Annotated in this window: 61 protein-coding genes, 1 tRNA gene and 1 rRNA gene (1 of these 63 running past the window's edge); 15 read left to right on the top strand and 48 right to left on the bottom strand. The window is 40.7% G+C overall.

Going from position 1 to position 57671, the window contains the following annotated elements; all coding sequences use genetic code 11:
• The 6 genes in view from CIB36_RS02260 to CIB36_RS02235 are tightly spaced (at most 37 nt apart) and all read left to right on the top strand, a layout consistent with a single transcriptional unit that may run on beyond the window.
• On the top strand, positions 1-62 hold the 3' portion of the coding sequence (locus CIB36_RS02260) for a glutamate synthase-related protein (protein WP_093988003.1). The gene continues 1444 nt to the left of window position 1, outside the view; only the last 62 of its 1506 coding nucleotides appear in the window; its start codon lies beyond the left edge, outside the window; the stop codon is at positions 60-62.
• A gap of 11 nt (positions 63-73) precedes the next feature.
• A complete protein-coding gene (locus tag CIB36_RS02255; protein WP_093988002.1) occupies positions 74-502 on the top strand; it encodes a 4Fe-4S dicluster domain-containing protein in 429 nt (142 codons plus the stop codon).
• A 4-nt stretch (positions 503-506) separates the two neighbouring features.
• Positions 507-1754 carry an NAD(P)/FAD-dependent oxidoreductase gene (locus tag CIB36_RS02250; protein WP_093988001.1) on the top strand — a complete coding sequence of 416 codons (1248 nt, stop codon included), beginning with the start codon at positions 507-509 and terminating at the stop codon, positions 1752-1754.
• 4 nt (positions 1755-1758) lie between these two features.
• Complete coding sequence (locus tag CIB36_RS02245) at positions 1759-2478, top strand: GltB/FmdC/FwdC-like GXGXG domain-containing protein (protein ID WP_093988943.1); 720 nt, start codon at positions 1759-1761, stop codon at positions 2476-2478.
• Between the two features lie 17 nt (positions 2479-2495).
• Positions 2496-3707, top strand: coding sequence for a glutamine synthetase family protein (locus CIB36_RS02240; RefSeq protein ID WP_093988000.1), 1212 nt, complete (start codon positions 2496-2498; stop codon positions 3705-3707).
• Between the two features lie 37 nt (positions 3708-3744).
• Positions 3745-4329: an ANTAR domain-containing response regulator gene (locus CIB36_RS02235; RefSeq protein WP_093987999.1), complete on the top strand. Its 585-nt coding sequence runs from the start codon at positions 3745-3747 to the stop codon at positions 4327-4329.
• A gap of 492 nt (positions 4330-4821) precedes the next feature.
• Here CIB36_RS02235 and CIB36_RS02225 read toward each other — a convergent pair whose 3' ends face one another.
• The 5 genes from CIB36_RS02225 to CIB36_RS02200 all read right to left on the bottom strand — a co-directional run bounded on the left by CIB36_RS02225 (position 4822) and on the right by CIB36_RS02200 (position 9160).
• Positions 4822-6423, bottom strand: coding sequence for a recombinase family protein (locus CIB36_RS02225; RefSeq protein WP_093987998.1), 1602 nt, complete (start codon positions 6421-6423; stop codon positions 4822-4824).
• A gap of 143 nt (positions 6424-6566) precedes the next feature.
• Positions 6567-6767, bottom strand: coding sequence for a hypothetical protein (locus tag CIB36_RS02220; RefSeq protein ID WP_093987997.1), 201 nt, complete (start codon positions 6765-6767; stop codon positions 6567-6569).
• On the bottom strand, positions 6761-7300 hold the full coding sequence (locus CIB36_RS02215) for a type II toxin-antitoxin system PemK/MazF family toxin (RefSeq protein ID WP_093987996.1): 540 nt from the start codon (positions 7298-7300) through the stop codon (positions 6761-6763). Before CIB36_RS02215 ends, CIB36_RS02220 begins: the two co-directional genes overlap by 7 nt.
• Positions 7301-7863: 563 nt before the next feature.
• Complete coding sequence (locus CIB36_RS02210) at positions 7864-8277, bottom strand: RNA polymerase sigma factor (protein ID WP_093987995.1); 414 nt, start codon at positions 8275-8277, stop codon at positions 7864-7866.
• Positions 8278-8917: 640 nt separating this feature from the next.
• On the bottom strand, positions 8918-9160 hold the full coding sequence (locus tag CIB36_RS02200) for an AbrB/MazE/SpoVT family DNA-binding domain-containing protein (RefSeq protein WP_093987993.1): 243 nt from the start codon (positions 9158-9160) through the stop codon (positions 8918-8920).
• 202 nt (positions 9161-9362) lie between these two features.
• Here CIB36_RS02200 and CIB36_RS02195 point away from each other — a divergent pair, with 202 nt between their 5' ends.
• The gene (locus tag CIB36_RS02195; RefSeq protein ID WP_093987992.1) at positions 9363-9704 is read left to right on the top strand and encodes a helix-turn-helix domain-containing protein; all 342 of its coding nucleotides are present in this window, start codon (positions 9363-9365) and stop codon (positions 9702-9704) included.
• Positions 9705-9726: 22 nt separating this feature from the next.
• Here the strand turns inward: CIB36_RS02195 and CIB36_RS02190 are convergent, their stop codons facing one another.
• Positions 9727-10014: a helix-turn-helix domain-containing protein gene (locus CIB36_RS02190; protein WP_093987991.1), complete on the bottom strand. Its 288-nt coding sequence runs from the start codon at positions 10012-10014 to the stop codon at positions 9727-9729.
• A 190-nt stretch (positions 10015-10204) separates the two neighbouring features.
• On the opposite strand from CIB36_RS02190, the gene CIB36_RS02185 reads away from it, so the two are divergent.
• The 6 genes from CIB36_RS02185 to CIB36_RS02165 all read left to right on the top strand — a co-directional run bounded on the left by CIB36_RS02185 (position 10205) and on the right by CIB36_RS02165 (position 16541).
• Positions 10205-10546 (top strand): helix-turn-helix domain-containing protein, encoded by a 342-nt coding sequence (locus tag CIB36_RS02185; protein ID WP_093987990.1) that lies wholly within the window; start codon positions 10205-10207, stop codon positions 10544-10546.
• A 98-nt stretch (positions 10547-10644) separates the two neighbouring features.
• On the top strand, positions 10645-10794 hold the full coding sequence (locus tag CIB36_RS13395) for a hypothetical protein (protein WP_203226421.1): 150 nt from the start codon (positions 10645-10647) through the stop codon (positions 10792-10794).
• Positions 10795-10982: 188 nt separating this feature from the next.
• A complete protein-coding gene (locus CIB36_RS02180) occupies positions 10983-12620 on the top strand; it encodes a site-specific DNA-methyltransferase (RefSeq protein WP_158662550.1) in 1638 nt (545 codons plus the stop codon).
• A gap of 13 nt (positions 12621-12633) precedes the next feature.
• Positions 12634-13044: an HIRAN domain-containing protein gene (locus CIB36_RS02175; RefSeq protein ID WP_093987988.1), complete on the top strand. Its 411-nt coding sequence runs from the start codon at positions 12634-12636 to the stop codon at positions 13042-13044.
• 28 nt (positions 13045-13072) lie between these two features.
• Complete coding sequence (locus CIB36_RS02170) at positions 13073-13390, top strand: hypothetical protein (protein WP_093987987.1); 318 nt, start codon at positions 13073-13075, stop codon at positions 13388-13390.
• Between the two features lie 31 nt (positions 13391-13421).
• Positions 13422-16541, top strand: coding sequence for a type III restriction-modification system endonuclease (locus CIB36_RS02165; RefSeq protein WP_093987986.1), 3120 nt, complete (start codon positions 13422-13424; stop codon positions 16539-16541).
• A gap of 41 nt (positions 16542-16582) precedes the next feature.
• On the opposite strand, the gene CIB36_RS02160 is transcribed toward CIB36_RS02165, so the two are convergent.
• A complete protein-coding gene (locus CIB36_RS02160; protein ID WP_093987985.1) occupies positions 16583-17167 on the bottom strand; it encodes a hypothetical protein in 585 nt (194 codons plus the stop codon).
• A gap of 126 nt (positions 17168-17293) precedes the next feature.
• Between CIB36_RS02160 and CIB36_RS02155 the strand changes: the two genes are divergently transcribed.
• Together CIB36_RS02155 and CIB36_RS02150 are read left to right on the top strand one after the other, a co-directional pair.
• Entirely contained in the window at positions 17294-17632 is a 339-nt protein-coding gene (locus tag CIB36_RS02155; protein ID WP_093987984.1) for a helix-turn-helix domain-containing protein, read from the top strand.
• Between the two features lie 148 nt (positions 17633-17780).
• Positions 17781-18113, top strand: a complete 333-nt coding sequence (locus CIB36_RS02150) for a helix-turn-helix domain-containing protein (protein WP_093987983.1) — start codon at positions 17781-17783, stop codon at positions 18111-18113.
• A 42-nt stretch (positions 18114-18155) separates the two neighbouring features.
• On the opposite strand, the gene CIB36_RS02145 is transcribed toward CIB36_RS02150, so the two are convergent.
• The 41 genes from CIB36_RS02145 to rrf all read right to left on the bottom strand — a co-directional run bounded on the left by CIB36_RS02145 (position 18156) and on the right by rrf (position 57537).
• Entirely contained in the window at positions 18156-19823 is a 1668-nt protein-coding gene (locus CIB36_RS02145) for a CHAP domain-containing protein (RefSeq protein ID WP_093987982.1), read from the bottom strand.
• On the bottom strand, positions 19824-20603 hold the full coding sequence (locus tag CIB36_RS02140; RefSeq protein ID WP_093987981.1) for a phosphoadenosine phosphosulfate reductase domain-containing protein: 780 nt from the start codon (positions 20601-20603) through the stop codon (positions 19824-19826).
• Complete coding sequence (gene srtB / locus CIB36_RS02135; protein WP_093987980.1) at positions 20593-21366, bottom strand: class B sortase; 774 nt, start codon at positions 21364-21366, stop codon at positions 20593-20595. Before srtB ends, CIB36_RS02140 begins: the two co-directional genes overlap by 11 nt.
• A gap of 15 nt (positions 21367-21381) precedes the next feature.
• Positions 21382-22146 carry a DUF6674 family protein gene (locus tag CIB36_RS02130; RefSeq protein WP_093987979.1) on the bottom strand — a complete coding sequence of 255 codons (765 nt, stop codon included), beginning with the start codon at positions 22144-22146 and terminating at the stop codon, positions 21382-21384.
• Between the two features lie 2 nt (positions 22147-22148).
• A complete protein-coding gene (locus tag CIB36_RS02125; protein ID WP_093987978.1) occupies positions 22149-22571 on the bottom strand; it encodes a hypothetical protein in 423 nt (140 codons plus the stop codon).
• Entirely contained in the window at positions 22568-24937 is a 2370-nt protein-coding gene (locus CIB36_RS02120) for a VirB4-like conjugal transfer ATPase, CD1110 family (protein ID WP_093987977.1), read from the bottom strand. The genes CIB36_RS02125 and CIB36_RS02120 overlap by 4 nt, the downstream gene beginning before the upstream one ends.
• 14 nt (positions 24938-24951) lie before the next feature.
• Entirely contained in the window at positions 24952-25290 is a 339-nt protein-coding gene (locus CIB36_RS02115; RefSeq protein WP_106408081.1) for a PrgI family protein, read from the bottom strand.
• Positions 25291-25310: 20 nt separating this feature from the next.
• Positions 25311-25847, bottom strand: coding sequence for a hypothetical protein (locus CIB36_RS02110; RefSeq protein WP_093987976.1), 537 nt, complete (start codon positions 25845-25847; stop codon positions 25311-25313).
• Between the two features lie 24 nt (positions 25848-25871).
• Positions 25872-26714: a DUF3560 domain-containing protein gene (locus CIB36_RS02105; RefSeq protein WP_093987975.1), complete on the bottom strand. Its 843-nt coding sequence runs from the start codon at positions 26712-26714 to the stop codon at positions 25872-25874.
• Positions 26715-26765: 51 nt separating this feature from the next.
• Positions 26766-26975: a hypothetical protein gene (locus CIB36_RS02100; RefSeq protein WP_093987974.1), complete on the bottom strand. Its 210-nt coding sequence runs from the start codon at positions 26973-26975 to the stop codon at positions 26766-26768.
• A gap of 12 nt (positions 26976-26987) precedes the next feature.
• Entirely contained in the window at positions 26988-27824 is an 837-nt protein-coding gene (locus CIB36_RS02095) for a hypothetical protein (RefSeq protein ID WP_093987973.1), read from the bottom strand.
• Positions 27825-27900: 76 nt separating this feature from the next.
• Entirely contained in the window at positions 27901-28251 is a 351-nt protein-coding gene (locus tag CIB36_RS02090) for a glutamyl-tRNA amidotransferase (protein WP_093987972.1), read from the bottom strand.
• Positions 28235-30058: a VirD4-like conjugal transfer protein, CD1115 family gene (locus CIB36_RS02085; protein ID WP_093987971.1), complete on the bottom strand. Its 1824-nt coding sequence runs from the start codon at positions 30056-30058 to the stop codon at positions 28235-28237. The genes CIB36_RS02090 and CIB36_RS02085 overlap by 17 nt, the downstream gene beginning before the upstream one ends.
• Positions 30045-30236: a hypothetical protein gene (locus tag CIB36_RS02080; RefSeq protein ID WP_093987970.1), complete on the bottom strand. Its 192-nt coding sequence runs from the start codon at positions 30234-30236 to the stop codon at positions 30045-30047. Before CIB36_RS02080 ends, CIB36_RS02085 begins: the two co-directional genes overlap by 14 nt.
• A gap of 12 nt (positions 30237-30248) precedes the next feature.
• The gene (locus CIB36_RS02075) at positions 30249-31166 is read right to left on the bottom strand and encodes a hypothetical protein (protein WP_158662549.1); all 918 of its coding nucleotides are present in this window, start codon (positions 31164-31166) and stop codon (positions 30249-30251) included.
• A gap of 6 nt (positions 31167-31172) precedes the next feature.
• Entirely contained in the window at positions 31173-31976 is an 804-nt protein-coding gene (locus tag CIB36_RS02070) for a DUF3801 domain-containing protein (RefSeq protein WP_093987968.1), read from the bottom strand.
• Entirely contained in the window at positions 31951-33228 is a 1278-nt protein-coding gene (locus tag CIB36_RS02065) for a relaxase/mobilization nuclease domain-containing protein (protein WP_229408166.1), read from the bottom strand. Before CIB36_RS02065 ends, CIB36_RS02070 begins: the two co-directional genes overlap by 26 nt.
• A gap of 162 nt (positions 33229-33390) precedes the next feature.
• Positions 33391-33720, bottom strand: coding sequence for a plasmid mobilization protein (locus CIB36_RS02060; protein ID WP_093987966.1), 330 nt, complete (start codon positions 33718-33720; stop codon positions 33391-33393).
• Between the two features lie 155 nt (positions 33721-33875).
• Entirely contained in the window at positions 33876-34289 is a 414-nt protein-coding gene (locus CIB36_RS02055; protein WP_093987965.1) for a helix-turn-helix domain-containing protein, read from the bottom strand.
• An 82-nt stretch (positions 34290-34371) separates the two neighbouring features.
• Positions 34372-35097, bottom strand: coding sequence for a DUF6036 family nucleotidyltransferase (locus CIB36_RS02050; protein ID WP_093987964.1), 726 nt, complete (start codon positions 35095-35097; stop codon positions 34372-34374).
• Positions 35087-35674, bottom strand: a complete 588-nt coding sequence (locus CIB36_RS02045; RefSeq protein WP_093987963.1) for a helix-turn-helix domain-containing protein — start codon at positions 35672-35674, stop codon at positions 35087-35089. Before CIB36_RS02045 ends, CIB36_RS02050 begins: the two co-directional genes overlap by 11 nt.
• 89 nt (positions 35675-35763) lie before the next feature.
• Positions 35764-36720, bottom strand: coding sequence for a DUF3991 and TOPRIM domain-containing protein (locus CIB36_RS02040; RefSeq protein WP_093987962.1), 957 nt, complete (start codon positions 36718-36720; stop codon positions 35764-35766).
• A 131-nt stretch (positions 36721-36851) separates the two neighbouring features.
• A complete protein-coding gene (locus CIB36_RS02035) occupies positions 36852-37181 on the bottom strand; it encodes a hypothetical protein (protein WP_093987961.1) in 330 nt (109 codons plus the stop codon).
• A gap of 72 nt (positions 37182-37253) precedes the next feature.
• A complete protein-coding gene (locus CIB36_RS02030) occupies positions 37254-37589 on the bottom strand; it encodes a DUF3848 domain-containing protein (protein ID WP_093987960.1) in 336 nt (111 codons plus the stop codon).
• An 18-nt stretch (positions 37590-37607) separates the two neighbouring features.
• Positions 37608-45719, bottom strand: a complete 8112-nt coding sequence (locus CIB36_RS02025) for an SNF2-related protein (RefSeq protein WP_456085488.1) — start codon at positions 45717-45719, stop codon at positions 37608-37610.
• Positions 45720-45730: 11 nt separating this feature from the next.
• Positions 45731-46273: a hypothetical protein gene (locus CIB36_RS02015; protein WP_093987958.1), complete on the bottom strand. Its 543-nt coding sequence runs from the start codon at positions 46271-46273 to the stop codon at positions 45731-45733.
• On the bottom strand, positions 46270-46464 hold the full coding sequence (locus tag CIB36_RS02010) for a DpnD/PcfM family protein (RefSeq protein WP_093987957.1): 195 nt from the start codon (positions 46462-46464) through the stop codon (positions 46270-46272). Before CIB36_RS02010 ends, CIB36_RS02015 begins: the two co-directional genes overlap by 4 nt.
• A gap of 6 nt (positions 46465-46470) precedes the next feature.
• The gene (locus CIB36_RS02005; RefSeq protein WP_093987956.1) at positions 46471-47433 is read right to left on the bottom strand and encodes a hypothetical protein; all 963 of its coding nucleotides are present in this window, start codon (positions 47431-47433) and stop codon (positions 46471-46473) included.
• Positions 47434-48078 carry a DUF7007 domain-containing protein gene (locus CIB36_RS02000; RefSeq protein ID WP_093987955.1) on the bottom strand — a complete coding sequence of 215 codons (645 nt, stop codon included), beginning with the start codon at positions 48076-48078 and terminating at the stop codon, positions 47434-47436.
• Between the two features lie 41 nt (positions 48079-48119).
• On the bottom strand, positions 48120-48722 hold the full coding sequence (locus CIB36_RS01995) for a hypothetical protein (RefSeq protein WP_093987954.1): 603 nt from the start codon (positions 48720-48722) through the stop codon (positions 48120-48122).
• Positions 48712-49029, bottom strand: a complete 318-nt coding sequence (locus tag CIB36_RS01990) for a hypothetical protein (protein WP_093987953.1) — start codon at positions 49027-49029, stop codon at positions 48712-48714. Before CIB36_RS01990 ends, CIB36_RS01995 begins: the two co-directional genes overlap by 11 nt.
• The gene (locus tag CIB36_RS01985) at positions 49010-49270 is read right to left on the bottom strand and encodes a hypothetical protein (protein ID WP_093987952.1); all 261 of its coding nucleotides are present in this window, start codon (positions 49268-49270) and stop codon (positions 49010-49012) included. The genes CIB36_RS01990 and CIB36_RS01985 overlap by 20 nt, the downstream gene beginning before the upstream one ends.
• On the bottom strand, positions 49263-49511 hold the full coding sequence (locus tag CIB36_RS01980; RefSeq protein WP_093988941.1) for a hypothetical protein: 249 nt from the start codon (positions 49509-49511) through the stop codon (positions 49263-49265). The genes CIB36_RS01985 and CIB36_RS01980 overlap by 8 nt, the downstream gene beginning before the upstream one ends.
• A 78-nt stretch (positions 49512-49589) precedes the next feature.
• Positions 49590-49682 (bottom strand): LPXTG cell wall anchor domain-containing protein, encoded by a 93-nt coding sequence (locus tag CIB36_RS13210; RefSeq protein WP_158662548.1) that lies wholly within the window; start codon positions 49680-49682, stop codon positions 49590-49592.
• Complete coding sequence (locus tag CIB36_RS01975) at positions 49673-53902, bottom strand: SpaA isopeptide-forming pilin-related protein (protein ID WP_093987951.1); 4230 nt, start codon at positions 53900-53902, stop codon at positions 49673-49675. Before CIB36_RS01975 ends, CIB36_RS13210 begins: the two co-directional genes overlap by 10 nt.
• 78 nt (positions 53903-53980) lie before the next feature.
• On the bottom strand, positions 53981-54709 hold the full coding sequence (locus CIB36_RS01970; protein WP_093987950.1) for a hypothetical protein: 729 nt from the start codon (positions 54707-54709) through the stop codon (positions 53981-53983).
• A 185-nt stretch (positions 54710-54894) separates the two neighbouring features.
• Positions 54895-55848, bottom strand: coding sequence for a ParB/RepB/Spo0J family partition protein (locus CIB36_RS01965; protein WP_093987949.1), 954 nt, complete (start codon positions 55846-55848; stop codon positions 54895-54897).
• On the bottom strand, positions 55805-56623 hold the full coding sequence (locus CIB36_RS01960; RefSeq protein ID WP_093987948.1) for a ParA family protein: 819 nt from the start codon (positions 56621-56623) through the stop codon (positions 55805-55807). The genes CIB36_RS01965 and CIB36_RS01960 overlap by 44 nt, the downstream gene beginning before the upstream one ends.
• Before the next feature lie 125 nt (positions 56624-56748).
• A complete protein-coding gene (locus CIB36_RS13390; protein ID WP_203226420.1) occupies positions 56749-56925 on the bottom strand; it encodes a hypothetical protein in 177 nt (58 codons plus the stop codon).
• 277 nt (positions 56926-57202) lie between these two features.
• A tRNA-Asn gene (locus CIB36_RS01955) sits at positions 57203-57278 on the bottom strand.
• A gap of 142 nt (positions 57279-57420) precedes the next feature.
• Positions 57421-57537: ribosomal RNA gene (gene rrf / locus CIB36_RS01950) — 5S ribosomal RNA — on the bottom strand.
• Positions 57538-57671 lie beyond the last annotated feature (134 nt).

Raw genomic sequence — 57671 nt, 5'->3', positions numbered from 1 at the left:
GTGGTATCGGGCTAACAGACAAAGAACTTGAGATCCTTGGCATATCTCACGCCGGAGAATAAGGGGTGATTGTATGAAACGAGTATATGTGAATGAAGCGTGGTGCCTTGGATGCCACCTGTGTGAATATAACTGTGCCTTTGCCAACTCCGGGTTGTCTGATATGGTGAAAGCGCTAAAGGGCAAAAAACTTTTCCCGAGGATCTCGGTAGACGGCAAGGACAAAATCAGTTTTGCTGTTTCCTGCCGTCATTGCAATGATCCTTTGTGTGTAAAATGCTGTATTTCGGGCGCTTTACACACAGACAATGGGCGTGTCTGCATCGACAAAACAAAGTGTGTGGGATGTCTTTCCTGCATTATGGCTTGCCCTTATGGGGCGCTTTCGGTTTCTGAAAATGGGACAGCGCAAAAATGTGAACTGTGTTTGGAAAACACCTGTGGAGAGCCTGCCTGTGTCAAGGGCTGTCCAAACAGGGCAATTGTATATGAAGAGAGGTGAGCCCATGAAACAGTATGTAATTATCGGCAATGGTATAGCCGCCGCTGGATGTATTGAGGGTATTCGCAGCATAGATACAGAAAGCCATATTGTTGTCGTTTCTAAAGAAAGTCAGCCTGTGTACTGCCGTCCTCTTATCTCCTATTATCTTGAAGGAAAAACGACGCTTGATAAAATTGGATATCGTCCTGATGACTTCTACCAAAAAAATGGATGTGAGGTTCTCTACCATGAAACCGCCATCCAAATTGATCATGAAAACAAAGCAGTTGTGTTGTCAAAAGGCAGCACGGTTCCGTTTTCTGAATTATGCATTGCTACTGGTTCATCACCTTTTGTTCCACCCTTTGATGGATTGGATTCTGTGAAGAATCACTTTTCCTTTATAACATTGGAGGACGCCTTCGCGCTTGAAAAAGCGATTTCACCGGATTCCAGGGTTCTCATTATCGGTGCGGGACTGATTGGATTAAAATGTGCGGAAGGCTTGCACGACCGAGTAAAAAGTATTATGGTGTGTGACCTTGCAGATAAGATCCTGTCCAGTATTCTTGACCAAGACACCGCCCCGATGGTACAGAAGTTTCTCGAAATGCATGGCATTGATTTTTGCCTGTCGGATAGCGTGGTTCGATTTGATGGAAACAAGGCTATTATGAAAAGCGGAAAGGTTATTGATTTTGATATCCTTGTTACAGCAGTCGGCGTTAGGGCAAACACAGCTTTGATCGCAGAAATCGGCGGAACAGTAAATCGTGGTATTGTTGTAAACAGTGAAATGCGAACAAGCCTTGATAATGTATATGCAGCAGGAGATTGTACAGAAGGATTCGATCTTTCTTTTGGGGACAATCGTGTACTTGCACTGCTCCCCAACGCATATATACAGGGCTTTACCGCGGGTATTAATATGGCAGGCGGAACGAAGTCGTTTGACAATGCGATCCCTATGAATTCTATTGGCATTTTGGGCTTGCACGTTATGACGGCCGGCAGTTACACCAGTGAAAAAGACGGCGGAACAGTCTACATGCAAAAGGACGATACATCCTGTAAAAAATTCTTTGTGCGTGATGGCTTATTGAAAGGATATATCTTGGTGGATAAGGTAGAGAGAGGCGGTATTTATACCTCTTTGATCCGGGAGCAAACTCCCCTTGAAACCGTTGACTTTGATTTATTAAAAGAAAATGCGAGTTTTATGGCATTTTCTTCTGAAAGCCGTAGAAAAAAGTTTGGAGATGTGGTATAATATTATGTTATTTGATGTTAAAGGTCTTGATCACAAAACGCTGAACCAAAAGGTTCGTTCATTTGATACGAATATAACAATCTCCGGATGCTGTGGGCAGCGCTTCATCGCCGCGGGGATGAAGGACAAGCATATTACAATCAACGGAATTCCCGGCAATGCACTAGGCGCCTATCTTGACGGCGCTACCATTGAGGTGAATGGCAATGCCCAGGATGCCGTAGGAGATACGATGAATGATGGAAAAATCATTATTCACGGCAGTATTGGAGATGCCGCAGGCTACGCCATGCGCGGTGGAAAAATTTATATTCAGGGAGATGCTGGTTATCGGGCAGGTATCCACATGAAAGCATACAAGGACAAGATCCCTGTCATGATTATCGGTGGAAAAGCAGGTAGCTTTCTTGGGGAATATCAAGCCGGAGGTATCATTATGGTTCTTGGAATGAGTCATACTGAACGTAGAATCGTCGGTAATTTTCCCTGTACCGGAATGCATGGTGGAAAAATCATTCTCAGAGGTAATATAGATCATATTACTTTTCCAAAAAATGTCTGTGCGAAATCTGCAACCGAGGAGGATATAGAAAGTCTCCGTCCCGAACTCACCGAATTCTGCGAAGTGTTCGGCTGTGATATAAAAAAGATAATAAATTCAGAGTTTACTGTCGTCACACCCGACAGTAAAAACCCATACGAGCAAATGTATGTGGCAAATTGAAGAAAAGAGGTAATCTTATGAAGTATTCAAAGGACGAGGTAAAGCAGTATATCAAGGAGGATGATGTAAAATTCATTAGACTTGCTTTCTGCGATGTGTTCGGAAAACAGAAAAATATATCTATTATGCCGGAGGAACTGGACCGAGCCTTTGAATACGGCATCGCTTTCGATGCATCTTCTATCGAAGGATATGGAGATGAAACACATTCGGATTTGTTCCTCAAGCCGGATAGCCAAACTCTAATGGTACTTCCCTGGCGTCCGGAGCATGGTAAGGTCGTCAGGATGTTCAGTGATGTCACATATCCCTTCGGCAAACCTTATGAATGCGATACTCGTTATTTACTGAAGAAAGCAATGCAGGCCGCTGATGATGCAGGGGTGTCTTTCTACTTCGGTGCAGAGCAGGAATTCTATCTTTTTGAGCTTGACCAAAACGGCAAGCCTACAAAAATCCCTTATGATGATGCGGGATATATGGATGTCGCTCCTGAAGACAGGGGAGAAAACATCCGTAGGGAAATCTGTTTAACTTTAGAGCAAATGGGTATTCGCCCGGAAAGCTCTCATCACGAAGGCGGACCGGGACAAAACGAAATAGATTTCCGGTATTCTGACCCGCTTACCGCCGCGGACAATGTTCTGACCTTTCAAACTATCGTCAAAACAGTCGCTCGCCGCAACGGGCTTTGTGCTGACTTTTCGCCTAAGCCGCTTAAAAATCATCCCGGCAACGGTTTTCATATCAATATGTCAATTAAGTCTAAAGATGGAACCGATGAGCTGCCTCACATGATCGCAGGGGTTCTTGAAAAAGCATCGGAAATGACAGCATTTCTAAACCCGACAGAGGAATCCTACCTGCGTTTCGGACACAACAGAGCTCCTCGTTACATTTCCTGGTCCAGCGAAAACAGAAGCCAGCTTGTCCGTATACCTGCAGCTCACGGTGAATATCGTCGGGCAGAACTGCGTTCTCCCGACCCGACATCCAATCCCTATCTTGCCTTTGCTTTAATTATTTATGCCGGACTATATGGAATTAAGAACAAACTTGATATGCCGAGGGTAGTGGATCAAAACCTGTTCAAAGCCAATGCGGATTTGATTTCTACATTACAGAAGCTTCCTGATTCTTTGGCTGAAGCTTGTTTGCTTGCGAAACAAAGTAAGTTTATTGCAGAATATGTTCCCGCTGCTGTTTTGGACATTTATTGCAGCAAATAAATTATGATCAAATAAATTTGAAGGGAGAGACTATTATATGAGCTTGAAAGAGTGCGTTTACAGCGTTCTTGTCGTCTCCGCATCAGAAAGGTTCAATGTGGCAGTCAAAGAGCTGCTCCCTTCTTCCGGATATCAGCCAGTACATATAGCGACCAATGTCAGCGAAGCAAAGCGATATATTGCAGCACGGGAAGTTGATTTTGTAATTATTAACTCCCCTTTACCGGATGAATCGGGCACTCGTTTCGCGATTGATTGTTGTCGATCACAAACAACTGTCGTACTTATCCTCTCTCGCTCTGACGTTCACGCAGAGGTGCATGATAAAGTCGCAGAACATGGGGTATTTACACTTTCCAAGCCAACAAGCAAAAATCTACTACTGCAGGCGCTCAGTTGGATGTCTAGCACAAGAGAACGCCTGAGAAAAATGGAACAGAAAACGTCTTCTATTGAAGAACGAATGGAAGAAATCCGTATCGTAAACCGTGCAAAATGCTTACTTATCAGCAAACTGAAGATGACGGAACCGGAAGCACATCATTACATAGAAAAAAATGCTATGGATAACTGCATACGAAAAAAGGAAGCCGCCGAAAATATTATTCATCTTTATTCCTGAACAAACAAAGTGGGCAAAATGTTTGGCTTTACCATAATTTCTCGTTCCTGTATCTCCGCTTCACAGACTCGAGAATTTCCTTTTGGAAACTCTCAGAATATCCATTCATTCCAAGAATCAAAAGAAAAGGACAGCACAAATGTGCTGTCCTTTTCTTTTAGCTCACTCTGTTCGGATAGCTCCAAGCCGAACAGACGACTACTGCAAAAGAACAAATACTCGTTACACTCGCATTGTTCCGACAGCCGCTGCCGTTCGGACAACTGTTGAAACACAGGGCAGGCTTTCCGTACCAGGCAAAAGAAAGTAAAAAAAGAAGCAGAGATTTTTCTCTGCTTCTTTTTTTGGCTCCCCCTGTCTGGCTCGAACAGACGACCCTGCGGTTAACAGCCGCATGCTCTACCATTGTTGCGTTTACAACCGAAAAACTGTCGGAAGATTTTTAATTTCATTATGTGGATATTCTTAGCCAAGAGTTCTCAATAGGTTAAGTTAAACTGCCATATAAATGCTTGCTTCATTTCCCCATTCATTACAAAACTGTTTGTAAGTCATGTTCAACTCAACTGAAACTTTATAATCTCGACCCACTTCTACACGTTTAAATAATTGACAAGCAATCATTTTTTTCTGTTCCAGAGTTGCAGTATCAAATTCATCTGCCCAGCTTTTGAATTGATTATAAGCTGACGTAATTAAATCAACGCTGGATTTCTTGTTTTCTTCTTCATCTTGAAGTTTAACCAATTTATTTTCTACTGCTGAAATTTTTTCCTTTAACACTGTAATTGCTTGTGATAAATCCTCTGGTGAATAAACGCTATCTCCTGTTAGCGATTTCCCAATTTCCATTTGTAGTTTAGCAAGTTGGTCTTTGCTCTTTGATATTTCAAGAGTTGCTTTTTTCTGTTCAGCACGATTTCTGGCTATTTGCTGTTTAAATAATAGTTGCAGCTTTTCTTCTTCCGGTGCTCCGGTCATACAACTAAACAATTTACGGATAATCTGAGTTATGATCTTATCAATCTGATCTGCTTGATAGGTTGTCTGTCCATCGCACTCACATAACTTTCGACTTTTATGATAGCAGGCATATTTGGCTTGTTCCACGGAATATTCCGACCCATCTGCACGAATATATCTGTCTGTATAACGAATTGTTACAAGCCGACTGCCACAATGAGCACAAAAGACATTTCCAGAAAGTAAGGCTTTTCCTTTAGTGTTTCGTGCAACATGTCTTTTCTCTTCATTCTTCATATTACGTTGATCCAAAATAAACCCGATCTGTTTAGCCATATCATCACTACGGATTCTGAGTTTCTGCAATGCCTCAGAAGTTCTCCCATCAGGAAGTATCCCACAGTAATAAGAATCTCTTAAAATACGAATAATTTTCATACTTGTAAATCCTTTCCCTGTATGTGTTTTATATCCGTGTTCATTCAGATATTGCGCCATTCTCCACGAACCATATCCATTATGTACTGTCATATCATCAATCAGATGTATTACCGCTTCTTCGGCTGGGTCAATTTCCAATTTTTTAATAGGCTGCCCTTTTTTATTAACTAACCCGCTGTCTACTAAACGATAGCCGAATTTGACTGGTCCGCCAGTATAAAGACCTGCTATCTCCATCTGTTCCATGCTGTTTTTAATACGCATAGAAGTTTTCTGACTTTCACCAGAAGCCTGCCAATAACGCAGATAATTCATTAGTTTGTCAACATGATTATCAAATCGCTGTTGTCCCTCCTGAACACTCCAGACTTCTATTCCATGTTTTACAAACCACTCAACTACAAAGGGTGTTTCATCATCAATACGACCAATACGATCAAACATAAACACAAGCAAAACATCAAATTCATTTTTTACTGCCGCGTCTTTAAGCTCTTGTATGGCATCTCGATTCTGTGCCGATACCTTATAGCCAGAAACACCTTTTTCAGAAAATTCCTTTAAAATACTCCAATCATTCTGTCTAATAACAAAATCATGGCAAGCATTTTTTTGCATTGGAATATCATTTTCATTTTTATCAACCTGTTTCTTTGTAGATACTCTATAAAGACAATAAACCCGTTTCAATTTACTTCCTCCCGTATATTACAATATACGGAATCGTGTTCTTTACTATTCAATTATCAAAAGTCCAATCAAGGTGTTTTATCCTTGTGCTTACATTATATATTATAATGTAAGCACAAGGCAAATGTGCGATAAAGACACGTTCAATTCGTATATTCTAATTTATCTGTTAATTCTGTAGGAGAAAAAACATTTTGTAATCGTTGCTCATAAGCAGATGTCAAAATATCTCTTATCTTACGCTTTATATCTTCTGATTCTTCCTGACTGAAATAGACTGTCACTAAGGATTCTCCAACACATATTTTAAACTGTCTCCCTATTTCATTTTTTTCATTTAACATTTATAACTGTTCTCCCTTCCCCTTTTAGAAATAATTTCATAATCTATCCCTCGACGGTATCCGCAATAAGTACATATGTCTTTTTCCTTTTGTTTCGGATTTACTTTTTTCAAAACATATGACAAATAGAAATTGTCTGCACAATTCGGGCAAAGGCACATTACCAAATTCTTTTTAGGCGGTTCAAGCAGCCCCAAGCTAATGGAAGTTAAATAATCCAGTCTTTCAATCTGCTGATTATTTAAACGTCCAATATAAAAAGCCAATCTCTGTTTGTCTATCGTGCGTATTTGCTCTAAGAGTATAATAGAAGGCAATTCCAATCCACATTCTGTTCCGATAGAATAATGAACGGGAAGTTTTGCCTTTGCGTCGATTTTACTGGAAATAGATGCAATAATAACAGTGGGACTATACTGATTTCCTATATTATTTTGGATAATAACTACTGGTCGGCTACCTACTTGTTCAGACCCTATGCCTGATCCGAGATTGGCATAATATATATCCCCTCGCTGACATACTGGATTCATGACTTTTCCTCCTATTCTAATGTCAAAACAATTATTTTCGCTATGTAAAAAATCAGACAGCAAAACATTTTCTAGGTCGAAAAGATATAAAACAAAATCCTTATTTTCTTTGACCCGTTCTGCTGTCTGATTCTGTATATAAAAGCAATCCTATTTGTCCTCGACACCCCGAACTGCTATGGGAAGTCATCAAGCGGCTGGTAGTTTCCCAGCTCCACGGGAATTTCACCCCCAGCAGGTTCTCTGCTGGCTGCCCTCACTTGTTACGACGGTCTTATCACGCTCGACTTTATGACCGGACAGGAGTATCATTATCCCCATTGTCGGTTATCGCCATGAAAGTAACTACCTCTCATTTATAGCTAACTGTTTCTCGCTCCATAACGAAATTTTCTATTATATCTTGGCGCAATAGCTATACGGCTCATGCTCATCACAATGGCAATGGGAATGTACTTGATGAATGGGTATTCTCTTTTCAAGCTGCAAATCGAACAGGATTTTAGCCCGTTCACTATATAGCCCATGAAAAGAGGTAAAAAGTGACACCCAAATCAAAAAATTTATAATTTCTTTTTTAGCCGAGCAATACGTTGATTAACAGTATTTTCTTTCATACCCATTTTGCGAGCGATCTCCGCACTTGTAAACCCTTGCAATTTATACAAGACAATTTGTAGGGTAAGGCTGTCCGCTTTAATTAGAACACTTAACAGCTTGCTATTCTCAATACTGTTTAAGAGGGATTCTATATCGTTTACAGGTATTTCTAGTTCTTGAGCCGACATCTGATCTATATAGGGAGTCCACTCTACTTGCCTTTGAAAATACCGCCGTTCCCGATTAAACTGTGTCCAATCATAGATATGTAGACGCTGAATCGTGTCCTCGTCAACACCAAGTTCTCTTAGCTTTTTTTCTTCTGCCGTTTTCCATTTGAGCCATTCCTTTTCGGCTCTGGCTTTATTATATGCCATTTTTATTTTCCTCCAATCAATCTGAGATTTTTTGATTCAGATTGATTGAAGGCGGGCCACGGCACTGAGGTTTTCTACAGAAAGATTGAGTTATCTCCTTACGGCCTGTCCGAATTTTAATAATTCGGACAGTGATAGGCCACGGTGAAATCGCACCATGTAAAAGCCCCCTTGATGACATATGCCACCCCATTTATAGGGGTGGCATATGTCATCGCCTATAGGAGCGCAATAACTGTCATTTTATTTTGTAGTTCATAACTTTCACCATTCTTTCTATATTTCTTTTAATATTTGACATTATGTGATACCAAACATCAGGATATTGTAAAATCGCCCTATTCTCTGCAAATTTCGCCTCTAATAACAACATGACCCGGATTGAGTTTAACGACTCAATCCGGGTCATAACACTAGGCGGCATATATATTTTTCTTAAAAGTCCAACATATAGTTTCATATTTTTATTCCTTTTGCAATATAAAATACTTCTTTTTGTTTCTTCTTATCACAAAAGGATATTCTTTGCAAGCGAAAAAAATCGAATTTCCCTATTTTTGTAAAAACATCAATAATTACATAAAACTTTTTAGAATTTCTACAAAATTTCAAAAAATTTGTATATTCTCACTGTGTTACATTATAAATTTTTCAATTCATCTCTACATTCTATGCAGATATATTTTTCTCCTAACCTAAGTAAACGATCAGATGGATTCTTTTTTCCGCAAATGCAACAATGAGGTTTTACAGGGGAAATCAAAAAGCTATTATCATATACTTCTATCGTTACTTCATCACCCTTTTCTAACCCTACCTTTGGCATTAGTTCATTTGGTAATACAACTCTTCCTAAATTGTCAACTAGACGTATAATTGCCATTTTTAAAACTCCTCTCTATAATTATTCTAATCTTTTAAGTGGTTCCCAAGTAATCGGATCACACCCCTTTATCACTATATTACTATTACTAATTATAACTGTATTAAAGGGTTTATGTCAACAATACTATTACTTACAATAATAGTAATAACCGGTATAAAATCATAAACTCATTGTATATAGTATTTAAAGTGGTGGAATAATGAAAAATAAAAAAGAAATCAATATCCTAATCGGAAATAAAATACGAATAGCCAGAGAGCGTGCCGGACTTACTCAACAACAATTTGGCGATCTCGTTTCTCTTGGTGTAAAAAATGTATCTGATATAGAACGTGGTGTTTCCGGTATTACTGTAGCTACTCTAAAACGTATTTGTGAAAAACTGTCTATATCCAGTGATGAAATTCTTTTTCATGATCGAGAATTAAATAATGTCGAATACATTTCTGAAAAACTAGAACGTCTATCACCAGAACAGTTTACTGTCGTTTCAAATTGTCTAAATCATATTTTTGAGTTAATCGCTAATCTTGATAAATAAAAAGTGCACTTGGTTAGTACAATCAAGTGCGCTTTTTTACTGTATTTTCAATTTCATAAATTTTTAAAACTCTGCGTTCTAAAGGCTTGTTAATTACTTTTTGTTTTCTTCCTAATATCATGTCCGTGGAAACCTTATATAATTCAGCCAATTTAACTATTGTTTTTAATGAAGGCTCTGTTTTTCCTGTTTCATAATAGGCATATGTTGACCTATCCATTCCCAGCATTGCAGCAATATCCGCTTGACTAAAATTACTATTCTCTCTCAATATCCTTAATTTTTTTGCAACGGCAGTTCTTCTATCCAAAAGGCTCCCCCTCTTTTCTGATTTTCTATCTTTCTTGCACTATATTTTTCTTATCATATTTTTAGTATTACAAATTATAGTAGTGTCATAGGGTTTATGTCAATTTTACTATTACTTAAAATAATAGTAAGGTTAGGAATCTCCAACATACTTTGGAAAACAAACTAGGAAAGTCAATAACGGTGAAAAGATGAATAACAAAAAAGAAATCAATCTCCAGATCGGCAATGAAATACGAATAGCCAGAGAACGTGCCGGACTCACTCAGCAACAATTTGGTGAACTCGTTTCTTTAGGTACAAAAAATGTATCAGCAATAGAACGGGGTATTTCCGGTATTACTGTGTCTACTCTAAAAAGAATCTGTGAGAAGTTATCCATATCTAGTGACACCATTCTATTTGGTGACAAGGAACTGAACGATGTTGCATATATCGCTGAAAAACTAGAACGTTTACCGCCTGAACAGTTCCAGGCTGTATCAGACTTTCTAAATCATATATTTAAAATGGTTGCCCATATGGAAAAATAACTTCCAATCCTATAGCCGTAAGGCTATAGGATTTTTTATTTAAGTGGCAGAATTTCGCCATTTATGGTAAAATAAAGTCAATGAATGGGGGTACAGATATGACAGATAAATTAGACGGTCTTTCTTTGGACTTGGAAAAAATGAATAAAGAAAAATTGCAGTCGGTGTTCCCGGAATGCTTTATAGAGGGCAAGCTGGATATTGACAAGCTGCTTTCCCTGTGCGGGGAATATATCAACGATGATTAGAAAAATATGAGTTTAAATGGAAAGGAAAAAGCGATTGTCTGCGCCTAGCCCAAAAACGGAGCACGTCCACATTGCGCCCTTGTCCTGCTGAAAGCGTTGACTTTGACACAACACAGAATCTCTATATAGAGGGTGATAATTTAGAGGTTTTAAAGCTTCTGCAAAAATCCTACTTCCGAAAAGTCAAAATGATTTACATAGACCCTCCCTACAATACCGGGAATGATTTTGTTTATGCAGACAATTTCGCTGATCCTCTGGCACGGTACAAGGAAGTAACCGAGCAGACGACCAAAAGCAACCCTGAAACCATGGGGCGGTATCACACCAACTGGTTGAATATGATGTACCCTCGCCTGCGGCTTGCCGCGAATCTTTTACGGGACGATGGGGTTATCTTCGTCTCCATTGACGATGTAGAATTGGATAATCTCAAAAAGCTATGTAATGAAGTATTCGGGGAAGAAAACTTCATAGCTTGCCTTGTATACGACAAGAATAGAAAAAATGACGCAAAATATTTTTCTATTGGACATGAATATATGCTTGTCTATTTCAAAAGTACAGCGACAATGAATGAACGCGGCACTGTTTTGAGAATGACAAAAGAGGGCATAGAAGAAGTTAAGGCCGAGTTTGAACGATTGAGAAAACTATATGATGACGACTGGGGAAAAGTAAACGAGGGCTTGAAATTGTTATATAGTTCATGGGATAAGGACGACCCGCGTAAATCATTGGCGCGTTTTACAAGGGTTGACGAAAAAGGCCCATATCGTGATGATGGAAATATTAGTTGGCCCGGTGGTGGTGGGCCGCGATATGACGTTATGCACCCTGTTACTCATAAACCTTGTAAAGTACCGTCGAGAGGTTGGATTTACCCAAATCCGCAGAGAATGAAAGAAGAAATTGATCGCGGGCGAGTTGTATTTGGACAAGACGAAACGACTACACCACGCATAAGGACTAATCTTTTTGAAGCAGATAAAGAGGTTATGCGTAGTGTGCATTTTAGTTATGCACAAACAGCGTCCCAAACGTTTAATGCCATATTCGATAATAGGCGGGTTTTTGAAAATCCCAAAAGCATTGATGATATTAAAAAACTTGTAGAATATGTTACTGTAAAAGATGATTGCGACATAATCCTTGACTTTTTCAGCGGCAGCGCGACAACCGCCCATGCCGTCATGCAGCTAAACGCCGAGGACGGCGGAAACCGCCGGTATATTATGGTACAGCTTCCCGAAGTGTGCGATGAAAAGAGCGAAGCGTTTAAGGCTGGATATAAAAATATCTGTGAGATCGGCAAGGAACGAATCCGGCGTGCTGGTGCAAAGATTCTGGAAGAAGCAAAGCAGGCAAATAGCCAATTAAAATTAGGCGAGGAGCCAAAGCCATTGCCAGACGTAGGATTTAAGGTGTTCAAGCTGGATAGCTCCAATCTGAAAATATGGGACGATTCCCTCATTGATAATGAGGATATAGCAACATTATTCGACCGGATCGACGGACATCTTGACGGGCTGAAGCCAGACCGGAGCAATGATGAGCTTGTCTTTGAAATCCTGCTAAAGATGGGGTATCCCCTCACCTCCGATCTTTCCGCCTTTGATCTGAACGGGTTGACCGTTTACACCGTTGAAAATAACGAAATGCTGATCTGCTTGCAGCCGGGTGTAACAGCCGAACATGTGGAGCAAATGGCGGCATATCAGCCGAAAAAAATTGTGTTGGCAAGCCACAGCCTAGCCGATAGCAGCGCAAAAGCAAACGCATATTATCTGTTGGAAAACCAAAACATTGAGCTAAAAACGATATAAAAGAGGCTATTTTATGTTAAAAGGAACATTTGTAACGATAACCGGATTCAATCATTATAAAGACCGGGACCCTTTCTCGATTGGCGCTACCTTTTTATGTTGTAAGGAACCGGATAATGCTTATGACAGCGAAGCAATCAAAGTGTTGATACAAGGTGGTTATACGATTGGATATATTGCCAACAGTGCAAGCACCAAAGCGAACGGTACAATGTCGGCGGCGCGGATCTATGATCGGGTAGGAGAATATTTTTTAATCGAAGTGTGTTTTTCGACACAATCTAAAATTATTTGTGAAGTCACTTGCTTTGACGTGCAGGACAAGGAACTCATAGACCGTTTTTCCTATGATGAATGTGAATATGATTATGATGATGAGCAAGATAATCACTATGAGTTTCAATATAAGGGAAATGCTTTTTAATCTTTCGGAATAAGCAAGGAATAGATTTATGAAAGTAGAAACCGATATGCCAACCTTTCAACGGCTAACAAAGTGTCTGGCTGAAATTTATCCGCAGGCAACAGTTGAGCTTCTAGCTTCCGATCCTGCATTGCGTGATTTGGGATTTGTACATGAAATCCCCTGTACGATCGAGATTCATGCTACACAAGAACAAATCAACGAAATAAAAGAAATGGCAATCCAATTTGAAATAGATGCCATCAATTCGGCTGATGGGACATACTGCCCGGACAACAGCGAAGCCTATTTAAACTATGAAAAATATGGCTGGCTATTCGATTTCTTCTATGGGAATCAGGAATAAAAAAATCGACTTCTTTTAGGGGGTCTATCTATTGAAGTTAAAATTTAAACAACAGGAATTTCAGACTGAAGCGGTAAACGCTGTATGCGCTCTTTTTGACGGACAGCAACGGCAAACTTCCACTTTTAGCATGGAGCAAAGCGGCGGACAAACATTCTTTTTTAATGAAACAGGCATTGCAAATGCCCTCCATATAACTGATAAAAATATGCTTACAAATATGCGGGCCGTTCAAAAGAATAATCTTTTGCCGCAAACTGAGGATTTGCAAGGACGGCAGTTTTCCCTTGAAATGGAAACTGGAACCGGCAAAACTTACGTTTATACCAAAACGGTTTATGAACTAAACCGCCAATATGGATTCACAAAATTTATTATTGTTGTTCCAAGCATTGCGATTCGGGAAGGGGTTTACAAATCTCTGCAAACAACACAGGAACATTTTTCCGCACTCTATGACAACACCCCTTGCCGCTATTTTATTTATAACAGTTCCAAACTGTCCGATGTGCGGCAGTTTGCTACCAGCACTAATATTGAAATCATGATTATCAATATTGATGCTTTCAGAAAAGCGGAAAACGTGATTAACCAACAGCAAGACAGATTAAACGGAGAAGCTGCGATCCGTTTTATCCAAGACACCAATCCTATTGTTATCATTGATGAACCACAAAGCGTAGACAACACTCAAAAGGCTAAAGAGGCGATTGCTTCTCTCAATCCCCTCTGCATATTCCGCTATTCGGCAACCCACCGTGAAAAAGTAAATCTTCTTTATCGCCTTACTCCTGTAGACGCTTATCAAATGGGGCTAGTAAAACAAATATGTGTTTCCAGCAATCAAGCTACGAGTGGTTTTAATAAACCATACATTAAATTGCTATCAGTTTCTAATGCTAATGGTTTTCGCGCCCGTATAGAAATAGACGTTGAGGACAAAGACGGAAAAGTAGCTCGTAAAGCAATCACGGTCAAGCCGGGTGCCGATCTGTTTGCCCTATCTGGCAACCGGGAAATTTATGAAGATTACGCAATTTCCGGCATTGACTGTACTCCCGGTATGGAACAAATCGAACTGTCTAATACCGAGGTTATTCCGCTTCACCGTGCAATAGGCGATATTGACGAAAATCTTGTAAAGCGTATGCAGATACGCCGAACTATCGAAACCCATCTTGACAAAGAACTGCGTTACACTAAAAAAGGAATCAAAGTTTTGTCCCTGTTTTTCATCGACGAAGTTAAAAAATATCGTAATGCAGAGGGCGGCAAAGGGATTTATGCCCAAATGTTTGAGGAGCTTTACGCTGAATTGATTGCCCTACCCAAATATAAAGTTTTACAAAATTATTTTCCTGCTGGTGCCGATCACGTCCACGATGGATATTTCTCACAAGATAAAAAGGGGAATTATAAAAATACCAAAGGTGACACGCTGGACGATTACAACACCTATAACACCATAATGAAAGATAAGGAATGGCTATTATCCTTTGATTGTCCTTTACGTTTTGTCTTTTCTCACTCCGCATTAAAAGAGGGCTGGGACAATCCTAATGTCTTTCAGATTTGTACGCTTATCGAACAGAAAAGCACATTAACTGCCCGTCAAAAAATCGGTCGCGGCTTGCGTCTTTGTGTGGATCAGAACGGAGAACGAATCGAAGATCGAAATATCAATATTCTTCATGTTATGGCAAATGAAAGCTTTGCAGAATTTGCCGATACTTTACAAAAAGAAATCGAAAATGAAACCGGCATAAAGTTTGGTATTTTGGGACTTGAATTGTTCAACGGAATGATTTTTGAGGAAACAACAACCGAGGAAAAATCTTTAACGGAAAATCAAACGGCTATTCTTCTTTCCCATCTTGCGGACAAAGGCTTTATAAAAGCTGAATCATCTATGTCTAAAGACGTACCTGAATTGCCAAAAGAATTAGAAGCCGTAAAAGAAAAAGCTGTTGAAATCATTACCCGCAATGGTGAAATCACTCCAGAAGCTGTTTCTAAATTAACTGTTCAAAAAACAGTAACTGTTGAAAAAGAGATTTCTTATGAGGATGCACAACAGCTAATGAACCATTTTGAAGAAAAAGGATACATCACAAAATCAGGAAAAATTAAAGACAATATGAAATCAGCTATACAATCCGGTACGCTGGAACTTCCATCTCGTTTTGAAAGCGCAAGAAATCAACTTGTTTCTATCATTCGACGTGCTGATACCCGGCCTCCGATCCGCGACGCTTCCCGTGATGTAACAGTACGATTGAAAAAAGAAATTACTCTTTCCCCGGAGTTTTTGGAACTTTGGGATAAAATTAAGCAAAAAACAACTTATCGAGTAAAGATTGATGAAAAAGAATTGATACGCCGGAGTGTTGCCGCCCTGCAAAACATGGAGTCAATACACAAAGCACATATTGTTACACAGACTGCTGATATTCAAATCGACCAACCGGGTGTTACTTATACAGAACGCGGCATTAAAACTGCTGATCTTTCAGACAGCTATTCATCATTACCAAATATCCTTGCTATTCTTGACAGCCAAACATTAGCGAGCCGCAGCGTGATTGCGAAAATACTGAAGCAAAGCGGTCGATTAAAAGACTTTTTAAACGACCCTCAACTCTTTATTGAACGAGCTACTGAAATAATCCGTAATGCCTGTTATTCATTGGCGATAGATGGTATCAGTTATAAGAAGCTGTACGGCGCAGAGTATTATGTACAGGAGATTTTCGACAGTGCGGAATTGATTGCAAATCTTGATCGGAACGCTGTAGCTGTTGAGCATAGCGTGTACGACTATGTTATGTATGACAGCACAGTAGAAAATAGGTTTGCTCTCGATCTTGATGATGATCCAGACGTTAAGATGTTCTTCAAACTTCCCTCCCGCTTTAAAGTCGATACCCCTATCGGCAGCTATAACCCGGATTGGGCCGTCTACGTTGATATTGACGGGATTAAAAAATTATATTTTATTCTTGAAACTAAGGGAAATACTAATGAACTGGATTTAAGGGGGCGCGAAAATCTCAAAATCTATTGTGGCAAACAACATTTTAAAGCAATCGGTAATAACGTAGAACTTCATGTAACAACACAGTGGAAAGATTTTAAATCCAAAAATGTCTAAAGTGAAAGGCGATTACGCCTTTCACTTTTTTCTTTTAGTACCTACAATAAATTGAAAGATTGATAGTATATCTGTATTTGTTTTTCAATTCTCTGAGTTAAGACCTCTTTTTTAAAAAAATCATCTGATTTACAAAATCTTTGATCTGCATATTCATAATAACCTAGTAAAAAATATATCGGCCATCGTAATATTGCTGCCCATAGAGAATATTCATACCACTTGCAAAAACTATGCCATTCTAATTTTGACATCATCTTTTTCAAATTAGCAAGCATAGGAATATCACCTATTTTACTTTGTATTATTATAGTATTATTAAAAATTTTTCTTTGGGCTTGTAAAATATCCAGATTGAGTTCATCTGCAACACAAAAAACAGACCCTATTTTATATGACAGATATTCTATGAAATCTTCATATAGAATAGTAAATAGCGTTAAATCATATTTATCATGCTTTTCTACACATGATTCAACTACTTCATCAGTAAATGGCGAAAAAACCTTTATAAGATTCATTTTACCTGCAAGATATTCTGCTGCACCTAAGTATTCTTCATAATGTACATACCAAGGGTACAGCAAACCCTCTATACAATCTTTAGCTAAATTTTTTGGTTCCATAGCTATTCCTTCACAGTTTACAAAACAAAAAAGATTTTTTCTTTTCTTTTTAAAATATCAAAAGATTTGATATTTCGTATTATGTACAGTAATTCCATATAATAACAAGTATGGGAGTGTTATTATATGTTTAATATAGATTTTGACTACGAAGATTTTTTTGTAAAGAGACTTCAACAACTTCGCGATCAAAAAAATATCTCCGCAAGAGAAATGAGCGTATCATTAGGACAAAATATAAACTATATAAATCAAATCGAAAATAAAAAGAACTTTCCTACCATGCAAAGTTTCTTTTATATTTGCCAATATCTAAATATTACTCCAGAAGAATTTTTCTGTATTGATAAAGTAAATCCTGAAAAATCAGATGAATTAAGTAAAATGATTGGAAAACTCAATAATGAGCAACTTGACATCTTAGAAAAAATCATATATCAATTTTTTCAAGCGAATAAAAAATAACTTAAAATGTCGTATGCTAAAAATACGACATTTTTTAATATTATTATATTGGGTTATTAGCTATAAGTCAATAAATATATAGCGATAACAGCCACATTTTACATATACTCATGGCCTATAATAAAAGGTAGTATGAGGTGTATGTTCTATGATTGATTATGAAAATTTTTTTGGAGATAGGTTGCAGCAACTCCGCGATTTGAAAAAAATATCTGCAAGAAAAATGAGTTTAGATATTGGACAAAATGCAAGTTATATAAACCACATCGAAAACAATAAAAATTTTCCTACTATGGAAAACTTCTTTTATATCTGTGATTACCTTAAAATTACACCAGAAGAATTTTTCGCTATGGATAATCCAGCCCCACATCAAATTCAGGAAATAACAAAAGCCTTAAAAACTTTAAAGCCTAATCAGCTTGAAACAATTATAAAAGTAATTACTACTTTTCAAGAAAATAATCAAGGTAATAAATAAAGGTCGGAAAGCCAAAGTTTTCCGACCTTTATTTATATCTACTTAATATAGAGGTATTCCAAATCCATAAATCTTAGAATATCCTAACGGATAACTGTTTTGCACACAACTATCATTAGAATTTCCTTCAATCGTGTAAATTTTTCCGTTCTCTACTTTCTCTACGATTCCTACATGGTCGATCAAGCTATCTCCGTCCCAATTAAAGAAAATTATATCACCGGGGTTTGGTATATAAGTGTTGTCCTGCCATTGTCCCCGCTCTTTAAACCAAGGCACTCCCTGAGAAGTACACCCAGAAAATTTAGGAAGTACACCGCTTTCAATATATCCACACTGATCAGCGCACCAAGATACAAAACAGGCACACCATTCTACTCTGTTACTAAAACCATACCACGACCAATAAGGCTCTCCCCCTATATTTCCTACCTGCGATAAAGCAACTGCTACAATATCATTATTTCCTATTCCATAAAGCACCTGCGACCATAAGGGATCGTTTTCTTCCATAAGCAGTTGACGAAGCTGCCCCCTTTGTGTACTGTTAAAGTTATATTTTTCTGCCATTTCGTCAACTGTCTTATGGCTAACTGATATATACAAATATACCCTTGTTACTATTATTTCTTCCTCAAGAATATTTCCATGACCATCATCATTTTCTATAATAACTGTTTCCGTTTTACTCTCAGTATCATAAGAAATCTGATTCATCTCCCAAAAGATATTTTTTAAAAGATTTTTCTTTTCTTCGTCCATAGTTGCAACTTCTTGTGCTCCCATAGGATCACCAGTAGTTTTAACAGCATATACCGACAGCACTTCTTTCCAAACCGCTCGCGAACCTGACATTTCCAGTATGTCATAACTGTTTGCACTCTTTATTTCTTCTAGTCTTTCCTGATAATCACTATTGATTTCCTGTACTGCTGTCTGCACGGTCATTCCATTTCCTGTATCTTCGCCAGAAAAGAATATGCCATAGCAGGAACCAATAATTAAGGCAATCAAACAGATAACTAAGATGATGATTACAGCAACCCAGCCTCCCGCAGCAATAGCGGCAATCAATGCTTTTGTTGCGGCTATAATTGCCTTTGCTGCCAACATAATCGCTTTGATTGCCGCTTTCAGTGCTGTAATAGTTGCTTTTGCCGTAGCCCGTGCTGCTTGTGCCGCCATTTTCGCCGCTCGTGCTGTGGCCTGTGCTGTTTTTTGTGCGACCTTTGCTGCCTGTTTTGCCGTTTTAACACTTGCTTTCGCAGTATGTTCTGCTGTTTTTATTGTTTTCTGTGCAGTCTTTACCGTGCCTTTGACGGTACTTTTAACTGTTTTATTTCCACGATCTATCGTTTTAATGCTAGTTCTTGATTTATCAATTAACTGTCGCACCTGTTTCTTGACTTGCCGAGTCGATTGATCTTGTAAATTCCTTTTTAATTTAGAAAATCCAGCTTTTGTGCCTTTGACCCCATATTTTCCTAACCCGGCAGCAACATGTGCCGATTTGTGCGCTCCTTTATCTGCTGCATTAGACACACGATTAACAGCGTATTCCACTGGAGAGTTATCATCGGGAAGCAATTCCTCCTCGGCTTTATCTTTAGTACGGACAAAAGAATTTTTCATACGACCAGAAATAATGGCTGTTTTATCAATCGTTTTTATTGTACCCTTCGCAACATTTTTAATTTTTATATTTGGCATTTATATCATCGCCTTCCGCCTTTCCAGTTCTTGTTTCAATGTTGTGAAAAAAAGTTTACCGCAAAGTGTTCCACCCTGTTCCTGCCATTCTTTTTCAAATTCAAACCTCCAGGCTAACTCCTTAACGGAATAATCCTTTCGGAATTGCCGCCATGTGGTATTATCCCATTTTTGAAGTTGATTCCACAAAGGGGGAAAATTAAAATAAAGCTGTCTAAGTTCGTCTAATCCTTGAAGCGGACAGCACCAACAAGAAACACGATGAAACAGCTTGTACAAGCCGCCCCAATCAAACCCTTTTTCGTAACAGTAGTCAAGGCAGTCTTTCTCCGTCATGTTCCATTCCACAAGCGGGTAGCATTTATTTCTAATTCGTTTTCTCTCATCGGCGGCAATACCGATATATTCAACCAGTTCATACTGTTTTCGTAAATCCCGCAGATAAGCAGATGTTATACGAATTTTTAACATACCAGTACACCAGCGATTGCGCGGGCTGGGCCAGCTCATGCCAGCATATTGTTCTAATACCGGATTTTTACGTTGCGGGTGATATTCAAAAAAATAGTATTCAAAATTACGGGGTGCTTTCAGCCATGTAATTTTCTGATTGATATACTTCTCTAGTTTCCTCAAATGCTCATACATCTGTGGAAACTCCAAGCCAGTGTCACAAAACAAAATTAAGTCTACAGGACAACTTTCCTCTAACATACGTAATAACATTGCTGTTGAATCTTTTCCTCCAGATAGCATAGCTACATGCTTTTTAGGTTTCATTCTGTTTCCTCCCTTTTGAATCAGAACATATCTTTTTTGCGACAACGACCATTCTCCCGTTTGTTCGGCTATATTCACAGGTAGACAAAGTAATCAATTTATCTCCATATTTAGCAGTCGCGCCGGTATTGTACAAAGAAAGTTCTGTGCATTTTGAAACATATTCATTAAAAGTAGATTCACTGCCTGCATTAACAAAATGATAATAAGAAAATCCCTGTTCTGAGTAAACCGTAGTTTTAAAAACAGAGATGATCTCATATTCTCCAAAACTGCCGAGCGTATCAAAGCGAATTGTTCTATGCGCCTTATAAAAATCTTCATCTGCGTATCTGCATAAATCAGAAAACATAGAGCCGTTATTCATATGGTGTCCGTAAATCACAATATTGTCGGAAACGTCTATATCACAGTTCTCCGCTATGTAGGGCACCCCATATCTGCTATAGGATTTATCAAAGGCGTGCTTTAAGTAAAAATTAGGTTTTTCCTTTGTCTGCATAACAGGATAATCAATCCGTGTTCCTTCAATGGTGATCCAACCAATCAAGTCGTGATTTTTTTCATAAACTGCGGCATATTTCTCAAATGGTGATTTTTTTTGCTCTGATTCTGTAAAATCTTTTTCTACAAGCTCTGTAACCTGTTTGAATACTCTGGCACTTTGTTTCTGATCCTGATATTCACTAAACAACATAATACTGGAAAACAGAAAAAGGGCGGCAAAAATTGCCGCCCCTATTATTATAAGCCTTTTTCCCATTTGTTTTTCTCCTTTCTACCGCACCTGTTCTTTCTGGATAGGTGAGCGCACTTTTTCTGAAAATGTCTTTTTAATATTGTTTAATTCTCCTTTTACTGATACTTTTTCTTCTGTTTTTGTATCCTTACAAATCTTATTTATGAAGTCATCAGTTTTGCATTTCATATTAAAAAATATATGTCCACACGACTCAGTGGCATAAATTAAATCTGCTCCGGCACCTGCGTCATTTCTCAATTTCTCACTTGCCGCCGGTTTTCCTACTAAATACCGCATGAAATTTTTAAAATGTGCACCAATCTCATGCAGTTCCTGTTGTGCTGACTTTAAATGTTCGGCATGTTGAAACATTGAATCAGAGGCATGGGCAAAGCCATCTCGCATATGAGAAAGCAATTCAGGAACTTTTAGGGCATTCATCATCTGTAACAGTGTTGAATGTCCTTTTTCTCGAAATGTTTTTACAGCATTATCCGCAAAATTAACCAGCTTGACTTTGGTAACAGAGATCATTGTCCTAGCCTGTTGAATTTTTTCCTCAATGCTTGAAATAATGTTCTGACATTTATTGCGGAATTTTCGATCATTCATTCGTTCTAGTGCCTTGTGCATATTTTCGATTTCCTCTGACATCTCGGACAATTTGTTTTCCATATTTTCAATATAGCTTACTAGGGACTGTATTTCCTCTTTCTGTTTGCTTAAACCATTTTGCTCTAATACTGTATATAAGTCTAGGATTTGAGGGTGAACACTCAAATTCATGACTTGTTCTTCCATAACTATCTCTCCTTTTCCTTGCGATTCCGAACACTTTTCCTGACATCTTCCAGCGTGGGGAGTTTTTTGTAATCCTCTAATGTTCCTTCCACAATCATCTTCTCAATTTGCTCCAAGCTTCCTCCAGCTTTCAGTACCTTTGCCGCCTCTCGCATTTCATAAGGATATAAGCACAAGGCCGAATTAGAAAGACTGACGAGTTTTTCGGCAGTTGATTTCCCAAAATCCTGCTTGATAAAATAGAATGACGCATAGTAGGAATCCAGCCATACGGATACCGCCTGTTCTGTTGGAAGGGGCTTAAAATCCAGATATTGTTCCGATTCAACACATTCTTTCGCCCACTGAATCCATGTTTCAATACTCTCTGTGGAACAGCCGTCCAATAGCCGCCCTACATCTCGTATAAATTTTTCTGGTTTCATACGCTATCCACCGTCCTCTTTATTGGCACTGCCTGACCCCCAAATACGCCCTCGCCGGGCTTAGTTGTCATAAGCTGATATAATTTTGTGTTTTTCGGAAAATGGTTAATAAACGGGACAAGAACACTTCCATACTTGATTAACCCACACCCCGCGTCGGCATTGGTCACATAGCTCATCTGTTCATCGGATATATTGAGCAGCTTTGCCAGCTTAGTCCGGTCTGACGCGGCCTGATTTAGCATGATAACAAATTCAGAGTTAGACAGCATGGTACTCGCCTGTACGGAATCCAACAAATACTCTACATTCTGCGTAATGGCTGTGGGATAAGCGCCCCGTTTTCTGAACTGCCTCCATGCGGAATTAAAGAAAATTCCGCTTTGCTCATTTTCAAACACTACATGAAATTCGTCGATAAAAACGTGAGTACGTTTGCCGCATTTCCAGTTCAATGTTACCCTATTTAAAATGGTATCCGTAATTACTAAAAGTCCTGTAGGCTTTAATTGTGCCCCTAAACTATGAATATCAAATACCACAATACGGTTATCAAGATCAACCGTGCTTTCTTTTCCAAAAATATCAAGGGAACCGGTTGTGAATAGCTCTAAAGACAATGCGATCTCTTTCGCTTTCCTTTCTGGCTGCTCCAACAACTTATTACGCAGATCACAAAGGGTAGCTGCCCTTCCTGTTTGCTCCGCTTCTTGATAAACTAAAGCTGTACAACGGTCTATAATTGATTTATGCTGCGGGCCAACTCCCCGTTTATCTATCTGTTCAATCAACGACATGACAAATTGAGATTTCTCCACAATCGGATTGTTTTCACCATATCCATCAACCATGTACATCGCATTAAGCCGATCCTTCCCGCCTGCTGTCATACGAATGACTGTAGAAATATCCCAGCTCAAAGCCTGAATCAACGGCACAAATTCACCCTCTGGATCACAGATTAAAATATCATCATTCGTATTTAAAATCAGAAATGTAATCAATTCTTTTACACTAAATGATTTCCCCGATCCGGGAACACCGAGCAGAAAAGCCGATTGATTCAAAAGATTTTCTTTGCTGCACAAAATCAAGTTATGGGAAATCGCGTTTTCACCATAATAAATTCCCCCATCATCTTGAATCTCTTGTACTTTGAAAGGCATAAAAACCGCAAGTGATTCCGTGGTTAAGGTGCGAAACGCATTGATTTTTCGTGTTCCAATCGGAAGTACCGTATTTAAACCGTCAAGCTGCTGAAATTTGAGGGTTGCAAGCTGGCACATATGCTTTCTCGCTACAGACAAAATGGCCTCGGTATCACTGTCAAGCTGTTCCTTACTATCGGCAGAAATCACCATAGTAATCACGGCAAACATCATGCGCTGATCTCTGGTAGTTAAATCGTCCAGAAATTCTTTCGCCTCTTTCCTTTGCAGTTCCATATCATAAGGGACAACCGCAGAAAAGTTATTATTGGCATTTTGCCGCCTTTGCCAGTTCGTAATGTTGGTTTCTATGCCTAAAAGACGGTTTTCCACTTCTCGTACTGCTTCATCGGTAGGGATAGGGACCACATCAATCGACAACATCATATTGCGGTTAAAATCCGTCAATTCCGTTACCATACTGTCCTTGATATAGGAAGCATAATCTTTCAAAAATAAAACCCGGCAATACTTTTCACCGAGTTTTATATAATCACTATTTTTTTCTATCGAATCCGGGCAAATATAGTCTTTAAAATCATGACCTTTTTTCATCATATCCTGTGGGTCAAAATAAAAATCGGCTTCTTCTCCTTGACGGTAAAAATCATGAAGTACCCGCAGTTTTTCCTCTGCGTCCAATTCCTTACATTTTGAACCTAGCACAGCAAAATGGGAAATTAAATCAGCACCTACACGGGCAAAATATGTCCGCGCTTCTTCAACATTCTTTTTATTGACTGAAATGGTAATGTATTTTTCCTGAATGATTCTATTGCCTCCCATAGCTTTATCCAAAAGCATTTGGTTATACTCTTTCCGGTATTCGTCCCGAAAATCGTCACGCATAGGCATAAGGATTGATTGTTCAAAGTTTGCCTGATTCAAACGGCGGTTATTGATCGTAATTTTAGTAGATGCACCTGAATCCAGACTATTGAGTAACTCTGAATAACTTAAAAACATTGCTTCTTTATCTTCCCGGCTCGCTACAAAATAATTGATGTCTGTAAATTGGTAGGTTTTAGAGAACTTATTCCCGGTCATAAAAATACCATCTTTCCAGATACGCCGAACCGGGATTGTATCCTGCACCCTTCGGGGAACAGTATAGCGTTCCCGATCCTGCTTAAACAGATTTTTTAATGTCCTAATCATGTCTTTCCTCCCTATTATATTTTTTTAATCGTATCTTTAAGAGCTTCATAATAAAGGGTAGAAGATTCAAAACGGATTTCTTTCGGTTCGATAATTTCCGAGCGCAGCCAAACCCATATAAACTGTTCCGCTTTCATGCCATGATAAGTAATAAAGCCCAACATGGCAAAAGGTGCAGCGCCCAGAATACAAATCCACGAAAGAGTTTCTAAACCCAAATAGGGACGCAGGATAAAATAAAGGCCCACGGCTACGCCGCAGGCCAGAATGGAAAAGACAAATTGCCGCATACTCAATCCGAAAAACATAGATTCAGTATAGTTGCGAATTTCCCGATTGATTTTTACTTCCATATATATTCCCCCTGTTATTGTTATCGTTCTTGCCCTTTTTGCCATTTGATTTTCGCTTTTTCTTTATCATACAAGGCCATAATGTCCTTGCCATTATAACCGGTTTCTTCTTTCAAAGATTCTTTTGTGATATAATTTCGCACACAGTATTCTAAATACTTTTGCATACCAGCTTTATGTTCTATTTCTTCATGATAGCTTTCCTCTATCTCGCACCATATTCCATTATGGCATACAGATGTAGCCCAAAGTAAATCATAGCCACACTCCAAATGGTCAAACAGTTGTGAATCATAACTGGTATCTTCAAAGTCCCAAGTAGAAACAAATCTGGCATTACTCATTTGCTGTAAGGGATAAAAATATATAATCCCATCGTAATTAGAAGCATACGCAATCACATCTTTCGATTTAGAACAGTTCCCTTTTCCTAAAAGATATTCCATTTGAAAATTATCTTCCTCAGACATATCACTTTTTCGATTTTCCTGATATTCTTCTGTACGCTTCAACATTCGTTTTGAAAGCCTCAACAATTTTTCAGTATTGATATTCATAATATGTTCCTCCTTATTTCCCGATCAACGATCTGGTGCATCTTTCTTTACAGGTTTTGGCTGTAGCTCTCTTGGACTTTTTCCATTCTCAGGACAAATAAAATCAATCCGGCCTGCCGCATAAATCGCATTGTCATTAAGTTGCCTCTGCCATGCCTGCTCTCTAGGGGACCAATGAAAACCATACGATTTTAAAATCCGCCGTTGCTCATCATTCGGTTTTTCATCAAACAAAAGTTGCAAGCGGTTTTCCTCCCTGTTGGCAACAGCCTCGCCGCCCTCAAACTTCCAGCCCACGAAGCCCGTTTCCTCCCGGCGTTCCAATATGGCAATTCGTTTTTTCAGACGGTTGATCTCCGCATTATTCTGTGAAAGTTCATAAGGGGCATAGGGAACAGTTATCCATGAATAACTGTTTTTTACTGTCTCGTCGATATTCGCCGCCTTTTCATCAGAAATACCTTCAAATCCTTTCATCGTACCGTTTTTGCGGTAATAGGAATTTACCGTTTTCATATAGCTTTGGAAATTTTGCAGTTTTTCTAACTTGCTTTTCAACTTCGTGACCGCTTCGGGGTCATCGCTGGAAATGGCGGTATTTTTCTCGGCAGCCTCTGCCTTGCTGCGGTAATAATCTGCTTTCTGACCTATCTCAACAGATTTTCCCATTTTTCCCCATGCACGGTCACGATAATTTTTGTCGGATCTATAAGAATGGTGATCCGGCATAAGAGGCTGTCCAATAGGAATAGCGCCAATCATCTTGCTGGATTCCTGTGAAAGACGGGTACTTTCCTGTTCAAACCTTTCCGCTTTTTCGTTGTAGTAGTCAATTCTTCTTTGCTTCTTTTCTTCGTATGAGTTCATAATAGTTTACTCCTTATCAACAAATAATTTTGAATTTCAAATATTTTTTGCCTAACGCTCCATTTCCCGCTTTTTCTTGGGTTGTTCAAGCTGAGTGAGATAGGGGATAAATTCTTCCTCACCCTCAATAATGCTGTATTCCGAACGCAGAATAGGGTGTGTTTCACGTTTTTGGCGCCGCCTAATCAATTCGATGGCTTCTTCTTTCGATGACATACTTCCTTGTTGCATTCCGTCTTTGAAAACATAAAATCGCTTCATTGATATTCTCCTTTACAGTCCCATCATTTCCCGTACAATGCGGTCGGCCATTTTCACAGCCCCGACTAGAACAAGCATATTAAAAATCAACTCCCCGACGTAGCTCCATACCTGTGTTACAGCCGCCGCATTTGGACTTATCGCAGGCGGTGAAGCAGCAAACAAGGAAAAGATAATACAGCCGAGGACAATAATTGCTCCCTCCAGACACACCGCAGCATAACTCTTTATAAAACTCTTTCCAACATGCTGCGTAGGTTCTCCGGCAAATGTTGAAAGAGGAACTGGGGCAATCGCTGTATAAAGGTACAATTTGAAAAAACGCCCGTACACTGTCATTATCATAATAAAGGACAGGATAACAATAAACAGGCTTCCGATCAGCGTCACAGCCCATAATGGTATTTGATCCCAAAAGTCACTATTTTCAACAGCATTAACAATTTCCTGTGGTAAAATAGTTTGCTGTGCCGCACCCAAACCACCAGATGTCATGATTGTTGAAACCAACCCCTGAACAATATTAAATAACGCCAACATCAATTCCAGCCCATAGGTCACAACTCCTTTTGCAATGGCGAAGCGTATAAATAATTTTAAGGCGTGCTCTGGTTTACGAACCTCCGCAAACGATCCACACGTCTTAACGATCCCCACAACAAAAAACAGCACTAATAAAGCCAAGCCTATAGCCTGTACTGCACCATGTATATTTACGATAACATTCCAAATCGTCCCACCCTTAAACTGCTGCGGTGATTGTGTAATAAGCTGCCAAATCTCAGTTAATTTTTGATTCCAAGTATTTAAAGCATTTTCTAGGTTTTGCACCACCCAATTATCTGACATTTACAAACCTCCTTTCCTCGCAAATTTAACTATTTTAAAGGACAAGCATATAAAAATGGCCTACCGCTCTTGCTATTTATCCTCCTGTAATTAAGCTTAAAATTTCTTTTGCAAAAGTAATAACAACTCCGCCAGCAAGGGTTAGAAAGCCGTTAGCACGCTGGGACGGATCATGGGATTTCAAACTCAACCCGATCTGAACTACACCGAAGCCTAACAGGATCATACCAATCGCGCGAATCAAACCAAAAATAAAATCTGAAAGGTTATTGATAACGGCTAACGGGTCGCTTGCCGCAAACACAGTAGTACCAAAACTGCAAACCGACAGTGCTATTGCTGCATATACCGCAAATGCCTTTTTGCCTTTCTGCCCCAATTTTAGAGAATGCGTTTCCTTGTTTGGTTTCTTACGAAATATATTCATGATATAATTCCTCCTTTGTGATTTGGAAAATGGTTTGTATCTCCTCATCAGATAAAATTTCAAATGCCATTTCAAAATTGGATTGCTCAAATTCAAACGGATTTTCTACAAATGACATACTAGCTACCACATACTGTTTTCCTCCGTGTTCATAAGGACGGGCATTTCCATCAGTTGTGTACCGTATATTCGGGTGCTTCAACAAGTCGTATTTCTCGTCCACTAATGGACGTTCGCCACGGATAAACAACAAAGCTAAATTGTTATCGAGCATACGCACTTCATCAGGGGTCATCAATTCCCTGCCTGTGATCTGGTTATTTGTCGAATAGTTTCCGGAATGCCCGGTACTTTTCCCATAGGTATCTAACCAAACAGTCGATTTTCCCAGATAGCTTTCAGAAATCAGCTTATGGGTGCTGGTTTCATTTCCTCCAAGATAAAGAAATTCATCACAGTTTCCGGCGATAGATTCCCATTCTTTTTCAAATAAAGCTTTTAGCTGCGCAATATTCTGAAGAATAATCGAAACTGAAATATTCCGTGATCGCATAGTAGCGAGCAGTTTGTCAAAGTCTGAGGGCAATGAAACGTTCGCAAATTCGTCCATCACAAAATGCACTGGCACTGGTAAACTGCCGTTATGTTTATGATCGGCTAAATAAAACAACTGCTGAAAGGTACTTGCATACAGTAAACTGACTAAGAAATTAAAACTTGCGTCGTTATCTGGAATCAGTGCAAAAAGGGCCATCTTTTTTTCACCCAGCGATTGTAAATCCAGTTCGTCCGTTGCCGTCAATGCTGCAACAGATGAAAGATTAAACTTTTCCAGCCGAGCCGCTAAAGTAATTTGAATAGATTTCAAGGTCTTTGCACTTCCCGAACGGTAATCTTTGTAATACTTTACGGCAATATGCTCCGGCGATCTCATTTCCAAACGCTCAAATAATTCATCTAAAGGCGACTGGTAAGAATCATCGTCCTCCCGAACCTCCCCCGCTCGGAGCATTTGCATAACGGTTTCAAAATTTTTTTCATCATCAGGAGCTTCATAATGGAGATAAAACACCAAAGCCATGAGCAGCATAGAGGCGGCTGTATCCCAAAAGGGGTCATTTGATTTGCTTCCTTTCGGTGTAGTAGCCTTAAACAGATTTGTTACCATTTTTTGTACGTCGTTATCGTCTTGAAGATACACAAATGGGTTATAGCAATGGCTTTTGCTCATATTCAAAAGGTCTACTACACGAATTTCATAGCCTTTCTTTTTCAGTAAAGCACCGCAGTCCCTTAATAATTCCCCTTTACAATCCAGCACGAAATATGAAGTGTTCGCCTGCAAAAGATTTACTTTTGCATAAAACCGGCTTTTGCCTGCGCCGCTTCCGCCGACAACAAGAGTATTGAGATTACGCCGGTGCTTTCTTCCGTCTAATCCCATTCGTACATGCTGTGTAAAAATCCGGTTGCTTGCTAAATTTTTGTCCGCATACTTCTTATTCACTTCTTTCGGATTTCCCCATTTTGCAGATCCGTGTTCTTCGCCTCTGCGGTAGTTCCGCCGGGTAGACAGATAAATCCCCACACCAAAGCCATAAATGGCAATAAAAATGAGGACAGTTTTCATACTGTCCTCACACCATATAATTTGAAAAGGGTTGCTGATTGCAGCCGGAAAATATTCAATAATAGAAGCTATTCCCCCGGATATTGAGGGCGCAATTAGTAATGAAAGCCATACAACCAATATTGTCCCGATGGCGTATGACCATATACCGGCTTTCGCATTATTATCGGGCCTCATCACGCCACTTCACTTTCTTTGTCACTGGTGCGTCAAATGTTTTTAATAAAACATCATCTACATCATCTGTGATTTGATGATTCGCAAGCATATCATTTCTCAATTCATGCAATGCCTGAATCATAATGCTATGCTCATACCTATCAAGTGTAAGAGTAACCTTTTCTTCTCTTTTCACAGCTTTCTCCTCCTAACGCTCATAATCTTTTGATACAGCTCCTTTAAAGCTTTCTCTTAATGTCCTTGACATTCGATGATTGATTGCCCCTATAGCATTTTCCAAGCTATTTAGCTCCATACCAATTTCTTTTGAATTTTTTCCTACAAAAGTTTGATTTAGACTGTCCTTATCATAACCTTGAGTATCAATCCCGTATTTTCTGCACAGCAAATATGAGATACAATAAGCCTTGTGTACATCTTCCGGGGTATATTCTCCGTCTAGTCGTTCCAATTCAGCTTTTGCCAGTTCAAAAGACACACATCGAAAAATGTCCTGTGCCTCCATGCCCTGTCTTACAAAAATTTTCTTTTGCTCTTGGTCATATATTGCGCCTTTCCCTTCTTTTTGGAAATTTTCAGCTACCTCTATGGGAACCGGTGATTTACTGATAAGGGCTTTTAACAGCGAACGATCATCAAAATTTGGCCTGTTTCTTGTTTCCCCGCGGGCTGTGGTCTGTGAAACATCAAAAATTTCCTTTGCATAATAATTTTGTCCAATCGACCCGTCTTGACGTTGATATGTGCCGCCCGGTTCTAAAATAATAATAGGGTTTCTTCTTTCAGTTCTTAATATGTCAACACCCTTTGATTTCCAATAACCATAATTTCCGGGCCATGTCGCATGGGGACACTTTTTATGAATTAACAGAACATTTCTGAATGAATAACGGTCAATCCGTCCATAGGTATCTAGGTATTCGCATAGATTTCCTTTTCCCTCTGAAAAATCAGCGAAAATCCGATCCAACGACGAATACGCCTGTTCCCGTTCTTTTTGTTCCCGTATCTGCCACCATTCTTTCGGTGTTGTCCTCCGTTCCTCTTTAGACTGTGCAGGCTCCTTCGTTTCAACTGATACAAAAACATCGTCAAAGTCACTCATGATCATTTACCTCCCTCTTGTCTTTGGTTTCTTCTTAGGTTTTGGCTGCTTGTGTGTAATAGTTTGTTGGTACGATTTGTTCTGTGAAACGGACTTTTCTTCCGCTTTCAATGTTCCTTCTTTCTGCTTCTGAGCCACTGTAATTTCCCTCAATTCCTCACGGACAGACGGTTTTACCGGCTCAAAAGAACCCGTCTTGTTTGTAGGCTCGGAGATATTCGCGGACGGATGGGCTTTTCCCGCCGCTTCTCCAAAAAGATTCTCTTTTTCTGCCTGCCCTTTTTCCTTTTGTATCGGGCTTCCCAGCATTTCGTCTAATAGTTGATCCTCTGCACTCTTTTCTGTAGCAGACTGCTCCTTTCCCGTTTGTTCATTCGGTGCTTTTCCTGCCTGCTGTTTTTTCTTGATTTCTTCTACCTCATTTGTGATAGAAGCACTCTTTACCGCCGATATATTGAATTTTTCTACAATACGGTTGGCACGCACCGCGTCATCTTCAAACACCATAATATCTACTGATTTATCTTCTTTTTTTACGGGAATCGGGGAATATTTGATTCCATACTTTTTAGCTTGCTTGGCAAAATTCGGACAATCATCTTTTTTTACTGTATAGATAGCGGTCTGTTTCCCTTCTCTAATCATACTGTCCAGCCGCGCTTTTCCTCGTGTCCGTTTCTGATCCTTTAATACTGCATAAAGCATAGCCGCAATATTTTTAGCTGCCGCACCAGTAATTTTCAATGCAACTTCTGCCCCTTCAAATCCAAACCGCACGATTTGTTCAGCCGCGTCCCCTGAATTGTTCATCTTTTTCTCTCTCCTTTCTCTGGTTTTCCGCGTCCTCACGGATCGTCTTAAATTTTTCCTTTATTTGTTCAGAGCGCACTATAATATCTTTGCATAATTTCACCTGATACCTTAACTTTTTTAGTTCTGCATTAAAAGCTGAAATTTTTTCTTTCACCTCCATCTTTATTTCCCCATCTTGTACAGTATTTTTGCTGCGTAATACTTTGTATAGCTGTTTTCGCTGGCTGGTAATTTCGTCAATTTCTGATTCTGTTTTACTTTGAAAATCCAAAAGCTGTTCAGGTGTATCAATCCTATGCTTGACCAACAATCTTGCTTCATCGGAAAGTTCTTTTGCACGAATTAAATCCTCGCGGAAAAGAATAGGTACTGAACGTTTTTTAAGCGGTCGTTTCTTTGGAAATATTCCTAATAAATAACAGTAGTGAAAATATAACGCTCGAAAGCCTGTTACTTTTCTTATCTTCTTAAAACTGCCTCTCAGTGTATATTTTTGGGGGCGTGATACATAGCTTGAAACAGATAATTTTAAAAAACGCTGGGACAGAATCCTTCTCCGAATTTCTCCGATAGAATATTCCTCTCCAAGATTCCGGGCCAAGCGGAAAAACCTCTCTTTTCCTAATGGGCGCACAGAAATATCCCGACCTATTTTGATTTCATATCCCATTTCCTTTAAAAAATGAAAAAATTGTTTTTCCGTTTTGGAACGTCGAATGGCGCTGTCCATATCAGCTCTAATAATTCCTCGCCATGTTGGGCGAGAATCCTGTTCAGCTTTCCACTCTCCATAATGCTTTGATTTGCCGCGCTGGGGATTTTCAATGACAGACAGCCCATATTCCCGGCACAACCGATCTGATTCCTTCTGCATATCGTAATAGTCTTTTTCTGTGCGGTGATACCGTTTCCCGTCTTTGAACGAAACAGTATTGACAACAAAATGATTATGGATATGGCTTTCCTGATCTAAATGTGTAGCGACGATTACCTGATAACCGTTGCCCCATAACTTTTGGGCAAGCTTCAATCCAATTTCATGCGCTGTCTGAGGATTGACCTCTCCCGGCGCAAAGGATTGATAGCCATGATAAGCAACTACTCCGTTTTCCTTTCCAAAACGTCTTTTTACTGCTATCATCTCATCACGGGCAGTAGAAGCCGAGCAATTAACGCCTGAAACAAAACGTTGTATGACTGAAACATTTTCATCATCAGTATCTATCTTTGTCGTTTTTCCCTGCTGCACTGCATAGTCTATCACGTCATCAAGTCCCTGTCTTTCCTGTTCTGATAAATCCTTTCGGGGATAGAAGTTGGGATTTAATGTTTTCTCTGGATTCTCTGCATAGATCAACAGCTTTCCCAGCCAGCCTTTTACGCTCCAGATAGAAGTCGTTGCCATAAGATTTCACTTTGCAGAACGCGGCAAAATCACTGCCCTTGTAATGTCTTGTACCAGTTTCTCGAATTGTCTTACCGCTTTATCATATCTTTGCACGTCGATCACGTTCAGCACATGGGCTTTCTGTGCGACTTGGTTAAGGTTGTTTCCCACCCGGTATAACTCTTTCATAAAATCAAAATATTCAGAGGGTGGTGCTTCCTGCGGAACAAGCCCGCTTATTAGATGGCGTAAATATACTTCCTGAGATAACCCGGTCTTTTTGACACGTTTCATAAACGCCTGATATTCTTTGTTATCCAGCCGTACCTGCACACGGCAGTTTCGTTTCCTCATTCTTATCATCTCACTTTCATTCACAGGGGTTTTAGGGGATTTCCCCTAACAAGCTGCCTTTGGTCACCCAAAGGCGATGCTTGCTGGTACACATACATTCCATTCCCGTTCCGGGAATATTTTACCAGCGAAAAAATATATCAATCTGCCTATTATTAACGGTAGTGATAACGCCAGTGATCGTATTCTTCGTAGCAGATTCCTCCGGCTTCTAAGAGTTCCCTCTGATGCTGCCATAGAGTTATCGGCTCACAAATTTCTTCAATATAGTTACCCGGCTGTGGATACAGGACAACTCCAAATTCGTCCTCCAGTGCAAACAATAGATAACACAATTCTGTACTGTTCTTGATACTTGGAACCTCAAGTACCATAGGTGAAACATTAAATACATTCGCTAAAGAAACGATCACATCATGTTTCGGCTTCCTTGTACCGGTTTCATATTGTGCAATCCGTACATCGGCGCTCTTTTCGGGAAAGCCTGCCGCCATTCCGAGCGCCTTTTGCGTCATACCATTTAAAATCCGAAAATATCGGATTCTTTTTCCGGTATTTAATATGTCCATCGTCTTTTTCCTCCAGTTTATAAATTTTCTGAGCAATAAAAAAGAGCGTTCTTTTTAGAACGCTCTTTACAATAGAAAAGCACTATTTATCCAAATCTCTCTGCTTTCGTGCTTTTAGGTTTTTCAAAATCTCCCCTATGTTATCCTCCTTTGCCACACCAGGATAGTCCTTTTCAAATTCAATCAATGTTTCTTTGCTGTTTTTTTCTTCTTCCCGATATAATCGGTATAATTCTTCCAAACGCCCGCTTTCCATGATTTCCTTTATCAACGGAAACGCTGTTTTGGGAAAATGATCCCAGCCGCCATATAGATTGCAAACAGCCGTTTCAATCTGTTGTAAGGTAAACGGGCTGCCCCGTTCCTTCTGTTCCCGCAGGATTCCTACAATATCAGAAATATCATTTTTATATTGCCTGCTCGACATCAATTTCATGGCAATCAAATACTCGCCGGAAATAGTCCGTACAGTTAGAACGTTGGAAAAAGTTTTATAATACACCGAATATTCAGCTAGTTTGGGCGTATAGGATTTCGTCCGGGTAAAATCGGAATTGAGCCACCCCGCCGGAAGCCCTAACCGATCACCCACTCGATTGATTGCTTCTTTCATTGCCGATGACGCCCGTATCATAGCGTCCACATCATAGGTCATATCCCGGAACCCATAATTAGCAAGAACGGACGCGCCTCCAATCAGTGTAATTTCTGCTGGCATGGCTGTCCCGTTCAAACGGCGAAATTCTTTTCCAAGTTCCCGCAGGCAACGGTCAAGATTTTCTTTAGTAAATGAAATCTTAGATGACATTTCGCACCTCGTTTTCTACAATGTTATGACGCATAAACTCCGGGATCGCTGTTTTTTGGCTTTCCTCTAGCGATTGTTGGTTTCTCATCGCTGCCGCCGAAAGCACAAGGCTTGCGGGATAAATAGCATTTTTTAATTTACAGTTACGAATATCGCTATATTTTGTACATAAAGGCACGCCATTTTCACGTGAAAGATAGTCCACCATCGCCAAAAGGTAAAGAGCTTCAGGATACCACTGTTTATTATACAGGCGGCGAATCTCATCGCTTTCCAGCGTATCAATCAAAAAATCAATATCGCCCTTATCTTTCACAGCATGGCAAACATTGCTTTTAAATACTTCAAAAGAAGCCCTATGTTCCATATGCTCATCTTCCTTCATTCTTTCTTCAAGCAAACTTTCCATTGATACCTCTAACGCCTTGGCGATCCGGTACAGAGTATCTCCGGCACATTTTTCAATCCGTGCTTTGCCGCTGCAAATATCCATAATCGTTGTTTGTGCTACTCCGCTTTCTTTTGACAAACGGTACTTTGACATTCCTTTTTGAGAAAGTAATTCATTGATCTCCATTTTGTATTCCTCCACTATCATTATATCGGTTGACCGAACTATTGTCAATATCGTTCCCGGAACAGCAGAAGATATTCGTTGCCAGAAAATCAACGCTCTGCCCTTTCCTGATTTTTTTGAATAGATTTTTTCAACCGAGCACAAAGGTAATCGTTATAGTCTTTCCCATGCGGCGGCGGACGGTTGATTACTGTTATTCCTTCCGGCATAACAGTACAAATTGTCTTTGCTGCCAGTCTGCCCGGTTTATCATTATCCAGATGTAGCATGACTGAATTGATATGCGGATAGTCCTCTAAGTATTGTGTAAGAGCTGCCGGAAGCTTGCTTTCCGCAATCTCTTTTTTGGGCTGGTATATCCCGGAAAGGGATAGCAAATTGGCCCTTCGCCAATTCATTCCCTCCATTTGAAGAAGTGTTGCATAAGACATTAAATCTATCGCGGATTCAAAAAGATGTACTCTTTTACTTTCAGGATTAACAGGAAATGCAAAGGAATACTTCTTATTGCTTCCTGCAACATCGCCTTTAAAATCAGTTGCAATTCCTCTCTGGCAGGCAAAGCGTTCTTTTCCATTCTTATCAAAGCCGACAAATACGACGTTATGATGTGGATAGCTTTCATATATCCGTCCGGTATGGAAACAAAAATCAACGATCTCCGAGGAAATCCCCCGGCACTCTAAATAAGAAACTGCATAGGTAGCATACCGGTAGGCTTTTGGCAGGCAAAATGGTTTTGGCTCTTGCTTTGAATAGCTTACCAAGACCGGCTTTTGTGTTTTCACATGATCTATCAGGATTTCCATTGCTTGCAGAAATGTATATCCGTTTACTTTAATCAGATAATCCAAAGCGGATTTTCCTCCGATCCCCTGTGAAAACCAGCACCACTTCCCATTAGAAATCCGCAGGCTGTCATGGGCTTTTGTACAGTACACATTTCCCGATACATGCACAAGTTCCTCCGGTTCATAGTTTTGCAGGTAGGTCAACAAATCTATCTTTTTCACGTCTGCCACTGTTTCACGGCTATAAAACGACATAAATAGCACCCCAATACATATCCGTAGATTAGCCTTTTTAAATAGCTGAATATGTAATGGTATTTGCTTTCCTATGTAAAAAGCCGGTTGGTAAATACCAACCGGCTTTTCTTTATTTTATCAGGATATTTTTAACCTCCGTACAGCACAATTCGATTTTGTTCCAGCAATCTATTCATTTCGTCATTGGAAATACTTGCTATAGAAGGTACCTTTTCATTCTTGGCTGCGAAGATAACCGTCCACGAATCATCTTCCCCTTGCATGAACTTAATGCTCTCAATTTCTCCGGGTAATTCCAAATCTCGATTAAATTCTTCTGTCATGGTAACAGCCAGAAAAGAGATTGCCCTTCCGTGCTCTGCTTTGTATTCAATCGCCCCTTTAAGCTGTCCTGATTCAACCTCCGCGTCACCGCTACGATGTGTCATTGACCGGATCATACTTGCTGTAACTTCCATATAGGATTCTCCTTTATTTTCTTCTTTCACATTATACGATAAAAGGAAGAAAAAAACAATGGTAGGCTTCTTCTACCGTTCCGGTTGTTTTCTGTCCTTTTGGGCTTGTATTTTCTGATTCGCTGCGCTTTCAATCGTATTCCAAATATCTTCCATGTATTCATTAACCCGGTTGTCGTACTCCTTATAAACAAGAGAAAGCGGACGGGCATATTTTAACAACGCTCTCGCCTGAGAATCTTCCAATTCGTTGTTTTCCAATGATGCTAAAATGTCCTCTCTCACAGCGTATTCATAAGCATGTTCCAAAATTTCTTCCGGCTGCATTGTAAGCAGCTTTTCCCTATACTTCTCTTGTTCGGCAAACATTTTTTCATACAGCTTCGCATTTAATTCTTCATTTGTCATTCCGGTATTGCCTCCTTTTTATCTTGCCATACTCATCACATTTCTTTTCTCCGGTTCTTCTGCTTCATCTGGGACATCATCAATCAGCGCCTTGTCCTTTTCATCAAGTCTTAACTTAACAATTATTTCATTCAATCGCTTTGTTTTTTCTTCCAGTTCCTTTTCTTTCGGGAATGGTATCGCCATTTCTTCCTGAGCATTTTTTAGCTGCACTTTTATATCCTCCAGCTCTGCTTTATCTGCCTCTAATGTACCAGATATGTTAGCAATCGCATTGTCTAACCGGGTAATATTTCCGAAAATATCCTCTCCTAAAGGTACTGTATAGGACATAGCTCCTTTTATCTTAATTTTATATTGGTTCATGATACCGTAATAAAACAAGGTGAGGGAAAAGCCCCGGTATGTCCCTAATGTAATCTCGTTTGTTTCTGTCATTTGAGCACAGGCTTGTATAATTGCCTTTCCCGCCTTTTCCTTCTCTGTATAATATTCTCCCATAATTTCCATTCCTGCAAATCCGTTTTCTGGCTTCGGATTTTCTGCTGCTAGCTGCATATCCCTCTCATATCCTTTGATATATTCTGTTAAAGCAGTAATTTGTTTCGGGTAACTGTTTACTACCAATTCTTCTAATTCATATTGTTGATTCATATAGCTGGCTTTCAATAATTTCAGCCTGCTAATTTCCATATCCAAATTGCTTTTCTCAATAATCAAAGGATTTCCAGTAGCAAGAGCCTTAATTTCAGCATAATTAAGGACTGAATCATCAATATCCTCCGCAACACGGACAGGCGTTTTACTGGTCATGATCTGAGCTACGAATTTCTGTTTATTTTCTATAAGCTGATAAAGGTAAGCGTCGAAAGTCCCTTCTGTGACATAACGGTAAACCTCAACCTCTGGATTTTCATTTCCTTGACGAACCAAACGTCCCAATCGCTGTTGCAGATCGGAAGGACGCCACGGGCAGTCCAAATCATGATTAGCAATCAGCTTATCCTGCATATTGGTTCCCGCACCCATTTTCTGAGTGCTTCCCATAAGGACCCGTACCTTTCCTAAACGCACCTTTGCAAACAGCTTTTCTCTTTGAACATCAGAGTTAGCATCATGAATAAAAGCGATTTCTTCTTCCGGGATTCCTAGTGTGACCAATTTTTGCTTTAGATCATCATATACGTTAAACATTCCATCATTCTTCGGAGTAGACAGGTCGCAAAAAACAAGCTGTGTGCTTCGCTGCTTTTCTGTTTCCTTCCAGATATGGAATACTTTTTGAGCACAAACGGCTATCTTCCCATTTGGATCATCAGGGGCTAAAGGATTGACAAGCCGCATATCCAACGCCAGTTTTCTTCCGTCATTGGTAATTTTCAGCATGTTATCTATTCTTGGGTCTATGCCTCCTTTGTGAATTTCTTCAGCCCGTTCCGCTAATCCTTTCACCATTTCTTTCTGAAGCTCAGAAGGCTTCAAAACTGAAACATGAAAATTGGCTTTGGGGACAGGAAGATTCAGCATATCCGCAGTCTGTATGTCCGCAACCAGTTTAAATACAGACATTAGTTCAGGAAGGTTATAAAACCTTGCAAATCTCGTTCTCATTTGCAGTCCGGTTCCAGTGGTATTTAACTCCATTGCTATGACTGTTTCTCCGGAATTTGCCGCCCAATCGTCAAAATGAATCAGTCTTAATTCTTTTAAACCTTCATACTGCAAATACTTTTGCAGCGAATACAGCTCTACCATTGAATTAGAGATCGGTGTACCTGTTGCAAAAATAGTCCCATGGTTATTTGTGATCTCGTCAAGATACCTGATCTTCATAAAAAGATCTGAGCACTTCTGCGCTTCTGACTGGGCAATTCCCCTGACATTCCGCATTTTAGTAACAAAAAACAAATTTTTATAATAATGGCTTTCATCGACAAAAAGACGGTCTACCCCTAGCTGTTCAAAGGTAACAATATTATCCTTTCTGCTGGTATCATTCAGCTTTTTCAGCTTTGCACGCAGTTTTTTTTTGGTCTTTTCCATTTGTTTAACGGTATATCGTTCTGCTTTAGCTGCCTTAGCGTTCTCAATTCCCTGAGTGATTTCAAAAAGCTGGGAACGCAGAAAAGCAGTCTGTCTTTCTATCGACATTGGTATTTTTTCAAACTGGCTGTGGCCAATAATTACCGCGTCATAATCTCCGGTAGCGATACGGCTGCAAAATTTTTTCCGGTTCTTAGTTTCAAAATCCTTTTTGGTTGCCACTAAAATCTTAGAAGCCGGATAAAGCCGGAGCCATTCAGAAGCCCACTGCTTAGTTATGTGGTTTGGAACAACGACCATTGATTTTGTACACAACCCCAGACGTTTCATCTCCATACTAGCCGCAATCATTTCAAAGGTTTTTCCCGCGCCTACTTCATGGGCAAGCAGGGTGTTTCCGCCATACATAATATGGGCTATCGCATTGATCTGGTGGGGACGCAAAGCAATATCCGGGGCCATACCGGAAAATGTGATATGCTCCCCGTTATATTCACGCGGCCTGATACTATTATATCTCTCGTTGTATATCCTACACAGCATATTACGCCGGTCAATATCCTTCCAAATCCAATCCTTGAACTTTTGTTTTATCAATTCCTGCTTATCTTGCGCTATCGCTGTTTCCCTCTTATTTAGCACCGCCTTTCTGTTTCCGTTTTCATCTTCGATATAGTCAAAAATCAGAACATCTTTTTGATTTAGGGTCTGCTCCAAAATCTGATAGGCATTAAGCCGGTCTGTTCCATAGGTTTTGTTAGCCTTGACGTTACCCCGGTCTGTGCTTTTCCCTGTAATATTCCATTGGCTGCTATGCTCAGAACGCAGGATTTTGATATATCTTTTTGATTGAATTGAGGTGTCCAGCAATTCATACATAAACTGCTGATAGATTTCAAGCGGTATCCAGTTTACACTAATACGCACGCTAATATCCCCGGCAGCTAAATCTTTTGGCTGTACAGTTTCCAGCGCCTCGGTATTGGTTTTTATTCTTGCCTTCTTTTCGGCTGGTAATACTTCCCACAGTGCTTTTGCCATTCGCAGCTTTTGTCGGACATTGCCAGACAAATATTCATCGCTTGTGACTAAAGGATAACGGTTTAAATCTAAAAAAGGCGCGGCTATCTCGGCTGCTGTTTCAGGACAGTCAATATCCCGAAAAATTACCCCGGAAAGTTCTGTTTCCAGTTCTTCCGGGGTTTTGCCTGATAATTCTGACATGTATTCTATATCAACTTTTGCTTTTTCAGAAATAGATACCGCAAGGGCTTCGCTCGCAGTGTCTACATGCGATACAGGAATATGCGGGCGAATCGTGCGTTTTGAAAAAATATCTGCTTTTCGTTTAAAATTTCCTTCTTTGTCTAGGACTTCCAAAGAACAAAGAAGATAATACCCAGAGTCCTCGGAAAAAGCCATATCATTCCCTCTGCCGCTGATTAGCCCGTACTTTTTAACAAACTCATCATAAAGATTACTAAGTTTCTGTTGTTCCTTTTTTATTTCATCGTCCGGGTAATTTTCCGTTTGCATAAAAATCAAGCTATAAACACAGTCCCGCAGAGCGATCATGCCACGGATTCGATTTTCTGCTGTAACCGAGCCTTTATATGGATACATGCGGGAGTTGTTTCTGAAATAAACCGTACCGTCTGCAATGGTATAGCTAAAGTTTTTAACATCTGGAACTGCTGGAATAGAGTCATCAATTTCTTCCACATCTTCTATTTCATAGGGTGTGATCTCCGCTTTAAGGCGGCTGACCGCTTCTTTTAACTGTTCTGAAAAATCAGCCTCCTGAACAGGGGAACAAACAAGCTGCGGCCCAAATGGGCCGGACTTGATTTCCAGATTTCCTAAAACCATTTCCGGGTGTTCCTTGTAATACCGATTCAGCGTTATCTTTTGATGGCGGCTTTCTCCTTCACTGTTTATAAAATCGTTCTCGTGAATTACATCAACATTGACCCATTCCGGGGCTTCTACCTCCATACTGCGCTGGCGTTCTAACTTTTGTAAGAATAGAATATCAGTTGTTAAATCTGCGCCGGCATTTCTGGAAAAAGTATTATTCGGCAAACGGACTGCGCCGATCAGGTCACAGCGTTGAGCAATATATTCCCGCACTTTCCGGTCCTGCTTATCAAATGTTCCGCCTCCTATTCCATTAGAAGTTATAAGAGCCAAAACACCACCCGGACGCACCTTATCAATAGTCTTTGCAAAAAAATAATCGTGAATTAAAAAGTTGAATTTATCATATTGTTTGTCCAGTACCTTAAAATCTCCAAAAGGTACATTTCCAACCACAACGTCAAAAAAGCTGTCCGGCATTTCTACAGTTTCAAACCCATTCACCGAAATACTGCTGTTTTGATAAAGCTGTCCTGCAATCCTTCCACTGATAGAATCAAGTTCAACGCCGTAAAACTTGCTTTCCCTCATGCTTTCCGGCAGCATGCCCATAAAATTTCCTATTCCGCAGCATGGCTCCAAAATGTTTCCCTCTGCAAAACCCATTTGTTCCAATGCCTGATAAATTCCCCGGATCACAGCCGGGGGAGTATAGAAAGCGGTTAAACTGCTTTCCCGCGCCGCTTCATATTCTTCCTCGTTCAAAAAAGATTTTAACTCCTGATACTTACTATGGCGTTCATCAAAACAATCAGACAATCCACCCCAGCCAACATACCGTGACAAAATTTCCTGCTCCTCCGGTGTTGCAAGACGATCCTCTGCTTCAATTTTTTTCAGACAGTGAATGGCTTTTACGTTAGCTTCAAATTTTTCTCCCCTAGAGCCAGTGCCTAGATCATCGTTTGTAATCTGAAAATCGTATCGCTGTTCCTTTGGAATTTCTGAGTGTATCGTGTTAAATGTGATGTGCTGACGATATGGTTTCGGCGGTACAAGCCGTATAATTTCCTGTTCTTCCTTTGGTGATCCTTCCTGTTCTTCTATTTCATCTGCTGTCTGTGGTTCATGGAAGCCGCTTTCTTCAATAAGCTGCTCAGGAATTGCTGATAAATTTTCTAAATGGTCTGATTCCACTAATATTACCGGTTCAGTTTCTTTTTTACTGCGGTATTCCGGTATAGCTGCGGAACCGGCATGTTCCTTTTTCTCCGCAAAAAGGGTAAATGTTCCCTGACGGAACGCAGAAATATTCTCAAATATCCTTTGCCGCATGGAATACAGACGATTGTCCTGTGCAGTAGCTTTCCATACCGGAACCATCATTCGATAAATTTCTTCTACATGTGCAGGATCGTCAAGCTGTTCCTCTATCAGCTTGACCGCTCCCCAAAACTCTGTTTCATAAGGATAGGGGCGAGGTTGTCCCTGCGGGACATTCTCAAAGAATGTCCGAATATTTCTCGCAATCTGTTGTTTTTCGTATTGCGGCATAACAGCGCGGTCATGATCAGATAAAAATTGATTATGCGAAATCAAAAAGTCGATACGTTTTTCAACTTCATGCCATTTTAATTCTGCCTTAGCATAAGGAGCCATAATCCTTCCATGACTGAAATATACTCCCTTATTCTGATACATCACATCATCATTACCGCCGCTAAATCCCGAATATTCCCCGTGAAGGTTTTTCAAAAATTTCTCTCGTTCCTTACGGTCATTGTGGTTCCGATAAAAAGAGTAAACTGCCAGTCTATAATCACTATTGTTTTTACTGCCACGCAAAAGATTATCTATCTCATCATCTGAGATAAAGAAACGCCTTTGCGGGAAATTCTCTTCCGCAGTGAATCTAAGCGGCTCACGCTGTAAATCCTGAAGCTTATGAAGTATTTTTTTCGGCTGATGGTAATGAAACCGCATAATATTTCTGTCTTTTTCATAAGCGGACAAAAACTCCATACACTCCCCGGTTAAATTCTTTACCTGTTCTGTCTGTTCCAGTAATAATTTGATCTTTTCGCTCATATCCGAAAAGTCAGTTCTGGTTTCATAAACAGTACAGAGGGTAGGAAAAAATTGTCCTGTCTTATCGCTGTCAATATCCCGATATAAAAACAAAAGTTGTTCTGCTATATTTTTTCGTTCAAAATCCTCAGCCTGCTCCAGTTCGCTCTGCGGCATATACCGTCCCATGTCCAGTAATTCCCGGATTCGCTTTGCCGCTTGTTCCCAAGTAATAAGCGTACCCGCTTGACGGGCAGAACTTCCGTAAGCAATACGAATCCCGTCCTCGTTATACCAAATTGATATTTTACGGTCATTGAAATAAAATCCCGCACCGTTTTCTCCATAATGTTTTTTTAAAAAGTAAGCATTATCCGTCAATGGCTTATCTTTCATAAAATATGCACAAATCGTCAACCGGCTCTGTATTTCATTTGATCCAAGGCAAAGGGATTCATCTATAATCTGCTGAGGAAGTGGAAAACTAAAATGTTGTTCTCCGTCGTTTGCTTCCAAAGATTTATTGTTTTCTGCAACAAAATCAAACAGCGACATCTGCTGTACAGCTTGATTTTTTAGTTTTCCTACATCTGTTTCAATCAGATATTCCTTTTTTTCTATCAGATTTCCAGTCCATTCTGCAACAATATCCCAAGAAAATACTGATTCATGTGTCCGTGAAAGATAGCTGCCTTTCCATATCAACAGCCCGTTATCCTGCGGCTTATAGCCTACCCTTACTCCGTCCGCTATTATCTCAGTATATCTATCCTGATACGCAGATTTTATATATCCTGCTCGTTCTTCCGGTTTTGAATGAGCAGAAAAGAACAACACTATTTGATGTTTCTTATATTTTAAATCATCATCTTTATTTGCGATTACAGCCATAATCAGTTTTTCATCTAAAAAAGCAGGCAGCTCGCCGCCGCCTGCTTTTTCCTCTGCTTCTTTGTTTAGCTGTAAATCAGTTCGCTCAGAATAATCTCCTCCGCTGAGTGACGGATATTGTTCATCAGTCCTGCCCACTTCACGGGGGCGTTCGCTTTCAATTCCTCTGTTATTCCTTCTGATTCGCTCATTTGTTTCATCATCAATTTCAATCGGTTCGCCGCCGTCCGTTCGATCTCCGCTAAATGGGTATTCAGTGTTCCCGTGGTTAGCAGATTCGTGTAAGTGATTTTCCTGTGTTCCTTGAGAAATTCCAGCCTCAGCAACGCGTATTTTCCGATCTGTCCCTCCGTTTCCTGCGGCGGAAGCAGATTCGGTAGGTTGAACTCGCCCTGCCTGCTGTATGTGATTCCGTTCATTGTCAACGCTCCTTTCCGGTTCTTTTCCTTTCACACCTCCAGCATACAGTGTTTTTAATGTATCTGCAAATGTGCGATTTTCTTTTTTAGCCTGTCTTTCCAAACTCAATACAGTCCGGGCAATTTCCGACAAACACATTTGAGCAATACTGCTGGTTGCAGTTCCTAAAGCGTTGATTGTTTCCGGGGTATTAAAATTCAGAATATCCCGAAAATCATCGTTGTCAAAATACGGTTCTGGATTCATACCGCACCGAACTAACAGCATATATCCGATACTGTTTTGCACTAAATTTTTATAAATCAGCGCAATATTAAGTTCATCGAGTTCCTCTAAAAAGCTGTCCTTTGTTAAGCCGAGCAATTCAGAGGTATAATCCGGGATATTATCCTCAGCCGCATTTTTCGCTGCCGAAAATAACGCCTGCGTAAAATTAGATCGTTTGTCTAAATCCCCAAAGCTGTTTCCCAGAGTTTCAATTACTTCCAATTCATATTCCGAACGCATAGTCCAAAGCGGAACCGGTCTGGAGATGTTTGTTTCATGCGTATCAGAAATATCAAAATAATATTTTAAACGTGTCCCTTTTGCATAGGACCGGTCAAATACAGCAATTCCTTTCGCGCCACTGTTCACCCATCGTCCAAACCGCTGATTCCAGCCATATTTTCCGTTAATTGGAAGATCGGCGGCAGCGTCCGGGCGCTGGGCAAAAATGAGAAGCTGTTCATCAAAAGGAAGCCGGTAATTACGGCAGGCGGCAGTTAAAAATTTGCACCATTCTTCTATATCCGCCAATTTATGCTGTGCGTCCCGGTATATCTCGGTAAGCGTTTTATATTCTGTTGCCATTTGCCTCCCTCCTATCTTACTTTCACGGTAGTTTGTTGGCGGGGAATAGGAAACCCGTAGACCTGAGCGATCTCATCGCCAAGCCTGCGGGTTATTCTCGTTATATCTGCACGGGTCACTTTCCCCCGGTATATTTTCTCTTTTAGCAGGTCAATCTGTGATTCTCGTACATTCTCTTTGTACGCACGGTATAAATAGCAGTTTACCCCGTCATGATGGATCGCGTCGCACCGAAAATCGCCCAGCCGGTCTACATACCATGTAGAATAATCTGTATCCGAGCATAGGCAGTCCCGAATATTGCCGCTTTCAATCTCTTGATAGCCTATTACCCGCCCATTCCAAAGCCCTAAATCCCCAATAACCAAAATAGGGGTGGAAAGTTGAAGGTCTAAATTAAGCCGTTCATCATCTAGGTATCTATCATTGATTTCATACATCAATTCAAACCGTTCTTCTTCAGACAAATCCGGGTATTCAGCTTCCAGATCGTCTTTCCAGTCCTTATAGTCTAAATTGTAATTACTCCAAATAACGTGCCTGTCCTCTTTCATCGCGCTTCACCCCGGTCTTTCTGCTGTCGGTGGGCGGCTTCAGCATTAAGATCGGAAATCTCGCTGTCCTTCCAGAAAACATTGCCGTTATAGTATTCCTGCCGCGCTTTTTCCTGTGCTTCTGTTTCATTTCGGGCTTCTACATCGACTCCGCCATAGTTTATCTCTGTAATGGTCACATGGTATTTCATAACTACTCACCTTTCATACTCCCTATTTTTCTTTTTTGCCGGTTTGATAAGCTTTCCGTTCTCATCATAGTTTTTCGGGTCGGCGGCGGGCGTCTGCCAGCCAAATACGGAACCAGCCAGCATAGCGGCCTCCTGCGCCTTGGTAACGCCGATGGTATTATTTGCAAAATCCGCCGCTTTCCGGGCATTTTTCCCGACAATTTCCATTTCGGAAGGAATATAGCCCATTTCACCCTTTTGAATAATAATCCGTTCTCCGGTAGACGGAAGCGTGCTGTAACACCATTCCGGCAAAGACGAGCGCATGGGGATTACCTGATTCCCGCTCATCTCCATCCTTTCGGCAAACTGGCAGATGTGGTAAAGACTGCTCCAACTATTGCCGATTTCCACATGGCACTCGTCAATATACCGACATGTTTGAATCTGGCTTTCTCCGTCCGGGCGGGTGATTTTGATTTTCTCTCCGTCTTGAATCCGAAATAATTCTTTGTAGTCTGAGTTAATAAAGCGAATTCCATTCCGGGCTTTTTCCATGTGGAAATCCAAATACTCTTTGACGTAGCAAAACACATAGAAATTGTAATCATCTGCCATCGGGTTACAGCGTATCAGGAAGCTGTGCCGCCCTTTGTCGATACGGAATCCGTATTCCTCGCAGTAGTTTCCCTGAAAGGCGCTGTCCGGGTTTTCCTTGCAGAAAAGCCGCATGAAATTGCGGCTTCCAAACAGACCGCCGCCCACATCTTCAAAACGCAGGGCGTTGATGACCTTATCAAATTCATCGTCAAAATCATCGGAACGGAATTTCTTGATATAATCCTCCCATGTGGTATAAAACTCCGTGCCGCTTTTTCCAAAATCACCGCGCAAGCGCCCGATACTTCCGGTCTGTCCTTCGATCTGGCTGCTCTGTTGATATATATACAGCCTCTCCTCCGGCTTCATGGGTCTTATATCTAATTTCATTTATCGCTCGCGCTCCTTATTGTTTTTCTTTTTGGTTGGTATAACGTTACTTCCTTTGGAAAGCTGCTTTTCTCGTTTCCGCCAGTAATCGGGATAATATCGCCTAATACTGTCATCAATCATACTGCTATATTCTCCAGCGTTATAGTATTCATTGACCGGCGCTTGATAAATTCCCCGATCCATTAACTCCCTAATTGCAACCGTTGCCGCACAATCTTCCTCAAAGCAAATATATCCATTCTCTTGAAATCCACAGGCTGCCGCCTCCTTAGAAAATATTTTTTTTGCTATACTGGCCTCTGCCATAATTCCCCCATGGCTCGGCGTACTTACAGAGAATATACCGGGAGATAATTCGCAGCACTCACTGATCTCTCCCCACGGGGTAAACTCAGGTTCATTGCCTTGTTTCTGTTGTTTTTTTCGTTCCATTCTTTCCAGCGCATTGGTCGCTCGGCTGAGTAAATCCCTTTTTGCACTTAACATGCTTCCTGTATAACGTCCATTATAATATTTGCCATTGATATGTTCCCACGTTACATACATATTCGGTATAGAGGAACTAACACCAAGTACAAATCCTGAACCTCCAATGTAAATTGAATCTATTATGATATATCCCTCATTCATTTGAATTTCCAATTCATCAGCTCCTTCAATCTAATCAATATCAAATATTATTTTTACCGTTCCAAATCTGCTTTTCTCCGCGACAAGGCTTCTAACCGTTCCTTTGCCCATTGCGGCAATTTTTCCGGCTCCATAGTCCCCATAATATCCATGCGCTCATATCGGTTCACTTTGCCCGTATATAAATCAGCACAAACACAAGCAGAACCTCGGCTATTAGGATATGCGCCGAAACCGCCTTTACATAGCTTCAACTGGCAAGTGGCCCGGCGGTATTCCCGATGCAGAACCTCCGGCCTAATAACAATTACCTTATTGTGTAAATCGTCACTATGGGAAATCGGCGGACAGTCCGACGGTGTGATAATATGGTCGCTGATTCCCTCCGCTTTCATTTTGTTCAGTTCTGCCTGCATACTATGTGCTTGTTCCGCGATCCGCCTGCCAAACAATTCTGCTATCTCCGGAAAGTCGTTGCTGCACATGACATCAGAATATAAATCAAACAGTGCATTATTTTGGCAAAAGGCGCACATATATTCTGCGCCGGTCGTATCTTGTGGGTTTTCACCTAGCACAATCTCTTTATCCCCTATATGTACTGCCTGAAAAATCTCATAGTCACCCGCCATACGTTTTCCTGTTTTACCGCTCATCTCTATCTCCCCTTTTATTTATCCGAGCTTCCTGATACTGCTGTAATTCATGTGTGCAAGGGACATACAGCTTACCATTTTCCAAGCATTGAAAAATATCACATTCCTTATCTGTAGCAGCCACATAAAAATCTTGATAGGCGTATGCCGCTTTTCTGCTCCCTTTTCCATAATAATCATCATCAAAGAATCCTAATTCCAAATCTGATTTCAGCCTTCTAGTAACAGTAAAAAAGTCCTCTTTTTTGTTGAATTGCCGAACCGGTATAAAATGATAACTCATATATTCAAATGCTTGTTTTTCCATATATCAAATTTCTCCATTTCCTTAAGAGATTATTTTTTATCATTTCTATGTCCTCTAAAGACATATCCTCTCCGATAAGATAATCAACCGTTTCCCGCCATTCGTTCAGTGGACAGACAGAATTATCTAAAAGGATCAGATCAGCCAGTGCCGCTTGATTATTTACGGGATTCAAACGCAGATCGGAAATATAGCAGTCTTGTTTTTGAGCCAGTGTGTCCAAAATATGTGGTCTAATCATCTCCCCACCCGCTTTCTTCTTTTACTTCTCGTAAAAGACCCTCTACCAATTTCCCCGCTCGTATCGTATTTTTCTCTGCCAGCACCTTATTCTGCACATATAAAACCGCACGGATATTTGGAACTGTAATACCGGGGATTTCTACCATTTCCTCCGGTGTGATCGTGAGAATCCGCACTGGAGAATAACCTGCCTGTGCGAACACCCGAAATATTCTTTGTTCAAACCTCTCTCTTTTCATTTTCATTACACTCCTTGATATATAATTGAGGGTTATGTAAAAGGGGGCGGCGTTTTTGCCGCTCCCTTCTTAGAAAAGTTATTTATTCTTTCTATTTCTCATGTACAGGAACACAAGCCCCGCCACAATAAAAAGAACAAGGCCGATAGCAACGATAGTTTTTAATTCCATGATTCATCTTCCTCTTTCTTTGATTTCTTTTTCAAGGCAGCGATTCCTATTGCAATCAAGCTTATGGAAGAAACACCCATCAGAGTGATCCAAAGCCACGGTTTGCTGTCATCTCCAGTTTTCGGCGTATCCCGCAGTTCATTGTGCATTTTGGCTACTGTGGTTTTTTCTGAATGGATTGTTACCACCTTATCCGCAGGCAGCACATATCTGGCGCTCGCCTCATTAGATACTTCCGAAACGGTATAATCACCCACTCGCAGTTCTACATGGATTTCACCCTGTTCGTCGGTTATAAAGGTCTTGTCGTATCCATTCGCACCAGTAATACGGAACGTAAAGCCCTCTAATTTTCCATCGCTGGACGTTTTTTCAATCCGCAGGGAACCAGTCTGTGCCGCATTGACAAAGCCTTTTCCTGCCTCGTTTTCCACATCATAAATCTTTTCGTTTTCTGTAATTTCAATATAGTAAGCATTTTCATCAAGCTGAAAACCTTCCGGTGCTCTGGATTCTTTAACAAACACACCGCCGTACTCGACATGTGCCATTTCATAAATACCGGTGCTGGATTCTTCCATTTCTCCAAGAATTTCATCGCTTTCGTCCAACTTCTGATTGCCATTGGAATCACGATACACTTCAAATTCCGCGCCGGTCAATTTAGTACCGGGGTAGTCCTTGTCTATCTTTGTCAAACGGAGATTTCCATAAACACGTTGGTTCTCAATGGTGATTTCTACTATTGTCCCGTCCTTATCAATCGAAACAGGGAATATCTCATCTGAAAGGACGAACCCGGTTACGCTCCGTACCTCTTTTAACAGCCAATTCCCATAAGGTACGCCCTCAAAAGAAAATGCGCCGTCCTCCGCAGATTCGGCGGTCAACAACGCATTTTCGGCAGTAAATTCAGTTTCATCTTCTCGGAACAGTCCGATTACAGCGCCTTCAAGTCCCGTACCATTCTCATCGGTTTTCCTGCCTTCGATTTTTCCGCGAATGAGTTTGTTCTCGATTGCTTCGCCGTTGTTAGCTTTGATTTCTACAACCGGCACAGAAGGCCCCTCATATTCAAAAACAATCGGGAATGTTTCACCGTTCAAAATATAATGGTCGTCCGCAGATAGTTCTTTCAAGTAGAAATGCCCGAAAGGAATATCGGTTTTACACTCGGAACTGCTGGTTTCATTCAGGGAAAGAATTTCAATCAGCCCGTCTTTAGGAATCTCTGTTCCATCTGCTGCCGTAATATCTTCTCCCGCAAATAAACCAAAAGTGACCGCCGTTACCTCATCATTCATGCCGATCTGGAATTTCTTGTCCTGCTCCAGCACCTTATCAAGCGTTACCCGAACCTTTTGACGCTGATTATACAATGCGGCATGAGTTTCGGTAATCTCTACCTCCTGACCGCCATAGGTTAATTCCACAATTTGCGGTTCCGCACCAGTATCTACCGTACCTGACGGAAACTCTGCCTCGCGAATTTTAAATTTTCCAAGATACAACGGTTTGCTCTGTGCGGTTCCGTCCGCCCCGGTGGTAATAGTATCCACAATTTCACCTGCGGAATAGCGGAGCGTACCGTCAAGAGTATAGACATCTTCTGCTGCAATAATTTCAAAGGCCGCTCCGGGAAGTCCCTGAACCTCATATACCGGCTGATAAATCCCTTCGCTCTCTGTTACGGAAGCGAATACCTCGCCGGTTTTGCTGATTTTGATAATTCCTTTTTGGGCTGTGTTTTCCTTAACGACTTCGATCACAGTAATCCCGCTTTCCTCGCTGGAATTTTCCTGTGTTACATCAAAATACAGCGGCTCGCTGTTCAGGACATAGCCATAGGGTGCCTGCACCTCAACCAAAGAATAACCGAAGCCATATGCAAGCGGTTCCGGGGTAATTAAATAACCCTCGGAATTGGTATAAAAGGTGTCAATTTCTGTAATCTCCGGGTAAGTGAATGTCTGCGTAATCAAATTTCCGTCCGGGTCATAAATCTGGAACCCCGCCCCCGCATAAGGAATTGTTTTTCCGGTTTCTGCGTCTGCCTTGACGATTTTAAGGCGGCTTTCAAAATTAGCGTTATTGATTAGGAAACGGTAAGTCTGGCTGTCCTTTGCAATATATACATCAAAATCGTCGATCAGCTCCCGGCCTTCCCAGCCTTTTGTCTGGCGGACGGTATAAATGCCATAGGGCAGATCCTTCGACTGGCAGAATCCATTCTCATCACAGGTAAGATAATCGCGCTCACTTTCCTTTGCCGATTCATAGCTTCCTGCCGATTTTAGAAACACCTCAAATTCCGCGCCTTCCTCCGGTGTTTCAATTTGCGTGTCCCCATTATTTGTGTGCTTGATAATAGCGATATTGCCTTTGATAATCTGTTCGTTTACATCAAGGGCGGTATCATTCAGTTCAATGGTATAAAGCTCCGGCTCTGCTCCTACATGATAAATAGTAGAATCCAAAAGATAGCCCTCGCTGGGATTGATTTCACGGATACTCCAATCATCATCACAAATATAATAGGAAGTGGTGAACTGTCCTTTTTCGTCTGTGGTATAGCTGTCAATTAGAGTATTTCCTTTATAAATCCCATAGGTGGCTCCGGCAAGGGAAGCCCCGCCTTGTGCCGTTCCAGCTTCAGAATCCGACTTCGTAACAGTAACCCGGAACTTTTTAAGGACGTTATGGACGCTCTTATTTGTTACCTTGTTCCATTCAATCGCTGTTTTCTGTGTTTCCGGCACTACATATTGAATTCCTGTATCTATTTCTTCGAGCGTATAATTCGTCCCGATCAATACGTCCTCAAATTTTGCTATGCCTGAATCATCAGATACAGCATATTCGTCCACCGCCAAACCAGAAAGTGATGTACCGGTTAGATGGAATTTTACACCCTCTACCAGACCGTCCTCACTTGTCTTGGTTACTTTCAAATCGCCGCGTTTCAGGGTATTGTTAAAATGTACGGCAACAGTTTGTCCGCTAACGATAGTTACTCGTTGAGTGGCCTGCGGCTCATATTTATTTTCCGTCTGTTCCGTCACCGTATAGATTCCGGGGTTTAAATCCGAAATGTTGATCTCCCCTTTGGAATCAGTAGTTTTGGTAGCGGCATACCCTTCTCCGGTAATGTTAAAGGATATACCTTCTACTTTATCATCTTCTGCAATTTTGATTAACTTCATATTTCCGGTTTTGATTTCCAGATTCATATACCCGGAAATTGGATCAGACACACTTACCCCATATGTCACAGTATCTTGGCTGTTCCCATCTCCATCAGTCCAAACAACTATACCGCTTCGTTTACTGTTGATTTTATCAGCCCTAATGGAAATTGGCCCTTTTACAGCCTTTTCAGAAGTAATGTTCAGCTTATTCCCATTTACAGAAAACTTTAACCCTGCGGTGCTGCTGGAAAATGTATAATCAGACAGGACATTATTTTTATCAGTTAATGTAACAGAATATTTTTTCCCGTCCCATTTTAATTCATAAGTACCGGCACTACCAGAACTTCGTGCAAAAAAGCTAGGCAGCATAGTATGTTTCTTTACTTGACTTTCAATTTTAGAATACGCGCTGAAAATTTCACTTCGTATCGGGTTATTCGGGAGAATATATTCCTTAACGTTGTTTTTTCCTTGTGCATTTGCATTGACATGATTAAACTGGCTGTCACGCTCTCCTACGATTGTTTCCCATATAAGAAGCTGGGTTGCAATATATCCGGCAAGTTCCTTGGCATGAGCCGGTATCGTACTGTTCCAGCTTACATTTGCATTCCCTTGCTGTCCATACTGCAAAATTCGCCCAATGTATGCTTTGATAACTGTAGGGGAAATCGTTGGATTTCTGTCTGAGGGGTAGTTATCCCAGTAATCTTCACCCCGCCGTTTAAACTGATCTCCAGTGTACATACCGACCCCTAATTCAATACAGTAAATCAATCTGCCTTCAAAGCTGTCCTGAGCATGGACTGTATAGTAGTTCCCTTCATCAATAGACCAACCTCCCAAACATTTCAATGCTGGGTGTCCCCAGCCTGTTTTCTGCGGGTCGATACTTCGAGGAATATCAATCATATATGCTGTCATTTCCTCGGCTGCGGCTGATACGATATTCGTAAAATTTGTGCCTATTCCCAGCATACAAATCATCATTGCAAGGAATATGGAAAGGGGCTTTTTCAATAGCTTCATATCGTGTTACCTCCTTATTTTTGAGTATAAAAAAAGACACACCCTTTTTCGGTGTGCCTAATGTTTGTATTATGAGATTTATGCGTAGCCAATATAGATCAGGTATTCTCCACTTCCTACCTGTTCCGACCATACCCAAAAGGCAGTAAAGCCACTTGCCTTATACCAGTCAAGCCGGTCTTGTATATCCCGTTTTAAATACCGGCAATTCGCGTTCGCTGTAATGGGATCGTCCCAACAATCTGTAGCTGTGCTGTCCAATGCAAGTCCTACATTCTGGCCATAGTTCTTTGCAAGCTGTATATATTCGGAAACATGAAAAGCCGGAGCTTGCGGAGTAGATGATGGATTGCTTTCTGCTTTTGATACTGTACTTGGTTTGGAAGAAGCTGAGGGTTTCTCCGGTGCTGCTTCTGGCTTTTGCGTTTGCGGCTCTTTACTGGACGCAGCTTGCTCTTTCTGCGTTTGGGGCGTTTTACCGGCAGATTGTTTCTGCCCTGTTTGTGCCTGCTGTTTATTTTCCTGTGACGATTTGCTGGCAGTACCTGTCTGTTTTCTCTGCTCCGTTTTGCTTTCTGTAGTGCTTTCCGTTTGCTCTGAATCAAGAGTTTTTTCTGACAGTTCCGATTCACTCTCTAAAAAAGAAGATCGGGCGCTGCTCTCCGTTTCTGATCCCTCCCGATTTTCTATTCTACTGTTTTCATACCGTCCTACGCTCGTCGTATCGTCATTGAGGCCGCTTTGGCCGCCGCAGCTTGATAACAATACCAGTGCAAAAGTTATGACAGCAATCAGTCTTTTTTTCACAGCTATTCCCCCTTTCACTTACCCCCATTATATTCTTAAACAACATCTTTCTGCAAATGTACGAATCTATCTTCTTTTTTAGCTGGTTTGTTTAGCTGGCAGAGGGGGTGAGGTGCGGAGAGGGGGAGAAGCAAAAAAACTCCTTTTCTAAAAAAGAGCGCAATGCTCCCTTGTTAGTAACACGGTTATCGTTCCATACTGCGCTGACGTTTGCGGTACAATTCCAGTGCCTTAACAATGGTATCTTCAATTTTCTGCACGGGCGTCCCCGGTGCAAAATATTTGCTGATGCGCTCTTTCGGGATTTTAAACTGCTCTTTTTGGTTTGGTTTTTCTTCCTCTAAGATAGAAAAGATCACATTGCTGTCTAATCTTCCCTGCTGGGAAAACTGCCGCATTTTGATTGCCTGTACATGGGACGGGGTACAGTCCATATCCTGAATAGCCTGAAACAAATCCTCCTGTTCTTCCTTTTTTAAGTAAGATAATTCTACAGCCGGGCGGAGTGCTATTTGCAGTTTATCCTTTTCCTTTAGTACAGAATTATCCACTAATTCCAATAGCTCAGGAATAAGACTTGTTAGACGGATAAATTTGCGAACTTGTTCATAGCTTTCGCCAACTTGTTCAGCAAGAATTTCACGACTTTTCTTCCCTGACTTGTGCAACGGTGTTGCACAAGTTAAATCATTTCTTTGCCCTTGTCGTTTCATGGCCTCCAATCTCATCTTGTATGCAAAAGCGCGTTCAGAAGGCAGAATCTTTTCTCGCTGCAAGTTACTGTCTACCATCACAATCGTTGCTTCTTCATCGGTGAGATCACGGACGATACAGGGGATTTTAGAAAGTTCGGTCAATTTTGCGGCGTGCTTTCGCCTATGTCCTGCGATCATTTGGAAACCGCCCTCCGGCTTAGGCCGGACCAAAGCAGGAACTAAAACACCATGCTGCTTCACGCTTTCTATCATTTGCAGCATTTCCTCGTCCATTCTCACCTTAAACGGGTGATCTGGAAAATCGCTGATTTCATCTGGCGGCAGGTCGATTACCCGTTCCAATTTTGCTTCTTCACGAATTTCCTGTGTGGTAAACAGTTCATCTACTGAGGTCAACAGACCGGCTACGCTGTTTTTCGCCAATCTCCATCACCTCCTCTGTTAGATTCCGGTAAGCTTTCGCCGCTTTTCCTTTCGGTTCATGATAAAAAATGCTCTTATTCGCCGTACTGATCTCCGCCAGACGCACCGTAGCCGGAATCACTGTCTGCATGACAGGCAAATGCTTTCCAAAATTCTCTTTTACCGCCGCAGTAACTTCCTTTCGGAATTTTGTTTCATTCGTCATTGTTAAAAACACACCGCCAATTTTTAATTTAGGGTTGATTGCTTTTTTGACCTGCTGTACTGTGCCGACTAGCTCTGCCATATCTTCTGCCGCCAGATACTCGGCCTGTACGGGGACTAATACATAGTCTGAGGCGGACAAGGCGTTTAAAACCAGCATACCAAGAGAAGGGTTACAGTCTAGCAGCACATAGTCGTATGGTTCTTTTACGCTGTCTATATACCGTCTCAGTACCGTTTCCCGGTTTGGAATGTTCACAAGGCTGACCTCCACAGCCGAAAGGGAACGATTTGCAGGGACAAAATCAAAGCCCTCACAATGGCGCATTATTTCCCGGTGTTCCTCTTTTACTGTATTGGCTACCACATCACTCAACGCATTACTGAGCGTAACCGGCAGGTCGTGCGGGCTTCGCTGTCCCAGCATTTTGGTTAGATCGCCCTGCGGGTCAACATCTACCAGCAAAACACGTTTCTTCTTCATAGCCAATCCCGCGCCTAGGTTATATACGCTGGTACTTTTCCCTACGCCGCCTTTTTGATTGGCTACTGCGATTACTTTTGTTTTCAAACAAGCCGTGCCTCCTTTCCAATAAATTTAGCCGCCCATAAAAATGAACGGCTATGTAACAGTGCGCTTTATTTTTGAGGGATAAAAAAAGCCGTCTGCTCTTTTTTAGAGCAAACGGCTTTCCCTTAATTATGTATCTTTACTTTTTTAACAGGGGCTTTCATTGCCTTTATGAGCAGTTCATCTACCCAGTCGGTATATTCCCCTCTCTGGATTTTGGCATTACGCAGCCAGTTTAAGCTATATATGACGATCTTAAATTCATTCGGGGTCAAATACAAATATCGTTTTTCCTGTTTCATATGCCGCGCCTCCTTTACATCCCCAGTATATATTTCTTTTTCCTTTTCCGCAAATGTACGATTTCGCTTTTAAAATGGAAAGAAGCCTAACGGTATTTTTTAAATACTGTTAGGCTTCTTTCCTTTGGTCCTTGATCCGTAAAGCAACACGATCCCATCGTTTCTTCCGGTTTACAACCATATGGTTGTTTTTTCTAGCATATGAACTATTTTGCCTCATAAATGATAAGCTTTAGGATAAAAAAAGCCCGTAAACGTAGTGTTTACGGGCTTTTTCTGGCTCCCCGTGTTGGGCTCGAACCAACGACCCTGCGGTTAACAGCCGCATGCTCTACCGACTGAGCTAACGAGGAATATGGTGGGCTTGCACAAATTATGCTCACCCATTTTGTCGTTTTCCTCTAAGCTTTTTCCGGTTGTAAACGCCTTATGCGCTCTACCGACTGAGCTAAGGAGGAATAAACGACAAAAACACCTTTTCAGGTGTTCCTATCGTGACGGCGTCTATCTATTTTCCCAGGCCGTCGCCAGCCAAGTATTTTCGACGCAAGTGAGCTTAACTTCTGTGTTCGGTATGGGTACAGGTGGATCCTCACCGCCATCAACACCGTCTATTTACTTTTCAGAGGAAATGGTATCCTCAAAACCGAATAATTATGAATCTGAGAAAAAGTAGCATTCATCACTTGAGCCTCGCATAATTTGAGGTCAAGCCCTCGACCGATTAGTACTCGCTAGCTGAACGT

Origin of the sequence: Massiliimalia timonensis, assembly GCF_900186585.1 — a bacterium.
GTDB lineage: Bacteria > Bacillota > Clostridia > Oscillospirales > Ruminococcaceae > Massiliimalia > Massiliimalia timonensis.
The sequence above is the reverse complement of the archived record's forward strand: the minus strand, read 5'-3'. Positions and strand labels throughout refer to the sequence as shown.

Bases quoted from the DNA above. Each gene is read 5' to 3' on its own strand.
- CIB36_RS02175 (WP_093987988.1), top strand. From the start codon at position 12,634: ATGTTAAAAGGAACATTTGTAACGATAACCGGATTCAATCATTATAAA.
- CIB36_RS02100 (WP_093987974.1), bottom strand. From the start codon at position 26,975: ATGAAGCGATTTTATGTTTTCAAAGACGGAATGCAACAAGGAAGTATG.
- CIB36_RS02085 (WP_093987971.1), bottom strand. From the start codon at position 30,058: ATGAGGCCCGATAATAATGCGAAAGCCGGTATATGGTCATACGCCATC.
- CIB36_RS02110 (WP_093987976.1), bottom strand. From the start codon at position 25,847: ATGAATATCAATACTGAAAAATTGTTGAGGCTTTCAAAACGAATGTTG.
- CIB36_RS02105 (WP_093987975.1), bottom strand. From the start codon at position 26,714: ATGAACTCATACGAAGAAAAGAAGCAAAGAAGAATTGACTACTACAAC.
- CIB36_RS02140 (WP_093987981.1), bottom strand. From the start codon at position 20,603: ATGAAACCTAAAAAGCATGTAGCTATGCTATCTGGAGGAAAAGATTCA.
- CIB36_RS02115 (WP_106408081.1), bottom strand. From the start codon at position 25,290: ATGGAAGTAAAAATCAATCGGGAAATTCGCAACTATACTGAATCTATG.
- CIB36_RS02240 (WP_093988000.1), top strand. From the start codon at position 2,496: ATGAAGTATTCAAAGGACGAGGTAAAGCAGTATATCAAGGAGGATGAT.
- CIB36_RS01975 (WP_093987951.1), bottom strand. From the start codon at position 53,902: ATGAAGCTATTGAAAAAGCCCCTTTCCATATTCCTTGCAATGATGATT.
- CIB36_RS01990 (WP_093987953.1), bottom strand. From the start codon at position 49,029: ATGGAAAAACAAGCATTTGAATATATGAGTTATCATTTTATACCGGTT.
- CIB36_RS01980 (WP_093988941.1), bottom strand. From the start codon at position 49,511: ATGAAAAGAGAGAGGTTTGAACAAAGAATATTTCGGGTGTTCGCACAG.
- CIB36_RS02025 (WP_456085488.1), bottom strand. From the start codon at position 45,719: ATGGCAACAGAATATAAAACGCTTACCGAGATATACCGGGACGCACAG.
- CIB36_RS02005 (WP_093987956.1), bottom strand. From the start codon at position 47,433: ATGAAATTAGATATAAGACCCATGAAGCCGGAGGAGAGGCTGTATATA.
- CIB36_RS02095 (WP_093987973.1), bottom strand. From the start codon at position 27,824: ATGTCAGATAATTGGGTGGTGCAAAACCTAGAAAATGCTTTAAATACT.
- CIB36_RS02045 (WP_093987963.1), bottom strand. From the start codon at position 35,674: ATGGAGATCAATGAATTACTTTCTCAAAAAGGAATGTCAAAGTACCGT.
- CIB36_RS02180 (WP_158662550.1), top strand. From the start codon at position 10,983: ATGATTTACATAGACCCTCCCTACAATACCGGGAATGATTTTGTTTAT.
- srtB (WP_093987980.1), bottom strand. From the start codon at position 21,366: ATGGGAAAAAGGCTTATAATAATAGGGGCGGCAATTTTTGCCGCCCTT.
- CIB36_RS02060 (WP_093987966.1), bottom strand. From the start codon at position 33,720: ATGAGGAAACGAAACTGCCGTGTGCAGGTACGGCTGGATAACAAAGAA.
- CIB36_RS02075 (WP_158662549.1), bottom strand. From the start codon at position 31,166: ATGAGTGACTTTGACGATGTTTTTGTATCAGTTGAAACGAAGGAGCCT.
- CIB36_RS01995 (WP_093987954.1), bottom strand. From the start codon at position 48,722: ATGAGCGGTAAAACAGGAAAACGTATGGCGGGTGACTATGAGATTTTT.
- CIB36_RS02090 (WP_093987972.1), bottom strand. From the start codon at position 28,251: ATGAATATATTTCGTAAGAAACCAAACAAGGAAACGCATTCTCTAAAA.
- CIB36_RS02235 (WP_093987999.1), top strand. From the start codon at position 3,745: ATGAGCTTGAAAGAGTGCGTTTACAGCGTTCTTGTCGTCTCCGCATCA.
- CIB36_RS02250 (WP_093988001.1), top strand. From the start codon at position 507: ATGAAACAGTATGTAATTATCGGCAATGGTATAGCCGCCGCTGGATGT.
- CIB36_RS02120 (WP_093987977.1), bottom strand. From the start codon at position 24,937: ATGATTAGGACATTAAAAAATCTGTTTAAGCAGGATCGGGAACGCTAT.
- CIB36_RS02010 (WP_093987957.1), bottom strand. From the start codon at position 46,464: ATGAAATACCATGTGACCATTACAGAGATAAACTATGGCGGAGTCGAT.
- CIB36_RS13210 (WP_158662548.1), bottom strand. From the start codon at position 49,682: ATGGAATTAAAAACTATCGTTGCTATCGGCCTTGTTCTTTTTATTGTG.
- CIB36_RS02055 (WP_093987965.1), bottom strand. From the start codon at position 34,289: ATGGACATATTAAATACCGGAAAAAGAATCCGATATTTTCGGATTTTA.
- CIB36_RS02245 (WP_093988943.1), top strand. From the start codon at position 1,759: ATGTTATTTGATGTTAAAGGTCTTGATCACAAAACGCTGAACCAAAAG.
- CIB36_RS01985 (WP_093987952.1), bottom strand. From the start codon at position 49,270: ATGATTAGACCACATATTTTGGACACACTGGCTCAAAAACAAGACTGC.
- CIB36_RS02195 (WP_093987992.1), top strand. From the start codon at position 9,363: ATGAAAAATAAAAAAGAAATCAATATCCTAATCGGAAATAAAATACGA.
- CIB36_RS13390 (WP_203226420.1), bottom strand. From the start codon at position 56,925: ATGAAACAGGAAAAACGATATTTGTATTTGACCCCGAATGAATTTAAG.
- CIB36_RS02160 (WP_093987985.1), bottom strand. From the start codon at position 17,167: ATGGAACCAAAAAATTTAGCTAAAGATTGTATAGAGGGTTTGCTGTAC.
- CIB36_RS13395 (WP_203226421.1), top strand. From the start codon at position 10,645: ATGACAGATAAATTAGACGGTCTTTCTTTGGACTTGGAAAAAATGAAT.
- CIB36_RS02070 (WP_093987968.1), bottom strand. From the start codon at position 31,976: ATGAACAATTCAGGGGACGCGGCTGAACAAATCGTGCGGTTTGGATTT.
- CIB36_RS02220 (WP_093987997.1), bottom strand. From the start codon at position 6,767: ATGTTAAATGAAAAAAATGAAATAGGGAGACAGTTTAAAATATGTGTT.
- CIB36_RS02200 (WP_093987993.1), bottom strand. From the start codon at position 9,160: ATGGCAATTATACGTCTAGTTGACAATTTAGGAAGAGTTGTATTACCA.
- CIB36_RS02130 (WP_093987979.1), bottom strand. From the start codon at position 22,146: ATGGAAGAACAAGTCATGAATTTGAGTGTTCACCCTCAAATCCTAGAC.
- CIB36_RS02170 (WP_093987987.1), top strand. From the start codon at position 13,073: ATGAAAGTAGAAACCGATATGCCAACCTTTCAACGGCTAACAAAGTGT.
- CIB36_RS02145 (WP_093987982.1), bottom strand. From the start codon at position 19,823: ATGCCAAATATAAAAATTAAAAATGTTGCGAAGGGTACAATAAAAACG.
- CIB36_RS02125 (WP_093987978.1), bottom strand. From the start codon at position 22,571: ATGAAACCAGAAAAATTTATACGAGATGTAGGGCGGCTATTGGACGGC.
- CIB36_RS02210 (WP_093987995.1), bottom strand. From the start codon at position 8,277: ATGGCATATAATAAAGCCAGAGCCGAAAAGGAATGGCTCAAATGGAAA.
- CIB36_RS02030 (WP_093987960.1), bottom strand. From the start codon at position 37,589: ATGACAAATGAAGAATTAAATGCGAAGCTGTATGAAAAAATGTTTGCC.
- CIB36_RS02035 (WP_093987961.1), bottom strand. From the start codon at position 37,181: ATGGAAGTTACAGCAAGTATGATCCGGTCAATGACACATCGTAGCGGT.
- CIB36_RS02185 (WP_093987990.1), top strand. From the start codon at position 10,205: ATGAATAACAAAAAAGAAATCAATCTCCAGATCGGCAATGAAATACGA.
- CIB36_RS02255 (WP_093988002.1), top strand. From the start codon at position 74: ATGAAACGAGTATATGTGAATGAAGCGTGGTGCCTTGGATGCCACCTG.
- CIB36_RS02050 (WP_093987964.1), bottom strand. From the start codon at position 35,097: ATGTCATCTAAGATTTCATTTACTAAAGAAAATCTTGACCGTTGCCTG.
- CIB36_RS02155 (WP_093987984.1), top strand. From the start codon at position 17,294: ATGTTTAATATAGATTTTGACTACGAAGATTTTTTTGTAAAGAGACTT.
- CIB36_RS02150 (WP_093987983.1), top strand. From the start codon at position 17,781: ATGATTGATTATGAAAATTTTTTTGGAGATAGGTTGCAGCAACTCCGC.
- CIB36_RS02215 (WP_093987996.1), bottom strand. From the start codon at position 7,300: ATGAATCCAGTATGTCAGCGAGGGGATATATATTATGCCAATCTCGGA.
- CIB36_RS02040 (WP_093987962.1), bottom strand. From the start codon at position 36,720: ATGTCGTTTTATAGCCGTGAAACAGTGGCAGACGTGAAAAAGATAGAT.
- CIB36_RS02015 (WP_093987958.1), bottom strand. From the start codon at position 46,273: ATGAAAGAGGACAGGCACGTTATTTGGAGTAATTACAATTTAGACTAT.